Origin of the sequence: Geobacillus sp. PK12, assembly GCF_004123125.1 — a bacterium.
GTDB classification, from domain to species: domain Bacteria; phylum Bacillota; class Bacilli; order Bacillales; family Anoxybacillaceae; genus Geobacillus; species Geobacillus zalihae.
This window is the reverse complement of the sequence record NZ_SDKL01000033.1, coordinates 1-54,642: the sequence shown is the minus strand read 5'-3', so window position 1 is coordinate 54,642 and position 54,642 is coordinate 1. Positions and strand designations below refer to the sequence as shown.

Sequence of the window (54,642 nt, the reverse complement as noted above, 5' to 3'; positions counted from 1 at the left end):
AGCGATCAAGCCAAGCATCCGCCGCGGCCGACGGAGCGCCGCCGCAAATGGCCGGCGCTTTCGCTCTGGCAATGGCGCCGGCAGCGTCAACGTTTCCACTTCTTCCCGTTTGGCTGCTAAAATTTGCTCAAGCATCATGAATCACTTCCTTCGCCCGCAGGCGTTGCAGTTGTTCGTATGCGGTTTTGGACAAAATGGCCTCTTTCGCCATCGCCACTCCTTCGGCAATCGTTTCAGCTTTGCCGGCGGCATACAGGGCGGCGCCGGCGTTCAGCGCAACGATATTGATGGCGCTCTCCGGCGCTGTTCCCGCCATCACCGCCTCAAGAAGCGCGGCGCTCTCTTCCGGATCGCGCACTTGCACATCGGCAAGCTCGCCGCGCGGCAAGCCGGCGTCTTCTGGTGCGATGACAAAGCGGCGGATCGCACCGTCTTTCAACTCCACGACATCCGTTTCTGCAGCGATGCTGCATTCATCAAGCCCATCGCGCCCGGTGACAAACAACACATGTTCCGAGCCGAGGCGGCGCATCGCCTCCGCCAATTTCTCAGCGTAGCAGGTCGAATAGACGCCGACGACTTGCCGCTTGCAGCGCGCCGGATTGGCGAGCGGGCCGATCAAGTTGAAAACGGTGCGGAAACCGATTTCCTTCCGCGGCCCGGCGGCGTGTTTCATCGCCGCGTGATAGAGCGGGGCGAACAAAAACGCCAGCCCTTTCGTTTCCAACGCCTGTTTGGCGGCCGACGGCGACGTTTGAATGTCGATGCCGAGCCGCTCGAGCACATCAGCGCTGCCGCTTTTTGACGAAACAGCGCGGTTGCCGTGCTTGGCGACTTTGACGCCAAGCGATGAAATGACGATCGCCGCGGCGGTGGAAACGTTGAATGTCGCCGCCCCATCGCCGCCCGTGCCGCACGTATCGATAACATCATCACTAGCCTCAATGGCAGTCATCCGGTCGCGCATCGCCCGCACAAATCCGACGAGCTCATCGACTGTCTCTCCGCGCAGGCGGAGCATGGACAACAGACTTGCGATTTGACTGTCCGTCGCCTCGCCGGACATGATGATATTCATCGCCGCATACGCTTCGTCTTCCGTCAACGCTTTCCCTTCCGCACATTTTACAAGCAGCTGCTTCAACATACGGCCCTCTCCCCTTTCGCAAATAGTCGTTCCGCTTGTTCAATCGCATTCATCAAGGCGCTCGCCTTATTGCGCGTCTCTTTCCACTCCAGTTCCGGAACGGAGTCGGCGACAATGCCGGCGCCGGCTTGCACATAGGCATAGCCGTCTTTCACGACCGCTGTCCGGATGGCGATGCACGAATCGATGTTGCCATCAAACCCGATATAGGCAATCGCTCCGGCATACAGCCCCCTTGCTGTCGGCTCGAGTTCCTGCAAAATTTGCATCGCCCGCACTTTCGGCGCCCCGCTCACCGTTCCAGCCGGAAAGGCGGCAAGGAGTGCATCGATCGGGTGGACGTTGTCGTCCAGTTCACCGACGACTTTGGAAATTAAGTGCATCACGTGTGAAAATTTGCCGATCTGAAGCAACACCGGCACCTCGACCGTTCCGTACTTGGCGACCCGGCCGATGTCGTTGCGCGCCAAATCGACAAGCATATAATGCTCAGCCCGTTCTTTCGGGTCGTGGTACAGCTCATCAGCCAGCCTCTCGTCTTCCTCCGGCGATCGGCCGCGCCGCCGTGTGCCGGCAATCGGATCGATTTCAACGCGCCGACGGTGCACTTGAATCAGTTTTTCCGGCGAACTGCCGACAATTTCCACACCATCAAGCTGGAAATAAAACATGTACGGCGACGGGTTGATGTATCGGAGCAGCCGATAAATGGCAAAGCCTCCGGCTTGAACCGGCACGCAGAAACGCTGCGACAGAACCGCTTGAAACACATCGCCGGCCGCGATGTACCGTTTCACGGCCTCCACATCGCGCAAAAACTGTTTTTTGTCATAGTTGGACACCGCTTTGGCAAACGAGGCGGTCCGCCCCGATTCGCTTTCCGCCGGCAAGAGCGGCTGCTCGGCTTGAGGGCGGGCCGCTTTCGCCGCGAGATCGGCCATGCGCCGTTCGGCCGCGCGGTACGCTTCGATTTTCTCTTCCTCCGTTTCGTTGCCGCTCAACCGAATATAGTGAATGACGAGCAACTCACGCTTTTTTTGGTCAAACGCAAACAGCGATTCACAAAATACGAAATAGGCCGTCTTCATCGGCACATCGCGGTTTTTGTGGCGCGGCACTTTTTCGATGGCGGAAATGAAATCGTAACCTAAAAACCCAACTGCACCGCCTGTAAACGGCACCGTCTCGGCAAGCGGCTTGACGGCAAGCGTCCGCTCGACCCATTGAAACGCTTCTTTCAGCGTCGGTGCGGTGATTTGTTCGTTCCCGTTTTCGTCCTTCACCGAAAACGTTTCGCCGGTTTCGCTCTCCAGCGTCAAAAACGGCGCCACACCGATGAACGAATAGCGCGCCCACGGTGATTCGTCATCCTTGCTTTCAAGCAAAAACACGGCTTCCTCGCGCAAATTGGCAAACACGCCGAGCGGCTCAATGACATCGGCTACAAATTTGCGCACAATCGGGATGGTTCGAAATTCGTTCGCTTCCGTCAAAAAAGCGGCCAGCCCATCAGCAGACATCACTTCTCCTCCCTTCATGATCAGCGGGCGGAGAATGAGGGTTTATGAGGCGAAAAAAGAGAGGGAAAAGAAACGCCCAAAGACGACCGTCTTTGGGCAGATGTCGGCGAATGAAAAAACGCTCACCTCAGCTAAACTCGCTCATTCTCATCTACCCTACGCTCGCTCTCCACTCTCGCTCCACTTCTAACGCCCCCGATGTCTCAGGGGCAAAGAGGTTATTTTCACTATATTACATTTCTGTTTTTTTTGTCAACGACAAATCCGGGCGCAACACGACCGCCCCTTTTAAATACACGTGGCAGATCTCTTCTTGCTGTTTCTCAGTCGCCACCGTCATCATGACGCGAATGCAGCGCGGCAATGAACCGGGCACCGGAATTTCCCTCGTGCACATGACCGGCACATATGTCCAGCCGTCCAAACGGCGCAGCGCCTGCGCCGGAAACGCGGCGGTGATGTCGTCGGTGACGGAAATGAGCACAAACGACACATCAGAAGCGGCGACATCGTTTGCGCGGATCATTTCACGAAGCAACGTTTCCGTTGCCGCCACGATTTCCTCGGCGTCATTTCGATCCACTGTAATCGCTCCGCGAATGCCGCGAATCATCCTTTCCCCCCCTGTCTGGAAAACTCGTCCAGCCACGTGAGCAGGTTGTCGTCTTCGAGTTCCACCACTTCCACGTCGCCGATCTCACAGAGAAGCACCATCCGCACTGTTCCGGCGTACGCTTTTTTGTCGCCTTTCATCTTCTCAAGCAGGCGGCGCGTCTGAACCGTTGTCGGCAGCGACACCGGGAAGCCGTATCCGGCGAACCAGTCGGCCAATCGATGCTCAGCGAACGACCGGCCGTAAAACCGTTCGCTGACAAAGACGGCAAACAGCATGCCAACCGCAACCGCCTCCCCGTGAGTGAGCGCGCCGTAGCCTAACTCGCTTTCCAGCGCATGGCCGAGCGTATGGCCGAAATTCAAATGGGCGCGCACCCCGGTTTCTTTTTCATCCTCACGCACGACGGACGCCTTAATGTCAATGCCCTTTTCAATGCAATAGGCGAGTTTCTCGCCGCGCAAGTCGGCGAGCGTCTTGATTTCCGCGCGCAGCCAGTCGTAAAAGCGGCGGTCGCGGATCAGCGCATGTTTGATCACCTCGGCAAACCCGGACCGAAGCTCGCGCTCGGGCAGCGTGCGCAAAAAGGAGGTGTCATACACAACTGCTTCCGGCTGATGGAAGGCGCCGATCATATTTTTGCCGAGCGGATGGTTGATGGCGACTTTGCCGCCGACGGCGCTGTCATGGGCCAAGAGTGTCGTCGGCATTTGAATGTAACGGATGCCGCGCATATAGGTGGCGGCGACAAACCCAGCCAAATCGCCGACAACGCCGCCGCCAAGCGCAATGATAACCGAGCGGCGGTCGAGGCCGCACTGCAATGCCGCTGTCTGGCAAGCGTAATAATGATCAAATGACTTGGCCGCCTCCCCGCTTGGAATGACGTAGGCGTACACGTCATACTCAGCGGCGGCAAGCAACGCCCGCACCTCATCCAAATAAAGAGGCGCCACAGTATCGTCGGTAACGATGAAAAGTTTTGTCCCTGGCGGACAGGAGAGCGACCGAAGCAAGCTTGGCAACACGCGGGCCGCCCCATCGCCCAAAAGAAGCGGATAGCGCTTCGTCGCCGTTTCAATCGTCCGTTCGATCATCGTCAAAACTCCTTTGCATAGCGGCGGGCGCGTTCCACATTTTCCTTAATCAAGTCCATCCGATCCTGCCCAAACTGCTCAACGATCGCCGCCGCCACTTCCCAGGCGACAACGGCCTCAGCGACAACGCTCGCCGCCGGCACGGCGCAGCTGTCCGATCGCTCAATGCTTGCCGCAAACGGCTCTTTCGTCTCGATATCCACGCTTTGAAGCGGCTTGTACAGCGTCGGGATCGGCTTCATCACTCCGCGCACGACGATCGGCATCCCGGTCGTCACCCCGCCTTCAAAGCCGCCCGCCCGGTTCGTCCGGCGCGAAAAGCCTTGTTCTGGGCTCCAAATGATTTCATCGTGCACTTCGCTTCCCGGGCGGCGCGCCGCCTCAAAGCCGATCCCGAATTCAACGCCTTTAAACGCGTTGATGCTGACGATCGCGGCCGCGATTTTCGCATCAAGCTTTCGGTCGTAATGGACGTAGCTGCCCACTCCGGCCGGAACACCTTCAACGATCACTTCAACGATGCCGCCGATCGAATCACCGTTTTTCTTCGCCCAATCGATCGCTTCCATCATTTTTTGCCCCGCCTCCGGGTCAAAGCAGCGCACCGGTGATTCTTCCGTCACTGCCTGCAATTCTTCAAGCGAACGATAATCGAGCTTCTTTGCGCGCACGCCGCCGATTTCGATGACATGACCGGCGACGCGGATGCCGACCTCCTCCAAAATGCGTTTTGCCACCGCTCCAGCCGCCACGCGCACCGTCGTTTCACGCGCCGACGAGCGCTCCAGCACGTTGCGCATATCGCGATGTCCGTATTTCAGGGCGCCGTTTAAATCGGCATGCCCTGGGCGCGGACGCGTCACTTTCCGCTTCACTTCCGCTTCGTCATCAATCGGCTCAACCGCCATAATCGTTTGCCAATGTTTAAAATCACGATTCTCGACAACGAGCGCAATCGGCGAGCCGAGCGTTTTCCCGTGCCGAACGCCGCCTGTGATTTTCACTTCATCTTTTTCAATCTGCATGCGGCGGCCGCGTCCGTATCCTTTTTGCCGGCGCGCCAGCTCTTTATTGATGTGCTCGGCGCGCAGCTCAAGCCCGGCCGGCACTCCTTCCAAAATGGCCGTCAATTGCGGCCCATGCGATTCCCCTGCCGTCAAATACCGCATGTTTGTCTCTCCCTTCAGGTCTTTAACGCGTTTAAGTAAAAATATATCATAAATTCGAAAAATGAAAATAGTTTCAGGAAAAAAAGAAGCCGGCGCGGAGCTATTTTTTTCGGTAAAAAAACGTCTCTTCGACTTCAAAACCGTACAGGCCGGGATTGAAAATCTGCTCGGTGCTGCCGACAAACAGCACGCCTCCCGTCCGGAGCGCGTCGTGAAATTTGCGATACAGCATCCGCTTCGCCTCTTCCGTAAAATAAATGAGCACGTTGCGGCAGACGATCAAATCCATGTTGCGCGGAAACGGATCTGCGAGCAAGTTGTGCTTTTGAAACTTGACCGTTTGTTTAATCTTTTCGTCTATTTTATAATATTCGCCTTCTTTCGTAAAAAACTTTTTTCTCATTTCCTCGGGCAGCTCTACAAGCGACCGTTCGCTGTACAAACCGAGGCGCGCGCGGGCGAGCGCATTATCGTCAATGTCGGTCGCCAACACCGACACGCGGTGAAGCGGCAATCGTTTTGCGAGCACCATCGCGAGCGTATACGGCTCCTCGCCGGTTGAGCAGGCAGCGCTCCACACGTTCGGGCGCGGGTTTTCCGCCAATAGCCGCGGCAAAATGGTGTGCTCAAGCACCTCCCAACGCTTGGCGTTCCGGTAAAACTCCGAGACGTTGATCGTCATCCGATCCAAGCATTCATGCCATAGCGCCGGCTCTTTCTCCATCGCTGCAAACAGCTCGGCAAAGCTTTTTAGCCCTTTTTTCATGTACAACGACGCCAAACGCCGCTTCATTTGGGCTTCCTTATATAGCGATAAGTCAATGCCTGTTTTTCGCTTTACTTTGGCAATGAACTGCGCATAATCGTCCATCGTCGCCTGTCCCTCTCCCCTGTCAATGTACAAAAACGGCAAAAACCGGCCGAATGGCGGCCGGTCTTCGCATCAGTACAGCCATGCATTGATCTGTTTCGAATAGCTGACGAGCTCTTCTTCTTTAAAGAACAAGCTGATTTCGCGTTCGGCGCTTTGCGGCGAGTCGGAGCCGTGGATAACGTTTTTGCCGACCGTCAAGCCGAAATCGCCGCGGATCGTGCCAGGAGCAGCCTCCTGCGGATTCGTTTTCCCCATCATTTGCCGGGCGGCGGCGATCACGTTCTCGCCCTCCCACACCATGGCAAACACTGGCCCCGAGGTGATAAAGTCGACAAGCTCGCCGAAAAACGGGCGCTCCTTATGTTCAGCGTAATGTTGCTCGGCGAGTTCGCGCGACACTTGCATCAGCTTCGCGCCGACAAGCTGGAAGCCTTTTTTTTCAAAACGGGCGACAATCTCGCCGATCAAATTGCGCTGAACCCCGTCCGGTTTTACCATGATGAATGTCCGTTCTGCCATTCGCTCTCCACCTCTACTGTCGTATGTACTGGGAAACGGATTCCCACCCATCATAGTATCATTGTTTTCCGCCGTTGGCAACAGCGTCCTTGAAAGCGCTAATAATCCCTTTTCCCAATGTAGAGGGCGAGATCATGAAGCAGCGTGCGCGCTTCGTTGGCCGGCAGCTCGCCAAGCAGGCGAAGCGCCTTTTCCAAATAGCGGTCGCTTAGCGCATACGATCGTTCGATGGCGTCTGTCTGTTTAATGGCCGCTAGCACCGCCGCCATCTCCTCGGCATCCGTGTCCGCGTTGACGGCCGTAATTTTTGCCCGCACCTGTTCATCACAAAGGGCATACAGCACGGGGAGGGTGACGTTTCCTTGCTGCAAGTCGCTTCCGGCCGGCTTGCCGAGCTGCTCTTCCGTGCCGGTGAAATCGAGAATGTCATCGGTAATTTGAAACGACATGCCGACGTAATGGCCGAACCAATACAGCCGGTTGGCCACCGCCTCCGGCACGCCGGCGGCAAGGGCGCCAAGCTGGCAGCTGGCGGCGATCAATAGCGCCGTTTTTCGGCGGATGCGCCGCAAGTACGTGCGAAGCGGCTGATCAAATCGGTATTTATCCTTGATTTGCTCGATTTCCCCGTGGCACACTTCAACGATCGTTTTCGCCAGCACTTGATGAGCGCGGGGGCTGTCAAGCTCCGCCATCCGCTCAAGCGAACGGGCGAAGAGGTAATCGCCTGTATACATGGCAAAGCGGTTGCTCCATCTCGCCTTGATCGTCGGCCGGCCGCGCCGCACGTCGGCGTCATCGATGACATCGTCGTGAACGAGCGATGCCATATGGATGAGTTCGAGCGCTACGGCTACATGTTTAATCCGTTCGAAATCATAATGGCCAAAGCGGGCGGACAGCAAGACAAAAACGGGACGGATGCGCTTTCCGCCCGCTTGCAATAAATGGAGCGCCGCTTCCCCGAGCGGCCCGTATTCGGATCGGACCGTCCGCTCCAGCTCCTCTTCGACCGCCGCCAAATCATCGCTTAAAAACGAATACATCGCCTTTAACTTCATGGTGTTCACCTTGACTCATCGTTTATAGCCTAAATGCATGGCCGCTACGCCGAACGTGTACGGTTTGACCTCGACATCGACGAAACCGGCTTCGCGGAACATCTCGGCCAGCTCGTCCCGCCCTGGAAATTCGCGCGCCGATTCCTGCAGCCACGAGTATTCCTCATAGCTTTTCGCCAACAGCTTGCCAAACAGCGGCATAATAAACCGAAAATAAAAATAGTAAAGCTGGCGGAAACCAAACAACGTCGGCTGCGACGTTTCCAGACAGACGGTCATGCCGCCCGGCTTGGTGACGCGGTGCATTTCCTTAAGCACCGTCATATAATCAGGAACGTTGCGCAAGCCAAAGCCGATCGTCACATAATCGAACGAATTGTCGGGAAACGGCAGCTGCATGGCGTTGCCGTGAATGAGCTTGACATTGCCGAGGCCGCGCGCCTTCACCTTTTGTTCGCCGACTTTCAGCATGTTTTCGCTGAAGTCAAGGCCGTACACTTCCCCCTCCGGCCCGACCGCCTCAGCCAGCGCGATCGCCCAGTCGGCCGTTCCGCAGCAAACGTCGAGCGCCCTTTTCCCTTTTTGCACATTCATCCTCCGCATGACGTCTTCGCGCCATTTCAAATGGCGGCGGAAGCTGATGACAGAATTCATCCGGTCATAATGTGCAGAAATGTTTTCAAATACGCGATGGACTCGCTCTTCTTTCGATTGATGCATCGTTCTACCCTTCTTCCACCGACTTTTTGACGATGGCTTGAAATCCGCCGGCAAGTTCCGCCATGCGAAACCGCAGCAGGTCGTTCATCGGCAAATTCGCCGCCAGCAGCGCTTCCTTGCAATGGTCAATATAACGCTCGCAAAGGCGAAGCAAATGCCGCTTTTGTTCTTTCGTCAGCCCTTTGGCCCATGGAAAGGCGATATGCGCCATTTGCTCAAACAGCATCGATGACCCAGTGCGGACGAACGCTTCCTGCTCAAGCAGCAAGCGCCGCAACAGCAAGTAATGGCCGGAAAATCCCCCCCATTGCGGCGCCCCGATGCGCTCGGCAAGCTTCGCAAGCAACGCCGACTCGATCGTGCCGACCGCGGCGAACAGCGTCTCGATCCGCTCCACCTTTTTTTCATACAGCCGCACTTTTTGCTCATTCATCTCGCGGACCGCTTCGGCGAACAAACGGATGAGCGCAACATCGCCCGAGCGCGCCAGCAAGTCGTAATAAAGCCCGCTGTACAAGTCGCCGGCCAAAACGACAAGCTGCCGCGTCCGCAAATCGCCGCCGCGGTCTGTCACCTGATCATGGGTGTCAAGGGCGATTTGCATGAGCATCATGGCGATGATGCACCGGTCCGGCTCATTTGGCGCCGCCGGAGCATCCATCATCATCGACAGCGAAAGCAGCAGCCGGTCTTCATCAACAGCCGGCGCCGGCACATGCGCGCGCAAATACGAATGGTCAAGCAGCCGTTCGATTTGTTCCTTCAATGACGCCAATTTCACCATGATGTCATTCACTCTTCTCACCCTTGTCCCCCAAAAAATATCCGCACCGCCATGACGGACTCCATTATAACATAATTTTGTCGAAAACGCTCTAGTTTGCTAGAAATTTGCCGGTTTACTTTTTCCCTTCCGATTCAACCACACCGTGGCGCGTTTGAATATACGCTTTTCCTCTCACTTTGATCGCCGACGTATGTTCCGTGAACTGAGCAATCAACACTTCGCCTTTGTCAAGCTTTTCCGAATGGTGAAATCTTGTGTCCGCGCCGCGCGTCAGCCCGATGACGTTCACCCCGTCTTCGAGCGCTTTAATGACGACAAAATCACTGTTTGTGTACATCCTCTTCCCTCCTTACGCTTTGATTAACGAAAGCACTTCAGCGCGGGCGTTGGCATCTGTTTCAAACACGCCGCGCACCGCTGTTGTCACTGTTTTGGCTCCCGGTTTTTTCACCCCGCGCATCGTCATGCACATATGCTCCGCCTCAACAACGACCATCACCCCATGCGGCTCAAGCGCCTCGACGATCGAATCAGCGATCGTTGCCGTGATGCGCTCTTGCAGCTGCGGGCGGCGCGCCACCGCCTCAACGGCTCGAGCGAGCTTGCTCAGCCCGGTCACTTTCCCTTCCCGCGGAATATAGGCGACGTGGGCAGCGCCAAAAAACGGCACTAAATGGTGTTCGCACATCGAATAAAACGGAATATCTTTGACGAGCACAAGCTCCTCATGTTCCTCGCTGAATACGGTTTGAAAGTGTTGCTTCGGGTCTTCCTGCAGCCCAGCGAACACCTCGGCATACATTTTCGCCACCCTCTTCGGCGTATCGACGAGCCCTTCGCGGTTTGGATCTTCCCCGATCGCCTCAAGAATGAGGCGGACCGCATATTCAATTTGCGCAAAATTGATCTCTGGCATACAAACAACATCCTCCTGCATCATAAAAGCTGCATGTAATCCGATTCTAGCATAGGGAGCCAAAAAAAACAAAAAAGAAGGGCCGGTGGATCACCTGCCCTTCCCTCCTGCGCTCCTGCTATGTAGGCTTACTTGACGGCATCTTTCAATGCTTTGCCCGGTTTGAATGCAGGAACTTTGCTTGCCGGAATTTCCATTTCTTCGCCCGTTTGCGGGTTGCGTCCTTTCCGGGCGGCGCGCTCGCGCACTTCAAAGTTTCCAAAACCGATTAATTGCACTTTATCGCCTTTTCGCAGCGCTTCTGTAATCGAATCAAACACCGCATCAACGGCTTTTGTCGCATCTTTTTTGGAAAGACCGCTTGTTTCAGCGACTGCGTTGATCAATTCCGTTTTGTTCATGCCATTCACCTCCTCCCAAGGGGCTGGTCTTGTTTACTACCATTTGTGCACACTTTTCTGCTTTTCTATACATAGACATCCAATTCCAGCGGCAAGAAGGCCCGCGCGCCGCGCCGGCGCAGCCAATCATTCTATGTTTGCCCCGCGACAGTCCGCCTAAGATGCGTCTATGCCGCCGGCTGAAGCCCCTTCCCAACAGTTTGGGCTCCTCCTGTTTTCGCCGGGCGCAAACGAAGCCAAGGGCGAGGAAAACCGCCTTCTTCCCGCCAACAGGCGGTGACATGCCTAATCTTAACCAATTGACCGCGGAAATTCAACATCTTTTTTCGCAAAAACGGCCAATTTTAGGCATATTTCACCAAAACAACGATTTCAGATAAAAGATTACCATAACGCCATGCCCATAATCAAGTGCCAATCCTGATTTCTCAAGGGTTTTGGCGATTTTTTCCCTTTGCCACTTAGCAACTGAAAAAATGGCATCAAAAAAGCTCCCTTGTCGGGAGCTTGGCGCGCGGCCTCCGCTTTTCTTTCTGTCTAGCTGCGGCGCCTAGCTCTCTTCTGCCAAATAACCTTCCCCCTCGGGGTGCAAGCACCCCCTGCGGGTGAAGAACATTTGGCTTCGAGAGCTAATCTCGGCGCCTCCGCTTTTCTTATTGTCTAGCTGCGGCCGCTAGCTCCCTTCCGCAAAATAACCTCCGCCCTCGAAGTGCAAGCACTTCTGCGGGCGGAGAACATTTTGCCTCGGGAGCTTGGCGCGCGGCCTCCGCTTTTCTATAAAATAATCGCGATGAGGCCGCCAGAGCCTTCGTTGATGATGCGCTCAAGCGTTTCTTTCAGCTTGTAGCGGGCGTTTTCCGGCATGAGCGCGAGTTTCGCCTGAATGCCTTCACGGACGATGGAGCTGAGCGAGCGGCCGAAAATGTCAGAGTTCCAAATCGACAGCGGATCGTCTTCGAAGTCTTGCATTAAATAGCGGACGAGCTCTTCGCTTTGCTTTTCCGTGCCAATGATCGGGGCAAACTCCGATTCGACGTCAACTTTGATCATATGAATCGACGGCGCAACGGCTTTCAAACGGACGCCAAAGCGCGACCCTTGGCGGATGATTTCCGGTTCGTCAAGACTCATGTCAGACAAAGCGGGCGCAGCGATGCCGTAGCCGGTTTGTTTGACCATTTTCAGCGCGTCGGCGATTTGGTCATATTCCGCTTTCGCATGGGCGAAGTCTTGCATGAGCTGAAGCAGATGGTCTTTGCCGCGAATCTCGACGCCGACGATTTCTTTTAAAATTTGATCGTACAGCTCATCCGGTGCATACAAGTCAATTTCGGCGATCCCTTGCCCCATTTCGATGCCGGCAAGCGCCGCTTTTTCGATGAAATCGTACTCGGCAAACTGCTGCACAACCCGGTCGACGTCGCGCAGCCGTTTGATGTCTTTGACGGTGTCGCGCACCGCTTCTTGGTAGCTTTCGCGCAGCCAATGATCTTCGCGCAGCACCATCACCCAGCTCGGCAAGTTGACGTTCACTTCAAGCACCGGGAATTCATATAATGCTTCGCGAAGCACGTTATACACGTCGGCTTCGCGCATGCTTTCCACGCTCATGGCGAGCACCGGAATGTCGTACTTTTCGGCGAGCTCGCGGCGAAGCGCCTCGGTTTCCGGATGGTGTGGCCGAACGGTGTTGACGATCATAATGAACGGCTTGCCGACTTCTTTGAGCTCGCTAATGACCCGTTCTTCCGCTTCGACATAGTCTTGGCGCGGAATTTCCCCGATCGTGCCGTCCGTCGTAATGACAACTCCAATCGTCGAATGTTCTTGGATGACTTTTCTTGTCCCGATTTCCGCCGCCTCTTGGAACGGGATCGGCTCTTCATACCAAGGCGTGTGGATCATCCGCGGCCCGTTTTCGTCTTCATATCCTTTTGCGCCGGGCACGGCGTAGCCGACGCAGTCGACAAGACGGATGTTGACTTCAAGACCCTCATCAACTTTCACCGTCACCGCCTGGTTTGGCACGAACTTCGGTTCTGTCGTCATGATCGTCTTGCCGGCGGCGCTTTGCGGCAGTTCATCTTGGGCGCGCGCTTTATCGGCTTCGTTTTTAATGTTCGGAATCACGACCAACTCCATAAACCGTTTAATAAACGTCGATTTTCCGGTGCGGACGGCGCCGACAACCCCTAAATAAATGTCGCCGCCGGTCCGCTCGGCGATATCTTTAAAAATATCGACCTTTTCCAAATGACTCCCCTCCAGTCCTTCGGTCGTTATAAGAAACAGTGGAATGAGCTAGCATAGTCGGACACTATATGCATATGATGTTGTCCGATTCGGTTATGACTAAAATAGAAAAAATCCCTTCTCTAGAATGTATTTTCCTAGAGAAGGGAAGATGACTCATTTTGTGAAAAAAATCGGTTCATTCGTCTTGGCGTCGATCGTATAGGGCAACGAATACGCCGGCACAAACAGCGAATGGTCGGTCAAAATCGGGCGAATATCGTCACCCGGCTTGTAGTGGTGCGGATATTTTTTCAACGCCGCATACAAATCAGAACGGTAGTCAATGTAAATTTCTCCATTCCCGTCGATGACAAACGGCAAGTTGTTGCCGGAAAACGGGCTGACGACATAAGGCGGCTCTTTATAGCCGAGCTTTTTGTAATCGAGCGTAAATACGCCCGGCGCAACGACGTCTTGAAACGGCGGATATTTATGCTTGTCCGTGTACATGCTAAGCCGCAGCTTCAGATCGCGGATGCGTTCGGCTAAGCGCAGATCAAGCAGCTTGACCGTCGGGTTCGTTTCCGCATCGATGATCATATACTGGAAGACGCCCCCGCTTTCATAGGCGTTTCCCGGCGGCTCCTGCATATAGCGGGGAACGAGCTTTTGAAAATCGACTGGATACTTCAAATACATCGGCGTGTTCATGTCGCGTGTTTTAATCGGCAGAAGCCCGCCGGTCGCCTTCCGGTACTCATCCACCGCCGATTGGACGGCCGCCACTTGGTCTTTGTAAGGAATTTGGTTTTGTTTCAGCCGCTCTTGTGGATACAAGCAGCCGGAAAGCAGCGCCAAACATATACATGACAACAACAAGCGAGCGATTCGTTTCATCTTTCCCACCTTTTTGCCTATTGCGGTGTCGGTCCGCTGAATACGACGAAAATGATGATGATGCCGGCGAAAATCAAAAGAATGTAGGCGACGAGCGCCAACAGAAAGCGAAGCCATTTCATCTTGACTTTGTAGCGGCTTAAGTAAATGAAGCCGACGGAAATAAACATAAACACCATCGAGGCGATGGCGATCCACATTTTCGCTAACGCCGGTGACATGGACGCTCCTCCTTTTTTTCGACAACTATCATTATAGCATTGGCAAAAAAAAGCTGAAGTAAAGCGGGGCTTTCTTTACTTCAGCATCCCCTCATACCCTTCCGGAAGCTCAAGCCGATGATGGTTCGCCATATTGTATGCAGAACGAAGACGACTTGTACCGCCATTGGCCTATTTTCATCATTCTTGTTCGGCAAAAATGTTGTTTAAGTCATCCATTTCTTCTTTTTTTCCGCGCGCCATGAGCGAATCGACCGCCTCTTTCGGGTCTTTTCCCGCAAACAATACGTCATAGAGAGCTTCGGTGATCGGCATCTTCACACCAAGCTCTTTCGCCAGCTCATAGGCGGCTTTTGTCGTTCGCACCCCTTCGACGACCATCCCCATGCTCTCAAGCACCTCGTCCAGCTTTTTTCCTTGGCCAAGCATGTAGCCGGCTCGCCAGTTGCGGGAATGAGCGCTCGTGCACGTGACAATCAAATCGCCGACTCCCGTCAAACCAGCGAATGTCAACGGATTGGCGCCGAGGGCGCAGCCGAGGCGGGCAATCTCGGCGAGCCCGCGCGTAATGAGGGCCGCTTTGGCGTTATCCCCGTAGCCAAGCCCGTCGCTGATGCCGGCGGCCAAGGCGATGATATTTTTCAGCGCCCCGCCGACTTCGACGCCGATTAAATCCGGGTTCGTATACACGCGAAAATAGTGATGGTTCATAAAGATGTCTTGAATGCGGCGCGCCGCTTCCATATTGGGCGACGATACCGCCACGGTCGTCGGGTGGCGGAGCACAACTTCCTCGGCATGGCTCGGCCCGGAGAGAACGACAACATCTGCAAGCCATTCCCCCATTTCCTCGGCGACCATTTCCGACACCCGCTTATGCGTCCCTGGTTCGATTCCTTTGCTGACGGCAACAATGGTGATCGGCTTGGCCAAGCAGGCGCGCACGTCCGCAAGCACCGTACGGATCGCTTTCGTCGGCACGGCGAGCACAACGATCGCAACGTCGTCAAGCGCAGCGCAAAGGTCGTCATAGCCGATAATGGCGTCCGGCAGGCGAACGCCTGGCAAATATTTTTCATTTGTCCGCTTTTCGTTGATTTCGTTGATCTGCTCGGTCCGATGACCCCAGAGCCGGACGTGGTGCCCATTGTCAGCCAGCACGAGCGCCAACGCCGTCCCCCAGCTTCCAGCCCCCAATACGGCGATGTTCTCCATCGTTTTCCACTTCCTTTATCCGATTGTCGCAACCTTGAAAAATAGCAATCGCGCCGCCTCTTCGCTCCTGTTCGTCCGACTTTCGCGGCGGCGACACATGGCTTACGCTCCTGTGACACCACCCACGCAGAACCAAGCTTTCCTTGGTTCGAGCCTCTTCGCCGGCCCCGCAGCGCGTGTCGCTGATGGGCGCGCGGCCTCCGCTTTTCTTATTTCCGCGGGCGGGCGATGATTTTAATCGGCGTGCCTTCAAAACCGAATGCATCGCGGATGCGGTTTTCCAAAAACCGTTCATATGAAAAATGCATCAGTTCCGGGTCGTTGACAAACGCGACAAACGTGGGCGGTTTGACGGCGACTTGCGTCATGTAATAAACTTTCAGACGCCGCCCGTTATGCGTCGGCGTCGGATTCATCGCCACCGCATCCATGATGACTTCATTGAGCACATTTGTCTGGACGCGCATCGCATGATTGTCGCTCACAAGCCGGACGAGCGGCAAGAGCTTATGCAGCCGCTGCTTCGTTTTCGCCGATACGAACAAAATCGGCGCATAGTCCAAAAACGGAAAATGGTCGCGAATCTTCCGCTCAAATTCGACCATCGTTTTGTCGTCCTTTTCAATCGCATCCCATTTATTGACGACCAAAATGACACCGCGACCCGCTTCATGCGCGTATCCGGCGATTTTTTTGTCCTGCTCGATGATGCCTTCCTCAGCGTTTAACACAACAAGCACGACGTCCGAGCGCTCAATGGCCCTTAACGCGCGCAAGACGCTATATTTTTCCGTGCTTTCGTAAATTTTTCCTCGTTTGCGCATCCCTGCCGTATCAATGATAACATATTCCTGCCCTTCGCGCACAAATGAGGTGTCGACGGCGTCCCTCGTCGTACCGGCGATGTCGCTGACGATGACCCGCTCCTCACCTAAAATGGCGTTGACAAGCGACGATTTGCCGACATTCGGCCGGCCAATGAGGCAAAACTTAATGACGTCTTCTTCATACTCTTGTCCACCGCCCTTTGGAAAATGACGGACAACAGCATCAAGCAAATCGCCAAGCCCTGTCCCATGAGCTCCGGAAATCGGATACGGCTCCCCAAAGCCCAGAGCGTAAAAGTCGTAAATCAAATCACGCATTTCCGGATTGTCGATTTTGTTCACCGCGAGCACAACCGGCTTATTCGACCGGCGGAGCAGCTTGGCCACCTCTTCATCAGCCGCAGTCACACCGTCCCGGCCGTTCGTCATAAAGATGATGACATCCGCCTCATCGATGGCGATTTCCGCCTGCTGGCGAATTTGCACAAGCAGCGGCTCGTCGCCAATGTCAATGCCGCCGGTATCGATCAAATAAAACGAATGGTTCAGCCATTCGGCTCGGCTGTAAATGCGGTCGCGCGTCACTCCAGGCACGTCTTCGACGATGGAAATGCGTTCCCCGACAATGCGGTTGAAAATCGTCGATTTTCCTACATTTGGACGGCCGACAATGGCCACGACTGGATTTGCCATGCTACCACCCTTTATCTTCGTTTTCTCCTTACCTTTGTCGCTGAAAAAAAACGCCCTTTTCGGAAGGGCATCGGTCCATCAACGCCAAGGGCACTTGACTGCGAGGCTAGGAAGGAAATGACTTTTTGCCAATCAAGTGCATCTTTTAGCGATGAACCAGGGTAGGCTACAACTGCTTTATTTTATCAAAAAGCGAAACGCTCAACAACTAATGTTTGACGATAATAAGAAGCCCCTCGCTCAATTCATGGGCGATGCCATCCAAAATCGCCTCTAAATTCGCGGCGATCTGTTCCATTTCCTCTTTCGTTTGGCAAATAAAGATCGGCGCACCGCCGGCGACGCGCCCGCCGTTCATCGTAATGACGGCCAAAATTATTTTTTCATGCGTCATCGCCGCTCCACCCCTTCCGCTTCCAACGCCGTTTCTTCGGCATGCGGATGGCGCTCTCAAGCACCGGCACGTTTTCGATGACAGCCTTCGCCTTCTCGACATCCTCGACTTGCGGCAAAATAAAAATGCCGACGCGTCCGTCATTCAAATCGCGCTTGGCGAGCGGCACGAGCGCCGGCGTTCCCGAGTCGCGGTAAATGCCGAGGGCGGTCGATACATCATGCAAAATCGCCTGCCGCTGCCCAAGATTGGCGATCGTCGTGCGGGCGTTGAAATTTTTCGGCGTTAAAATAAACCCCATTCCATAGCGCAAAATTTCTTCGCGCCGCGCCGGCAAGCCGATGTTCATGATATAGATGTTGTCAACATACAGCCCTGCCCCTTCAAAATGCGGCTTGACATATTGGACCTCGGCAATGTCTTTCAGCCGGCTTCCGCTCATAAACCGCCGCGCCGTCATAAGGCCGATGATACTGGCGGCAAGCGCGGCCCAAATGTCCCATACTAAATAAAAGAGCGTCGATAAAAAGGAGACGAAAATGACTAAATAGTTCCGCCCTTCAAACACAATCGCGATGCCTTCGATGTATGTTTTTCCTCTCGGCACCAGCTCATACTGATCCAACTCGTTCAACGTATTGCGCTCCATATTGCGTACGTCGCGAAATTGTGAGGCGGCCAAGGCCAAAAACGTGATCGCTGCGAACTCTTTTTCCATAATCGCCGGCACGGCGACCGTTCCCAGGCCGGCGGCAATGGCCCCTAAGGCGATATGGATCGTCCGACCGTGCAAATACGTCGGATATTGCCGGTAATCGGTGCGCAACAAATAAAGCCGCGTCAACACCCCAGCGGCAACACCGTATAAAATCGGAAACGTGTATTCGTTCACGGCTGCCTCGTCCTCCTTACAGGCCGTTTTTCCTCAAGCTGCAGCGAGAAGAAGCGGATCGATTCCCAAACGAGCAAAGATGATGCGCTAATGGCGAGCGCATCCAAAAAGGAAAACGACCCAAGCACATAACCCGGCGCCATGCGCAAGATAGACATGGCGTACACCACTTCCCCTTGACAGCCGCCGAGCGCCAGACAAAGAAGGCGGGCGGATATGCGGCGGTGGAACAGACTGCTGATCAAGGCCATCCACCAGCCAAGCATCCATTGGCCATCAAGCCAAATCCAGACCGGATCAAACAAGGCAAGCAGACGAAAAGCGGCATAGGCAAACGCCAAGCCGGACGCTGACAGCGCCATCCGCAGCCATCCGCATGGCCGCTGTGTGACCGCCGCGTAACAAGAGAAGAAAAAAAGCACAAAAAAGGACGCCGCCATATGAATGGGACTGATCTTCACCGTCATCGAGGCCGAACTGATCATGAAAAGCGAAAATGCAGCCAGCTTCGTCCGCTCGACGGTCTTTTTCATCAAAAATGTCGCTGCAATCCATAACGCCCAAAAAAAGAAATAAAAATAAGCTCCTTCCATCTTTTCCACTCCTTATTATGTTCATTATGTCATCTTTTATGAACGTTCATTCCTGTATAGAAAAAACAGCATTCGTTCATAGTAAAAATGATCGCTGTACCGAAGCAGAAAGGAGCCATGGCGAAATGGGAAAAGATCGACAGGAAAAAAAGCTGAAGCAATCGCGGCGCGTCGAGTCAGATCGGGATCAGTCCCTCTCCTATAAAGGAGCGGCTCGGCTCGACACGCCGGAGGAAGCGCGGGAACGGAACCGCCATTAAGAAAAAGCGGTCCTTCTCTTCCCTTGCGGCCGCCCTTGTCCCGATGCGAGCAACAGCCGCACAATTCCGTTGCAATGAATCAAGCAAAAAAGCTCCCTCCGTCCAGATGGCTCAAGCCATCGGACAGAAGGGAGCTTTCGCTTTGTTTTGCCAGCTAGTTGATCTTGCGGCTCTGCATTACTTTAATTTTTTCAGCTGCTCGCCAATCACTTCGCCGAGCTGAAAGCCGCGCGTTTCCGACGTTCTTGTGTATTGGCTGTAATCCTCGGCCGGCGCGGCCGCCTCTTCCTCAAGCAGCGCGCGGATGCTGAGGGAAAGGCGGTGATCCGCTTCGTTGACGTCGAGCACTTTCGCCTTCACCACGTCGCCTTCTTTCAGCACTTCATGCGGCGAGCCGATGCGGCGGTTGGCGATTTGCGAAACATGCACCAATCCTTCGACGCCTGGGAAGACTTCCACAAACGCGCCGAACGAAGCGAGCCGTTTCACCGTCCCGGTGACGACATCACCCGGTTTCACTTTTTCGCTGAGGCCTTCCCATGGGCCCGGCAGCGCTTCTTTGATCGACAGCGACAGGCGCCCGTTCTCCGGATCGACGGCCAACACTTTCACTTTCACCACATCGCCTTCTTTCACCACTTCCGACGGATGAGCGACGCGCGTATGGGAAAGCTGGGAAATATGTACGAGCCCATCAAACCCGCCGACATCGACAAAGACGCCGAAATCGGCAATGCGGCGGACGACGCCATCCAACACTTGCCCCGGCTCAAGGCGGGAGAGCAGTTCTTTTTGCTGCCGCGCTTGTTCTTCCTCAACGACCGCCCGATGCGACAAAATGACGCGGTTTTTCTCGCGGTCAAGCTCGACGACTTTCACGGCGAGCGTTTTTCCTTTATAATCGGAAAAATCTTCGACGTAATGCGGCTCGACAAGCGACGCCGGGATGAAGCCGCGCACTCCGACATCGGCGACAAGACCGCCTTTGACGATGTCTTTAATGACTGTTTCAAATGTTTCGCCGCTTGCAAATTTGCGCTCAAGATCTTCCCACGCCCGCTCGGCGTCCACCGCTCTTTTCGATAAAATGAGCAACCCTTCTTCCCCGTCTTTTCCTTCTTCCACTTTTTTGACTTTGGCCGTCACTTCATCGCCGACAGCGACGGCATCGCTCGGTTTTTCAATATGCAAGTTCGACAGCTCGCTGATCGGAATGATGCCGCTTTGCTTGCTGTTTTCCACCTCGACCAGCACTTGCTTGTCCTCAAGCTTCACCACTTTGCCGCGGACGATATCGCCCACTTCATACACATTGACTTGCACATTCATCTCTTCTGTCATCGCAAAAACCCTCCTTCATCGACTGACAACTGTCAAAAGCGCGCCTCGCGCCGAGGCCGCGGCCGGCTGTCGGCAAAATAAGGACGCTTTTCTAGTTAGTATACCATATTTTCTCAATCAACATGTACTATAATGCTCATTGAGGCGGCGGAAGGGATGCCTCAAACAGCCTGTTCCTTTCATGCCCGCTGATGCTCTTCCAGCAGCCGGCGGATATGATCCATAATGTAATCGGCCGCTTCTTCTGGGCTCGCTTTCCGCGCGCGCAGCGGCGCCATATCGACCGGCGCTCCGTACACAACCTTAAGCGGCACAAACGGACGGTACGGGCCGACAATGGCGCACGGGACAACGGCGGCATCGGTGCGTAAAGCGAAAAAGCCAACGCCGGGCAGCGCCTTTTTCAGCCGGCCGTCTTTGCTGCGCGTCCCTTCCGGAAAAATGCCGAGCACTTCGCCTTGCTTCAGCACCTCAAGCCCCGTGCGCAGCGCCTGGCGGTCGTTCATGCCGCGCTTGACAGGAAAGGCATGCAAGCTTTTGACGAGCGTTTTCACGACCGGAGCACGAAACAGCTCTTCTTTCGCCATAAACCGAATCGGCCGCGGCGCCGTAATGCCGATGACCGGCGGATCTAGGTTGCTGATATGGTTGGCGCAAAGAAGCACGCCGCCTTCCTTTGGAAATTGTTCAATCCCGATCGTTTGAATGCGGTAAAAAGGGGTGAGCACTCCCTTGACGATCCCCTTGGCGAATGAATAAAAGTCCACCGTCATCCAATCCTTTCGTTGACAATCTCCATAATCCGCTCCACCACTTCCTCAACCGACAGCGATGTCGTATCGATTTCCACCGCATCCGGCGCCTTGCGAAGCGGCGCTGTCTCCCGTTCCGAATCGAGCCGGTCGCGGCGGGCGATCTCTTCTTTCAGCTTTTCAAGATCGGATGGAAAGCCGCGCGCAAGATTTTCCTCATGCCGGCGCCGCGCCCGCTCCTCGACCGACGCTTTCAGGAAAATTTTCACTTCGGCGTTCGGCAGCACATGCGTTCCGATATCGCGCCCGTCCATGACGACGCCGCCCCCTTCCGCCAAGGCGCGTTGGCGGGCGACCATCTCCTCGCGCACAAGCGGATGCTTCGCGACAAGCGACACCGCATTCGTCACCGCCTCACCGCGGATGATGTCGGTCACATCGTCGCCATTGACTAGGACGATCTGTCCATGCGGCGACGGTTTCAACTCAATCGATGTATCGCGAAGCAGCGACAGGAGCGCCTGCTCATCATGGATGTCGACGCCGCATGCAAGCGCCCGGTACGTCAGCGCGCGATACATGGCGCCGGTATCGATGTATACGTAGGAAAGCCGCCTAGCGATCCGTTTGGCGACCGTGCTTTTTCCCGCCGCGGCGGGTCCGTCGATCGCGATGCTGATTCGTCGTTTCATCATTTCCTCCTGCTTTACCGAAAATCGCTTGATGAGTGCACAAAGAAAAATGCAGGAAAACCCTGCATGTTTCCATGTTCATTGTACCATATCCGCCGTCAACGGTCGACGGCCGTTTCAACTGTTTTCGTTTTTTCCGGCTTGGCTACCCCTTCGTATTCGTACACCTTGCCGATATACAAGGGCGCTTTCGTGTACAACACAAGCCATTGGGCGACTAGCAAACAAATCGCCTGGATGACGACAAGCTTCCACAACAGCTGTTCGATCCGTTTCATGGCGCAAGCCTCCTGCTTCCCATTTTTTCTAGCAGTATTCCACGCGCCCAGCTCATTTATTCTGTTCGTTCTCCCATTTTCTCTCCTCAAGCTGCCGTTCAAAGCTGTAGCGAATGAGCCGGACGCGGTCTTGGGGGGCGAGGTCTGTGAACTCCACCGACATTTTCGCCATGCCGCGCTCGTCATCAGCCATGCGCACAATCGACGCCTTCGTTTGCACGTAATGGTATTCGCCGGAGCGCATCGCCAACACGAGCCAAAGCTCGACCGCCATGCCGGGGCGAAGAAGCGGAGCGTGCGCCGGCGGCACAAGGAGGGCGGCGCCGCCGGCGCTGATATCCACCGTCATCGTCACAAACGGAGCGAACTCGCTGTCAGACGGATGGACGGCCGCATCGACATTCGCTTTCACCCGCACATAACGGCGGCGCTGGATGCGCACGACGTATTCCTCGCCCGGGTAAGCCAAGACGACCATCGGCAACGGATCGCGGATTTTTCCCTTCACTTCGGTATCAAACATGTATAAACCGCCGTCTTGCCCGACAAAAGTCGCTTTAAACTGCATCCCGTTCAACAAATAAACGGTTTTTCCACTCTGTTCATCGATCGGATAGCTGATATGAACCGCCCCGTCAGCAACGGCGAGCGCTTTGCTTCGGTATTGCCGCGCTGAGCCGTCCGACGGCTCAAGCCGGATCGAATCTCCGATTTTGATCATCATGGTTCCTTTTCCCCTTTTCAGTCAGCTGCCGAACCGGCGATCGTTTCGCTGACCCGCATGATGTCCCATGACGATTATACCATACCGTCCGGCTGCCTTTGACCAAAAAAAGAGGAAAAGCCGACAGCCCCAGCTTTTCCTCCCTTTGTTTTCATCTGTAATTCGGCTCCACGCTTTCAAGCTTCTCGACTTTTTCTTCAAGGCCGGTTGCGGCGTTAATGAACAGTTGATACGTTTCATCGCCAAGCGTTCCTAAAAACTCATAGCAAAGCACCGGTTTTTGCAAATCGTTCATAATGACCGCCTGGCGCTCTTCCATCACTTTCAAATGTGGGTTTACCTTTTTCTTCACCGCCTCGACGGTGAGCGTCGGTTTGGGCAACGGACGCGGAATGGACGATGACAAATAGTCGCGCGCCGTAAAGCCGACGACATGGCCGTTGTCAAGCGCCACTTTCATTTGGATCGCTTCCGGGTAAATGCGGACGCCGTTTTCGCTTTTGACAAATGTCAGCACGGCGACATTATCGTATTGCGTGCTGTCGTACAATTCAAAGCCGGTGAATTGATGCCGTCGCAAAAACGCCATCCCACGGTTGGCCGCCTCATGCAAGCTGATCTTCGGCTTGCCGATTGGCCGGCTGTTTAACGCCCAAATCGGATATCCGCCGTTTTTCGTCACATCCATATAAATGTCGCCCTTTGTTTTCGGATCGTGAATCGTTAAACTGTAAAAACGCTCATCCGCCCCATTGCCGCTGTCCGTCACCTTGATTTTCTCTGTTCCTTTTAAGCCGAGAAACTCGCGGGCGATCCGTTTCGCCTCGTCTTTGGAAATCGGGCGCCCTTTCGCGCGGACAAAGCCTTTTTCCTCATTGGCGAGGCCGATGAACGACGGGCCGAACTCGGACGAACTTGAGAATGTATCAACATTTTTCTCCACTGCTTTCAAGCCGTCAATAATGATGTTGTCGCCTTTTTCGTCGTTCGTCGCCAGCGCCAGTTCGACGTCCATCCAGCGCAAATTGTTTTCCAGCACTAAATGCTGCACGTTGCGCAACTCTTGGCGGATCGCGCCAGCGCTTTTGTACAGCGCCTCGAGCGTCTTATACTCTTCTTTCGTCAATGGTTCTTTTTCCAAATCGCGCACGGCCGTCCGGTAGCTGAACTCGCCGATTTTCGATAAAAACTCTTGCGTCTTGTTAAACGGCAAAAGAGACAGCGGCAGTTGGCCGACATCAGAATGGGCTTCAGACGCGATTTTCCACACTTCGGCGAGCGCCGGCGACAATGAAGCGTGCGAATTCATTGCCAGCGTCGCTCCAAGCTTGTCATGCAGCAAATCGATCTGATAGGCTAAATCGTGAAACGCGCGCTGGTAATTGTTTTCCGCATGAATTAAGATCGCGTTTTTTTCCTGATGCTCGCGGTAGCCCCAGTAGCCAGTGCCGACGACAGCGACGACAAGCGCTGCAATCAGTAAGTTTCGCACCATCTCGTCTCCCTCCTTTTATTTGCAAAAAATATGGTTTCCAATCCGCTTGATTTGCGGGCGGCTCCAAATCCAAGCGCTCGTCGCCGTGGCTGGGTTAAAGTAGTAAATCGCTCCGCCGGTCGGGTCCCAGCCGTTGATCGCATCCAACACCGCTTTTTTCGCCGTTTCATTCGGCGTCAGCCAAATTTGCCCATCGGCGACCGCGGTAAACGCGCCGGGCTGAAAAATCACCCCAGCGACCGTATCCGGAAACGACGGATGCTCCAGCCGATTTAAAATAACGGCGGCAACCGCCACTTGCCCGATGTACGGCTCGCCGCGCGCCTCGCCGTAGACAGCGTTCGCCATGAGCCGAATGTCGTTTTGCGAAAACCCTTTCGGCACATTGGATGCTGTCGTTTTCACCGTTCGCCCGCCGCCTCCGCCGCGTTTTTTCACCTGCTGGCTGAGCGGAATGCCGCCGTAATGGGTGAAATCGTTTCCTTGGCGGATTTGCTCTTTCACAAACTGCTCGTAATATTTTGAAGCGTTCACAAGCTTCCGTTTCGTCTCCGATCCGGCTAGTCCATCGACCGGCAAGCCGTATTCGTATTGGAAATTGCGCAGCGCCCAATACGTTCGCCAGCCAAACACGCCGTCAATTTTGCCGTTGTAAAACCCAAGGTATTGCAGCCGCGCCTGCAGTTCAATGACATCATCGCCAACTGCTCCACGCTGAATCACTTGCGGGGAAAACGCGAAAGCATGGCCTGATGGGTAAATGCATGTCCAAACAGCCAATGCGATGAATAGAACCCATTTTCTTGCCATATGTGAACCTCCCGTCAACAATCACCGTTTTTACCCCTATTTTCCTTCCGTTTCCCTTTTTTATGCGAAAAAAAGAAAAAAGCCAAAGCTTTTACGCTTGGCTTTTCACAGGCGGCACCGCTTGAGGGCGGGCGTATCCTTTCGCTTGTTTTACTTTGCGCAACGCCGCCCACCATAAGGCGAGCATAAACAAACCCATGTAATAGCCCCAACGCTCTTTGGCGAGCAGCAGCCAGTCATAGACGCCATGAAGGAAAAACGGCAACAAAAACGACGCCCATAAATAATAGCGGCGCTTTTTTACGGCAAACTTCGCCTTGCCGAAATAAAACCCCATGATGACGGAAAAGAGCGCATGACTGGACACCGGCAAAAGCGCCCGGGCAATGGCCGTCTCCACTCCGTTGGCCAACAAGTACAAAATGTTTTCCAGCGTCGCGAATCCAAGCGAGACGCTGGCGCTGTACACAATGCCGTCATACGGCTCGTCAAATTCGTCGTGGTCATACACAAAAAAATAAACGACAAACCATTTGACAAACTCCTCAAGGAGCGCAGCGGAAAGAAACGCCTCGGCTGCCGGCGACGCGACGATCCCTTCTGCCGACAGCACGTATTGGATGAACATGATCGGAAACACAAGCAAGACGCCGAACAAAAACATGCGCAACACAAACGAAAGCGGCTCAGCTTCATACTCGTCCTTTAAATAAAAATAACTAAGCAGCGCCACCCCGGGGGCGACGCCGGCGGAAATCAACGAAAACATCCTCGATCCCCGTTTCTTTGGCATTTTTACCTTCATCGTACCACGAAACAGGGGAGAAAAAAAGAGGAATTGCTGGGCCGCTTGTTGCCTAATAAGCGAACAAGCCATCAACGGCGGCGTCGGCAGCAAGAGCGACAGCGAGCTTGATGCGCGCTTTTTTCGCGTCATAGTCGCTGCCAAGAATAACCCCTTTCTTATGCAAATCGTAGGCGCTGCCGGGGTAATCGTACGTTGTATACACCGCCCCTTCCTCGGCGCTCGTCGTCACCACGACTTTGATCCCCGCTTCGATGGCTTTGACGATTTCATCGACCATTTTTGGCGCCACTTGCCCGCGGCCGACCCCTTCGAGCACAATGCCAGCGACGCCGCTTTCTCGAGCCGCTTTAATGAACTTGCCGTCCGCCTCCAAGTAGCATTTCACAATGTCCACCGGCGGAAGCGGGCGCACAAGCTTGTAATATTCGCGTCGGATCGGCTTTTGGTACACGTACACCTCATCGTTGTCAATGATGCCTAAATAGCCGAAGCCGAAAGCGTTGAATCCTTGAATGTTCGAGGCGTGTTCTTTTTTCACGTATTTCGCGGCAAAAATGCGTTCATTGAACACAACGACCGTCCCCGCCCCACGCAACGGCTCGGCGCACGCGGCGTAAATGGCATGGCGGATGTTGATGTACACATCGCTGCCCAAATCAGACGGCGCCCGCTGCGAACCGGTGACGACGATCGTCCGCGGGTCATCGATCGTCAAATCAAGGAAATAGGCCGTTTCTTCGAGCGCATCGGTTCCGTGAGTGACGACGATGCCATCAACGGATGGATCGGTGAAATGCGCCTCAATCCGTTTTTTCAGCTCAAGCCAATGCGAAAACGTCAAATGCATGCTTGGCAATTGAAATACGCTTTCCACGATGATTTCAATTTCTTTCGGCAAATGGCACATCGCCGCGAGTTCTTCACCGCTTAGCGCCCCAGCCCGCAGGCGGCCGGAACGTTCGTTTCGCTTGCTCGCAATCGTGCCGCCGGTTGTCAGGAGCACCACTTTCCGTTTCGTCACGCAAGCCACCCTCGCTTTCTCGCTTTCGCATCATGACACGAGTGTTGATGATCCATTATTTTACTAAAAAACAAAGAATGGGCTCTTCACCACAACATGTACTTGACAAGCAATGCGGTTTCCTGCACAAAGATGTGCCAAAATCACGGATTTGTTGATTTTCCCTCACAAGCGTAAATAGGGTATGTTCAGAAAAAATCAAGTACAACTTTTGGTGAAGAGCCAAAGAATGATATGGCTGAACACAAGCTTTTCTGTCTCTTCCCTCGAACAAGAACGCCGGCGGGCAAATGTCATTTGCCCGCAAAGCGTTCATTGTTCGAGGAGGGCATGCCGTCATATGCCCAGTCGATGTATTGGCCAAGAAGCGCTACTGCAGCTGCTTGGCTGACCCCTCCCGTTCGCGCTTGGCGATGCAGGCGGCAATAGCGTCTCCATGGAAGCGGCCGTTTTCGATAAAAATTTCATTCGCATCGTTGCCAGCGGCGATCACCCCGGCGATAAACACCCCCGGCACGTTTGTTTCCATCGTCTCCGGATCATAATGCGGCCGGCCGCTTTCCGGGTCGATCTGCACCCCGATGTTCATCAAGAAGCGATGGTCCGGATGGTAGCCGGTCATGGCGAACACGAAATCATTTTTGATCGTTTTCGTCTCCCCGTTCACTTCGTAAATGACCGCATCTTCCGTGATCTCTTTCACATGGGCATGAAACTCCATGCGAATGACGCCTTTTTTCACAAGGGCATCAAATTCCGGCAAAATCCACGGCTTAATGCTTTTGGAATATTCCCCGCCCCGGTAGAGGACCGTCACGCGCGCCCCAGCTTTGACGAGCTCCATCGCCGCGTCGACGCTCGAGTTTTTGCCGCCGATGACAACGCAGTCGGTGTTGAAGTACGGATGCGCTTCTTTAAAGTAATGCATCACTTTCGGCAGCTCTTCCCCCGGCACGTTCATATAGTTCGGATGGTCGTAATAGCCGGTGGCCACGACCACGTATCGGGCCCGATATAGCGCTTTTGAGGTTTCAACGAGAAACGTCCCGTCTTCCTGGCGCTTAATAGCTTTCACTTCTTCGAACGTATTGATGCGAAGCTGTTTGCGGACAACGACTTCACGATAATACGCAAGCGCCTGGTTTCTCGTCGGCTTCCGGTTTTCCGTAATAAACGGCACCCCGCCGATCTCGAGCCGGTCGCTCGTGCTGAAAAACGTCTGATGCGTCGGAAACCGATAAATCGAATGGACGATGTTTCCTTTCTCGATCACCAGCGGCGAAAATCCGGCGTCTTGCAAAGCAATCGCCGCCGCCAGCCCGCACGGACCGCCGCCGACAATAATGATTTTCTCCTCTTTCATCGTTTTTGCCACCTCGCATGAAGCAAAAAATCCCCTATCTTATGATAGGGGATTTCACCAAAGCTTGCAAATATCACTGCTTGCTCGCCTCACACCCAGCCGCGGAACCGGCACGCTTCCGCCATTTTGCGGACGCCGACCATGTAGGCGGCAAGGCGCATGTCGACGCGGCGCGTCTGCGCCATTTCATACACGTTGTTGAACGCTTTGACCATCACTTTTTCAAGCCGCTGTTCCACTTCTTCTTCCGTCCAATAGTAACCTTGGTTGTTTTGCACCCATTCGAAGTACGACACCGTCACGCCCCCAGCGCTTGCAAGCACGTCCGGAACGAGCAAAATGCCGCGCTGCGTCAAAATTTCCGTCGCCTCAAGCGTCGTCGGCCCGTTCGCCGCCTCGACGACGATGCTCGCCTTAATGCGCGGAGCGTTTTCGGCCGTAATTTGGTTTTCGATGGCCGCCGGCACCAAAATATCGCAATCAAGCTCAAGCAGCTCTTGATTCGAAATCGTATTTTTAAACAGCTTCGTCACCGTGCCAAAGCTGTCGCGCCGTTCAAGCAAATAGTCGATGTCGAGCCCGTTCGGGTCGTACAGCGCGCCGTACACATCGGAAATGCCGACGACTTTCGCCCCGGCGTCGTGCATAAATTTGGCCAAATAGCTGCCGGCGTTGCCGAACCCTTGAACGACGACGCGCGCCCCCTTGAGCGACAAGCCGCGTTTTTTCGCCGCCTCGCGGATGCAAATGGTCACTCCTTTGGCCGTCGCCGTTTCCCGGCCGTGCGAACCGCCGAGGACAAGCGGCTTCCCGGTGATAAACCCTGGCGAATCAAACTCGCGAATTCGGCTGTACTCATCCATCATCCACGCCATAATTTGCGAGTTCGTAAACACATCCGGCGCCGGAATGTCTTTTGTCGGTCCGACGATTTGGCTGATGGCTCGCACATAACCGCGGCTTAGCCGCTCAAGCTCGCGGAACGACATCGTGCGCGGGTCGCAGACGATGCCGCCTTTGCCGCCGCCGTATGGCAAGTCAACGATGCCGCACTTTAAGCTCATCCAAATCGACAGCGCTTTCACTTCTCGTTCCGTCACATCAGGATGGAAACGCACGCCGCCTTTCGTCGGACCGACCGCATCGTTATGCTGCGCCCGGTAGCCGGTAAAAATTTTCACCGATCCGTCGTCCATGCGCACCGGAATGCGAACGGTCAGCACGCGGATCGGCTCTTTCAAGAGCTCATACACCTCTTCCGGATAGCCGAGCTTTTCCAACGCTCTATGTATAACAATTTGTGTCGACGCCAGCACGTCGTATTGTTGCCCCTTCTCTTCCGTATGCTTATCGGCTGCCATACGTAAACCTCCTATAAGCTCGCTGTAATAGTTTGTCGCCTTCCATGTCATAGTATACACCTTCTGTCGGCATCTGCAAAGGAAAAATGATGAAACGCGCGAACCGCTTTATGGAAGCCTTTCGCGCGAAAAAATAGACTCCTTGTCCATATAAAGGAGTCTTGGCTGCGCCCTAGTTGGCCCGGAAATAGTGAACGAGCTGCGCAATGGCGCGCCGTTCGATCAACTGTTTCCCATATTCTTGCACACGGTGTATCGTTATCGTGGCCGGGTTGCCAAACTCGGCCAGCAAGGCGACAAAGTTGTCGAGCGGAATCGGCGGTTCCTCGGCGACGTGCAAGTAAAAGCGGCCTTGGTACGAATAAAGCGTGCCGTCGAGGCAGCCGACCGCATGCAGGCGATGAGCGAGCTGGATGACATCTTCGAACGTTTGGAATTCGTAAAATATGTCATCGCTCTCATCGAGCGTTACTTGCATTTCGATATAGTCGTCGGCGAATTCTTCTTCGATGTCGTCGTAGTCGCCTTCATTCGTGACGATAACGACCATGCCCTGTGCCGGTAAAGAGTAGACTTCGACCGCGATCGATCCGTTCACTTCAAAGCCGAGCTCTTCGCTCGCTTCCTCGATCATGTCGCGGAACAGCTGATGGACTTTAAACGTGTCCTTCCACAAATCGTCTTTCGTCAACCCGCGGTCCAGCAAATCGTCAAACGTCAAGAAAATTTTAATTTTGTTGTGGGTCAAGCGCTCAAGACGCATCGGCACCCCTCCTTACCTACAGAGCCATCTCTTACCGTTATTGTATGACGCAATCGGCAATTGGTTCGTTTGTTGTTATTAATGAGTTTACATCGTTTTCCCCGTTTTAGACAAGCATTTTTTCTCGAGTGTCGGTTTTCCGGGCACAATCGTGATGAGATGAGTCTCTGCCGGCGCTCCGAGGCGAAGCGGCACCCCGGTCGTCCCGTAGCCGTTACTCGTCAACACCGCCGTGCTGCCCTGCCATTTGAGCCCTCCTTTTTCATAAAACCCAATGGAAAAGAAGCGAATTTGTCCTCCATGCGTATGGCCGCTCAGCACGAGTGAAATGTGCTGCTCCTCTCTTAGGCGAGCGACGATCGCCGGATTATGGCAGGCTAATATACGAAATGATTGAGGCGGAACGTGTTCAAGCGCCCGATCGATATCCGCCTCCTTCCGGCTTACGTCGCCGACGCCGATGAGCGCGACCGGCACACCGCCGTGCTCCCATACTTTCGCTTTGTTTTTGAGCATATGGACGCGCTCTTCCTCGAGCAATGATTGAAGATCGTAGTCGACCTCGTCATCATTGTTTCCCCAGACAAAATAAACGGGAGCGACCGCTTGCAACCGGCGCACATTTTCGCGGACGCGCGCTTCCGGCACCCCTTTTTCAACTAAGTCCCCGCCAATCACGACGAGGTGAGCCTTTCTCCTCACTTCCTCAAGCATGCGAAACGAAACGACCCGCCGATGAATATCAGAAATAAAAAAAATTGTAAGCGGCGGGCAATGGTCGGGAAAATGAGGAAATGACAGCGTCACATGACGAACCCGGTTGCTGTGCGCTTCTTTCCACATATAACCAAGCAAAACAAGAAAACTCGTGATCATTCCCCCGATGACCATACTTCCTCCTGCTAAAGCCGGTCATCTTTCGTCAACCGGCGGTCTCTCATCGTCATCATACCATAAAAAAAGGAAAAAACGAAAAAAAGCGCCGCCAACCGCCAATGAAACCGAAACGCCCAATAAAAATGGCCGAGCGCCGCCAAGCTGAACAACCATTGGCCTAAGCGGAGCCGCCGGCCGGACAACAGGCGCACCGTCCCGCCGACTACCGCGCGGATGAGCGCCCCGTTGGCAGCCGCCCCGAACCAAAAGCAAACGAGCGCAAGCCATGTCCGCAGTGGGGCAAACAGCAAATCGGTCAAAAATCGCTCCAGCGAGAACGGCTCAAGCGGCGGCAGCCAGCGAAAAAACAAATACGTGCACAAAATAGCGGCCATGGCGGTCATCGATAGACGGCCCATGGTTTCCTCCTTAACCCGATCCTCATTATTCGTCATGGCAAACAGGCATGAACGACATGGCTCCATCATACATATAGACTGAACTTTGCCAAAAAAGGGGGGGTTTTATGTTTACGACCCGCAAACAATATGAGCCGTACATCAGCCCGTTTGACCCGTGCCCGCCGATCCGTGTCAAAACGTACGTCACCGCGCCGAACTTGTACGTCGGATTCCAGCCGCCAAACTTGCCGCAATTTCCGCTTCGCGAAGCATTAATGAAAGGAACGCTTTGGCAAGTGTTTTACGACCCGTATTACAGCCCTTACGAAACGAAGACAAAAGGTGATGGCTCATGAAACAAATGCCAAAGGAGTATTATGAGCAGCTCGAGGAGCTGCAGGCTGTCGACTTTGCCCTCGTTGAGCTCACGCTTTATTTAGACACCCATCCAACCGATTACCAGGCGATTCAACAATTTAACCAACTCGCGCAAAAGCGGAAGCAGCTGAAAAAACAGTTTGAAGCCGCCTACGGCCCGCTTGAGCAGTTCGGCCATAGCTATTCGAACTACCCGTGGAATTGGGACGACACGCCGTGGCCTTGGCAAGTGTAGCTGATCCATCACGAGCGCAAGGAGGAACGGATCATGTGGATTTATGAAAAAAAATTGCAGTACCCGGTCCGCGTCAGCACGTGCAACCCGAGGCTGGCAAAATATTTGATCGAACAGTACGGCGGAGCGGACGGGGAGCTCGCTGCTGCGCTCCGTTACTTAAACCAACGTTATACGCTGCCCCCGAAAGTGATCGGGCTGCTTAACGACATCGGCACCGAAGAACTCGCTCATTTGGAAATGATCGCGACAATGGTGTACAAACTGACGAAAGACGCGACACCGGAGCAGCTGAAAGAAGCCGGCCTTGAGCCTCATTACGTCGATCATGAGCGCGCCCTCTTTTACCATAACGCCGCCGGCAACCCGTTTACGGCGACGTATATTCAAGCAAAAGGCGACCCTATCACCGACTTGTACGAAGACATCGCCGCTGAAGAGAAAGCGCGCGCCACCTACCAATGGATCATCAACATGAGCGACGATCCGGATTTAAACGATGGGCTCCGCTTTTTGCGCGAGCGGGAAATCATCCATGCGCAACGATTCCGCGAAGCAGTGGAAATTTTGAAAGAAGAGCGCAGCCAGAAAAAAATATTCTAAACAAAACACAGCTGGATGGACCCTCCATTCAGCTGTTTTCATAATATAGGTTGATGTCGTACTCCCGCTTCAGCCATTCAAACAGCCGGTGGCGCCCATTCCATTGTTCTTCATTTTTCCATAAATCGATGCTTTTCTGGATAATTTCGCAGCGGAGGGCATGAAAGTCGTCTTCCGCCTTTTCACTTTTTCCTTTATAATAAACAGCCAGCCAATACACCGTGCATAACAGGAGCAAGATGAAAATGTGGGCCGGGGCGGCAAAAAACCAGGCGAATCGTTCGCTCCACGCCGTGATCGCTGCAGCGTTGGCAATGATATAAAGAAGGAACGCGGCCAAGCCGGCCAACGCGGCCGCCTGCAAAAGCGTCGACCGCTTTTCAAGCCGCTCCCATTTTTTCTTTTTTTCAATGACGGCAAGCAACATTTCTTTTGTCACTTCATCGAGGGAAAATTCATCCGGAAACCGGGTCATGGCGCTCTCCCCTTGTCCGTATTCTATTGTCCATCATATGCGGGCAACAGACAGATTAGAACAAAGGGGAACGCGCGCGGCCATTTTTTCGGCCGGCGGGCGCAACCGCTTATTCCGTCTGAGCGGGGAGTGGAATGCGCAGCGTTTGCCCCGGCTCGAGCCGGCTCGTTGACAAGCCGTTTTCTTTTTTGATGATCTCCATGGCGGTAGGCGTGCCGTAATATTTCATCGCAATGCTATAAAGCGTTTCGTTCGCCGCCACCACATGGGTGATGGTCTGCGCGTCGGATTCGCTTTTTGCCTCGTCACCCGCGGCGCGCTTCGGCTCTGATGTTCGTTCCGCCTTCGCGCCATCTTCTTGAATAATGCGCACCGTCTCCCGGCTGCCGCTTTCCTCATGGCGGACGACTGTGACCGTTCCAGGCTTTGACTGGGCATAGTAAACAGCCGTCACCGCAGCCGGCAGCGTGAAAAACAAAAACGCGAGCAAACGGGCGGGAATGTATTTTCGTTTTTGCTCCTCTTTTTGCCGCCGCCGTTTTAGGCGCGATGGCGGCGCCCCCGTGCTTGACGGTGGACGTTTTTTCCGCGCCAGGCGCCCCGATGCTTCTTCCATCGCTTCACTCCCTTTCTTCCTCTGCCCCCCGTTTGAGCCGCACATGTAAAGCAAGCACAAAATCGATCAAAAAGTGAGCGGTGATGGCGGCCCATAAGCTGTCAGTCTGTTCGTAAAGGACGCCGAGAAAGAGACTGAGCAGCACGACGACCATAAACAAAAACCATTTTTCCAAATAACGGACGTGCAGCACGGCAAAAATGGCGCTTGCCGCCCAGAGCCCCCAATGCGTCTGCACAATGCCGCGAAACAGCCATTCTTCTGTCACCGCGATGAATGCGCATAAAAAAAAGAGATGCGGAATCGAGCGGCCGCGGAATATTTTTTCATTGACGCCGCCGTCATCATGCCAGTCGTCCGGCAAATAGCGCATCGCCAAAAACTCGGCAGCGAGCACGAACGCCGCCCCGCCGGCTCCGTACACGAGCACATCGCGCAACTCAAACTGCCAAAGCCGACGCCACTCCTCCCGAGCAAATAAAAACAGCGAGCTGCCGCCGGCCAAAAGCAGCAGCAACCCTTGCGTAATATAAAGATGGATGAGCACTTCGCGGTCTGTCATCTGTTTGATTTGTTCACTTTGCCGCCTCATCGTGCCGCCTCCCGCCGAAAAACATATGCCATAGCTCCTCGCGCCAAGGCCGGACGGGCGCCGCCTCGGGACGGCGGCCGTCCGTCATGAAACGGTCCGTCTCCAGGCCGCAGTTGTCGCAGCAAGCATCCGGTTTGTCCGATAGCTCCTCCCCGAACGCGCGGACAATCGCCGCGCGCCGGCATGAAAAGGCGTGCACCCATTCCTCCATTTCGCGCAATTTTTTCCGCTTCCAACGCCGCCGCGCCTCGATGGCAGCGGCCATCCGTTCATACAGCCGCTCCTTCGCCGCGGCCGTCAGCTGTTCGGGCGCCGCTGTTTGTCCCCATTCTAAAAAGTACGCCAACAGCCGTTTTTGTATGTCCGTAAATCCGCCGGCATCAACCGCAGCGCGCCATCCGCCACGGACGGCGTCTTCCGGCAGCCGCCGGCACCACTCGCGGAGCGCAGCCGAGTCGGGAAGCTCCGCTTCGGCGACCGCCTGGGCGATCGCCCGGTCGCCGTCCGCGTAAAACAATACAGCAAGGCTTGGCGCCCCGTCACGCCCGGCGCGCCCGATTTCCTGCACATACGCCTCAAGCTGGGCCGGCATATGAAAGTGAAGCACAAAACGGACGTTTCCTTTGTCCACCCCCATGCCGAACGCGCTTGTGCAACAAACAATGTCGAGCTCGTCATATAAAAACTGTTGCTGCACAAGCAGCCGTTGTTCCCCATCCATGCCGGCGTGGTAATAGGCGACCCGCCCCGCCCCGTTTTGCGCCAGCCGGCGCGCCATTTCTTCAGCCCACTGCCGGCTTGAAAAGTACACGATCCCCGGTCCTCGGAGCCGTTTCGCGCATTCGGCCAAGCGCGCAGCTTTGTCCTCAACCGATAAGCAACGTTCCACCGCCAAGGCGATGTTCGGGCGGTCGACGGAATAAATATGGCGACGCGCCCGCTCCATCCCGAGCGTGCGGATGATGTCCTCCTGCACTTCCGGCGTAGCCGTCGCCGTCAGCGCCAGACACGGCGGCGAACCGAGCGCATGGCGGACCGCTCCGAGCTTCAAAAAGTCCGGGCGAAAATCATAACCCCACTGTGAAATGCAATGCGCCTCATCGACGACAAACAACGAAACACGCACGCGCCGGAGCGCCGCCAAAAACGTTTCAGATTGCAGCATTTCCGGTGAGGCATAAATAAAGCGAAAATCTGGAAGCGAGGTGAGGGCGTGCCATTTTTCTTCCGCATCAAGCAAACTATGGAACGCGACAACGCGCTTTTCACCGCGCCGGCGCAGCTGCTCGACTTGATCTTCCATTAAGGAGACGAGCGGCGAGACAATGAGCACGCTCCCCGGGAGGAAATACGCCGGCAGCTGATAGCAAAGCGATTTGCCGCTTCCAGTCGGCAGCATCGCCAGCACATCGCGCCCGCTGAGCACGTCTTCGATCACATCGCGCTGTCCGGGCCGAAACGACGCGTGCCCGAACCGCTCATGCAATGTTTTCGTTAATTCATCCAACGTCCCACTTCCTTTGCCAACACGAGCCGAATTTCAAAATAACTCGCTATTCCGCCAAGCGCCTCGCGAATACGCTTCAGCTTGCGCGTCCCGAGCGCCCGCGCCGCGGCCTGGATCGCCGCCGCCCTTTCGGCGGCGACAAACGGGGCGATCGAAAAATCGGGCACATTGGCGGCCAACTCGACGACATGATCCTCGATTGTACTTTTTTTCAAGCGCCGAAGGGCGGCGATTTCGTCGATCGTCTTTCCTTTTTGCAGCCATTCGTACGTTTTTTGCGCCGATTGCGTCAGCTGCACCGGCGCCAGCCCGGCCATCAGCTCGGCCATCACCGGGGCGCGCCCGGCTTCGGCTTCAGCCATCATATAATGAAGCGCGTTGCGAAACTGAAACTGCACATACAGCACATCTTTTTGCAGCCAAGCGGCAATTTGCTCCGCCGTCCAGCCGATGCGGCGGGCGCTTGTCAACCGGAGCACAAACACCGTCGCCGCTTCTTCAGAAACAGCCGCAAGCAGCCGGGTGAGCTCGTCATAAAGCGCCCGCGCCAACGTTTGGCGCGATCCCTTGCCCAGCAAATACTGCTTCACCCATAACAGCGTCCGCTCGTCGCGGCAAATGGGGATAAAACGCTGTCCATGGGAGAGGTTGGACAGCGTCTGCCCAATGAGCGACAGCCGCTGCCAAAAAAGCGGCTCGATCTCATGGTAGCGCCAGCCGTTCACATAGCGGGGGAACCATGCCGCCTGTTCATCGAGCCAATGCCGCCCTTTTTCCGTCAATATATATGTCCGGTCATGGACGGGCGCGGCCCGCTGCTTCCGAACGAGCACGAGAGCCGCCTCCTCCAATCGGTCCATCGTCACGTCTTTCCATGTGCCGAAAAACGGCGCAAGTTGAAACCATTTGCAGTCTTGCAGCGTCTGGGCTGATTTTTTTCCAGACAACAAATGGTACACCGCTGCCAGCGTCCGTTCACCGTTTAGGCGGCGCAAGCAGTGGGCAAGCAAAAACGAGGCGTAACCGTGCCGCATCTTTGATTCCTCCCCGCCTCTATTGTAACAAAAATCGCACAAGCCGTTTGCAATGAAAAAACGATTTTGGAACAAAAATAAACAAGGGGCATATGTGTAAAAATACAGGAGAACAATTTTTTAGTTGAAAAGCGGGGCGAACGGTCTTATTATAAAAGTGAAAAGTTCATTTCCGAGCAGGCAACACGGAGATGACCCGTCCGTTTCCAAAAAATTGGGGAGGTTCGATTTTTATGCCAAAGTATACGATTGTCGATAAAGAAACATGTATTGCCTGCGGAGCATGCGGCGCGGCAGCTCCGGACATTTACGATTATGACGAGGACGGCATTGCCTACGTCACGCTTGACGACAACCAAGGGATTGTCGAAGTGCCGGACATTTTAATCGACGATATGATGGATGCGTTTGAAGGCTGCCCGACCGAGTCGATCAAAGTCGCTGACGAGCCGTTTGACGGCGATCCAAATAAATTCGACTGAAATCTCCCCTCTTGCCGAATCGGCAAGAGGGTTTTTTGACGAAAGCGTGAAAAAATGCCATTTGACAAGTGGCGCGCCGCAAGGGAACATGCTACAATAAGATTGTCTTGCCCGCCCTGCGCGCCGGCGGGCGAGTTTTCATGCGTACATAACAACCAAAAAAGGAGGAACGGGTTGTGGCATTCGAAAATAAAATTGTCGAAGCGTTTATCGAAATTCCAACCGGCAGCCAAAACAAATACGAGTTCGACAAAGAGCGGGGCGTTTTCAAACTCGACCGCGTCTTGTACTCCCCGATGTTTTACCCGGCTGAGTACGGCTACTTGCAAAATACGTTGGCGCTCGATGGCGACCCGCTCGACATTTTGGTCATCACAACGAATCCGACATTCCCGGGCTGCGTCATCGATACACGCGTCATCGGCTTTTTGAACATGGTCGACAGCGGCGAGGAGGACGCCAAGCTCATCGGCGTGCCAGTCGAAGACCCGCGCTTTGATGAAGTCCGCTCGATTGAAGACCTGCCGCAGCACAAGCTGAAAGAAATCGCCCACTTCTTTGAACGGTACAAAGACTTGCAAGGCAAGCGGACGGAAATCGGCACATGGGAAGGGCCGGAAGCTGCGGCGAAATTGATCGATGAGTGCATCGCCCGCTACAACGAACAAAACAAAAAATAATCGCCTGAAGCGTTGTACATCCAACGCGAACCTCAGCTATTTCCGAACAATCCCGCCTATATCTTTGGATATGGGCGGTTTTCTTTTGGAAACACGAACATTCCCCAAAACAGAAAGCGTTGTCATTGGTATGACTTCTTCGCTTTCCATTGACAGAAAGCGCTTTGCTATGTTAAATTATCAGAAATTTAACATCTTCGAAACAGAAAGGGGCACCTGCTGTGGTTCGCGTACTCGTTTCCGACGCCATTAGCGAAGAAGGCTTGGCGCCGCTCCGCACATCGGCGCACATCGACATCGTTCAAAAAAACGTGAGCGAAGCGGAGGACGAATTGCACACGTTTGACGCCTTGCTTGTGCGCAGCGCAACGAAAGTGACGGAAGAACTGTTGGCGAAAATGCCGAAGCTGAAAATTGTCGGCCGCGCCGGGGTCGGCGTCGACAACATTGACGTCGACGCCGCGACGAAACGCGGCATCGTCGTCATTAACGCGCCGAACGGCAATACGATTTCCGCCGCAGAGCATACGTTTGCCATGATGGCTGCGCTCGTCCGCCGCATCCCGCAAGCGCACATTTCGGTCAAATCGCGGGAATGGAACCGCTCGGCGTTTGTCGGCAACGAGCTGTTCGGCAAGAAATTGGGCATCATCGGCTTCGGCCGCATCGGATCAGAAGTAGCAAAGCGGGCGCGGGCGTTCGGCATGACCGTGCACGTCTACGATCCGTTTTTGACGAAAGAGCGGGCGGAGAAGCTCGGCGTCTCCATCCATTCACTTGATGAGGTGCTGGCAGCCGCCGACATCATCACCGTTCATACACCGCTGACGAAAGAAACAAGAGGCTTGCTTGGCACGGAAAATTTGGCGAAGACGAAAAAAGGGGTATACTTAATCAACTGTGCTCGCGGCGGCATTATCGATGAGCAGGCGCTCATTCCGTTTTTGGAAAGCGGCCATGTCGCCGGCGTCGCCCTCGACGTCTTTGAACAGGAGCCGCCGGGCGACCACCCGCTGCTGGCGTTTGATAATGTCATCGTTACGCCGCATTTAGGGGCGTCGACCGTCGAAGCGCAACTGAACGTCGCCACCCAAGTCGCTGAAGAGCTGCTCCACTTTTTTGAAGGGCAACCGGTCACATCATCGATCAACCTGCCGGCGCTGTCGAAAGACGTCTATGAGAAAATTCAAGCATTCTATCATTTAGGCCGAAAGCTCGGTTTAATTGCTTCGCAGTTTATGAACATCCCGGTTCAAGAGTTGTCGGTCACCTACGCCGGCACGGTCGCCGATTTGGAAACGACGTACATCACTCGCAGCTTGCTTGCCGGCTTCCTGCGGCCGCGCGTCGCTTCCACCGTCAATGAGGTAAACGCCGCCATGGTCGCCAAAGAGCGCGGCATCACGTACGGCGAAAAATTCTCTGATGAGACGCACGGCTATGCAAACTGCATTTCGCTCACTGTCCATGGCGAGAACAAAACGTTTACGATCAAAGGAACGCACGTGCCGAACTACGGCGACCGCATCGTCCATTTTGACGGCGTCACGATCGATTTCGCGCCGGAAGGCCATCTCCTTTACATTCAGCACCACGACCGCCCGGGGATGATCGGGAAAGTCGGGAACGTGCTCGGGGCGCATAACGTCAACATCGCCACGATGCAAGTCGGCCGCCAAGAAGCGGGCGGAAAAGCCATGATGATCCTATCGCTCGACAAACCGGTCGATGACGCGGTATTACAAGCGCTGGCGCAAATTGACGATATTGAAACCGTCAAACGGCTCGAAGCGTAACGAAAACAAAACAAGCAGGGTTCCCAAACGGGAAGCCTGCTTTTTTCATCGTTGGCGGCGCAGCGCCTTGCAACAGGCGCTGTGGCTGCCTTCTGTGCATGGCGGCCTGTTTCCGCCGTCCATTCCGCTTAACCGAGCGGCACCGCTTTCCGCTCGCCTTTCGAGAACGTCATGAGTTCGGTATAGCCGACGCTGCGGGCAAGTTCGACCGCCTTGTCAAAGTCGGCGCCGACATCGCCCGGCACGTGCGCATCGGATGACAGCACGATCGGAATGCCTTTGTCGTAGCACATTTTCAACAGCCGCGGGTCGGGATACAGTTCGCCGACCGGCTTGCGCAGCCCGGCGGTGCTGATCTCAACGCATGTTTTCGAATTGGCGAGCGCTGTCGTCGCCCGGTCGTATTGCTCAAGCAAAAACTCTTCATCTTCCGGAACGTATTTAAAAATTTTCACCAAATCCAAATGGCCGATAATATCAAATAAGTTCGACTCGGCGAGCGTTACGACTTGATCGAAGTATTTGCGATATGTATCATACAAATCGCGCCGTTCCCATTCACGGCGGAACTCGACTAAGTCGATGCCGAAATCGTCGACCCAATGGATCGAACCGATGACATAGTCAAACTCGTACGAGCGGATAAACGCGGCCATTTCCTCATGTTTGCCGGGGGTGTAATCCATTTCAATCGACATTTTCACGTCGATTCCGGCATCCCACGCTTCATGGAACAGGCGGACATAGTCGGCCATATCGTAGCACCGGCGCGCCTCCACCCACGGGTTGGACAAAATGTTTTTCGTTTGGTAAAAATGGTACGCATGCTCGGAAATGCCAAAATGCTGAATGCCTTTTTTCGCAGCCTCATCAGTGAACTGGCGCAAATAATCGAGCGTCAGCGTCCCCCGCTCCAAATGGTTGTGATAATCAGTCAGCACAGTGTTTCTCCCCTCCTGCTGTTTTTTTCATTATAACGCATCACCGCAAGAAAGGACAACCATTTGGCGAATCGTCATCCAATCATCCGTTCGCGCCGACGAGAAACAACAGCCCGACGCATACCGCGACGCCGGCGACCGCCAAGAGCCGTGTCATGAGATCATCCATCTGCCACCCCTCCTTGCCTTCTTTGCGCCATATATGTCTTATGCCAACATCATCCCCGATAGAACAACAAAGTGAAGATCGTAACAAAACGACGCAAACGGCGGCTACCGGCCGGCCGCCATCAACAGAGCGTTCGGCCCGGCCGGCACGCGGATTCGCGTTCCAACCGGGTACGGGCCCAAGTTCGACAAACCGTCAGCCGCGAACGTCACCTCACGGAAGCCAAACTCTTTCGCTGTCAGCAGCACAGCCTCCGCCATGCGCGCCGCGTCCTCCGCACGCGGCTGAGCGGCCAGCTGAATCCGGACCGTCGCATGCCGCGCATCCATATCAGCCAGCTCCACTTTCACTCCCGGCGGAATGGCCGGCTCGAGCCCGCGGATCGTCGATGTTTTCATCTGCTTCAGCGCCTCCGGAAACGTGTGGGCGCTGACCGGCGCCGGGACGAGCACTGTATAGCCGAACGAAGCGCTGTTTTTATAATACATTCGCTGCCGCTCCTTGATTTTTGTCGCTTTTACCATTCCGAGCGCCGGCAACTCAAGCCCTTCCTTCTCTCCGGTGAAAAAGCGGAGGCGCCGCTCCCCCATTTGCCGCGCTGTTTCGACGAGAGCGTCGACAAACAGCTTCTGCTCTTTGCGGCTGGCCGAAAACACGCGGTGATGAGCCGGGACGTGCACCATCCATTCTCCCGTCCCCCCGGCGGCCGGCTGAATGACCACTCCATTAAACCAAGCGGACGCCGCCCGCAGCGGAGAGCGCCCAAGCACGCGCAGCGCTGCCGTGAACCGCTCTTCGGGGGCCAATCGGCCGCTGAGCGGAACCGCCACTGGCACCACACGGCCGTTTGCCTCATCAGGCAAGCCGACCACCATGACGCCGGCATCTTCCTGTGCCGGCGCCGCATCAGCGGCCATTATCGTCTCGACTTGGGGGGAAGCGCTCCCGGCTCGCAGCATTTTGACGGTCGAGGATCGCTGCTGCTGTTCCGCGCGCTCCGGAACGGCCGCATTCATCCCGACGGCAACAACTGCAAGAAAGAGGGCCATCGACGCCGCCGGAAGCCAGCGCCGTCTCCAGCGCATCTTGCGCTGGGCGCGCTGAAGCCGTTCGTAAACAGCCTCTTTTGTGCGCCGGTCTTTCACCAAGGGCAGCTGCTCAAGGTTATGTTCGATGCATCGCTCATTCCAGGGAAATTTTTTCATGCCGCCACTCCTCCCGTTCGGCCTCTTCCTCCATATATTGTTTCAGCGCCTTCAACGCGCGATGCTGCGTTGTTTTCACTTTGCTTTCCGTCCAGCCGAGCGCAGCCGCCGTTTCAGCAATCGACAGCGACTGGATGAACCGGAGGACGAGCACAAGCTGTTGGTCGACCGTGCAGCGCGCCAAGCAGCGGTACATGAGTTGAATTTCCTCGTTTTGAATCGCGATTTCCTCCGGCATCGGCTCGTCGGCGCCGAGCTGCTCCTCGCTCCACTCCGATGCCTTCACCCACTGGCGCCGTTTTTGCTTGCGAAAAAAATCGATCGCCACATGGCGCGCAATGGACAGCAGCCACGTCTTTTCACTGCATTGCCCTTTAAACCGTTTGTACGAACGCAGCACTTTCACATACACTTCTTGCACTAAATCTTCGGCATGCTCTCGATTTCGCACCATGTAAAACAAAAAATTAAACAAATCATCGTGATATTGTTCGTACAACTGTTCAAAAACGGGGTCCATCGTGTCTCTCCCCCTATTCGTTTCCATGGACCAAAGCCGAACCATTCCGTTATCTTCATGATAACGGGTTCCATACAAAAAGGGAACCATTTTTTTGGACGAAAAAGGAAGACGGCCGAGCGAACCGGCTATCGCTCGGCAAAGAGCGGAAAAAAGAGGCGGCCGGCTTGCTTCCGCAATGCGCCCTCTGCCGCCCGGTCATAGCTGATCAAAAACGACGTCGCCGGGCCGCCAGAAGCAAAAAGCGGCAGCGGGCAGGCGCAAGCCCGCCCTTGGCGGCCGTTGGCGGCCAACAGCTGCATCCATTCGTAGTAAATGCCTTTGGAACCGATCGGAACGAGCTCATAAACAGACGGAGAGGCGAGAAGCTCAACAAACAGCGAAAGCGGCGCGACCCATTGAGGATGCGCCAGCACAGCCGGGCCGACGAGCGGGCGGCCGATGACGGCAAACTTCGCTCCCTCCGGCGTGACGCCGATCCGCTTCCGTTCGGCCGCCACCGTTCCGACCGCCATCACGCCAAGCGCTGACTGGACGGTGGAAAAATTCGATTCCGTGCTGCCGGTGACCGGAAGGCGAAGGGAAAGTTCATGGCACGCTCGTTCAATGCCGCGGCAAAGCGCTTCCCATCGGTCATCAGCCACGAAGTTTTGCAAGATGACGGCGCTCGCTTCCGCCCCGACGCTCAGCAGCTCCATCAAGGCGACGCGGGCGGCAAAATATGCGACCGTCTCCGCGGGAGCATATACCGCATCGCCCGGCTTCTCCCCGACCGCCGCCGAGCCGTCTGCGGCAATGGCGAGCTCTCTGCCGTCAGTCAATGGAAGGAAGAGCACATCACGCATGCGGCGCCCCCGCCTTCGTCATCAAACGGGCAGCCGCCGGGGCAACGGCCAGCGCGATCAACACGTTGGCCAAAGCGGCGGCGGAAAGCGGCGGAATGACGGCAAGGACAAACGGCCAGCCGAACGAAACCGCAAGCGGCAGCGGTGCTAACAACGCATTGCCGATGAAAAAGGCGGCGGCGCTGCCCATTTTCCATCCCCGCTGATGCAGCACGGCGAACAGCGCGCCAAGCCCGGCCATTTCCAATGCGACAAGCCAATGGAACGGGCCGAGCGGCCACCCGCCGACCACCGCCGAAATAAGGTGCCCCAGCCCTGCAACCGCCGCTCCGGCGCGCGGACCAAGGATGGCGGCGGCAACGAGCGCCGGAGCGCTGTCTAACGCGATGCTGCCGACAAACGTCGGCAGCTTGATGAACGACCCGGCGACCGAAAGCGCCAAACAAACAGCCATCCAAGCCAGGCGGCGGCTCATTGCTTCTCCTCCTTGTCGCGGAACACAATGGCGCTCCGCTCATATTCGACATCCTTCACCCCTAAGCGGGCGTTCACAACCCGGGCGGCAGCGAACAAATAGTCGGACAGGCGGTTCATATATTTCAGAACAACGTCGTTGATCGGCTCCGCTTTTTGCAACGAAACGATGCAGCGCTCCGCCCTTCTCGTCACCGTGCGCGCCAGATGAAGCGCGGCAGCCGCCTTCGACCCTCCCGGCAAAATAAACTTTTCAAGCGGCGGCGCCTCTTGGACATAGGCGTCAATGCGCTGCTCCAAAAAGGCGACCATCTCCTCGGTCGCTTTATACGGCAGCTTGCCGTTGACGATGGCCAAGTCGCCGCCGCAGTCAAACAGTTCATGCTGAATTTTTTGCAATTCGGCGCAAAGATCGTGAAACCGTTCATCGTCAGCGAGCAGGGCCAGCGCCCAGCCGATGAACGAGTTCGCCTCATCGATCGTCCCATACGCCTCGACGCGCAAATGATCTTTATCAACGCGCCCGCCGACTAAACTCGTTTTTCCTTGGTCTCCTGTTCGCGTATACAATTTCACTTTTCCTCTCCCCCTTATTTCAATCGTTCCGCCAGTCCGCACCAAATGCGGTCGACGCGGCAGCACAAGGAAGCTAGTCGCTGGTAGCACATTCCCACGGCGTCGCGCCAGCGCCGTTCTTGTGGATCAACCGGAACAACGCCTTGCGTCACATCGGTGCCAATCCAGACGACCGTGCGGCCGGCCGCTCCTTCCTCCCACTGCTTCCAAGCGCAGAAAAACCGCTCCCATTCCTCTGGGTCCGGAAGGCGGCGGATGGCGGCTTCGAGCCCATCCAAGACAACTGTTTTCGCCGTCTTGGCGCCATCCGGCCACCCGTATGAATCCTGATAGCCGTCATGCCATACGATATGAACACCGTCGCTTATTCCGTACCGTTCCCGCACCCATTTTCGCTTTCCTTGGAACGCACCGCCGACAACGAAATGCACCGTTCTCCCCCTTTCCAGCGCTCGATCGTCGATTCCAGCGTATACCCGCCGGCAAACGGCGCCTCCCATTCCCAAAACGGGCGAACGTCCGGCGCATATTGTTCAAGCACGAAACGGATCGGGCCGCTGTGGGTGACGATCGCCACATGGCGGGCGCCCATCCGCCCAGCGAACGCAATCGTCTCCGCCAGCGCTTGTTCGATGCGCGCTCGGAAGTCGGCATAACGCTCCCCGCCGGGCGGCGCCGCGGAAAACGGCGACGCAAGCCATTGGCGGTAGGCGGGCTCCGCTTCCAGCTCGGCAAACGTTTTTCCTTCCCAAGCGCCAAAGTGAAGTTCGCGCCAACGGCTCGTACACCAATCCGCCCTGCGGCCGTCAAACAGCAAGGCGGCCGTTTCTTGGCAGCGGCGCAGATCGCTTGCCACGAGACAATCAACCGGACATGGCCACTCGATCCGCAAGCCGCGCAGCCGGCGATGCTCCTCAGGCGAAAGCGGTGCGTCCGTCCAGCCGATATACGCTCGGCGTCTGTTTTGTTCCGTCATCCCATGGCGGATGAGTGTAACAGCCAAATGACGCCCCATAGCACCGTCTCTCCCCCTTCGATGAACGCCCCGAGCACATCGCCGCTCACGCCGCCAAACTGCTTTTCCGCCCACGGCTTTGCCGCGAGGGAACAAAGCGCCATCACCGCGGCCAGCACTGCAACCACCGCCAGCGGAACGCCCGCCGCCGGAAGAAGCAAAAGCACAAGGCATGTCAATCCCAGCGCCCATGCTGCATCGCGCCATGAACTATATTCGCGAAGCGCTGACGCCATTCCTGTCGGCTTCGCCAGCTTGCCGGCGGAAAGAAGCCAGACAGCCCCAGCTCTTGACAGCAGTGGAATGGCAATAAACAGGGTAGGGGAAATGCCCGCTTTGATCGCTTCATGCAAAAACAGCCAGCGGAACGATAACAAACAAACGAGCGACAACACGGCGAACGCGCCGACGCGCGAATCGGACATGATCTCTTGCCGCCGCTTGGCGTCCCGGTACGAAAAAAAGGCGTCACTCACATCCATAAAGCCGTCGGCGTGCAGCCCGCCGGCAAGCCAAATGCCAATCCAAAGAAGAAGGAGAGCCAAAAAAGAAGGCGGGCCGAACGAAAGCGCCGCACAGACGCCGTACACCAAGGCAGCCAGCGCCCCGAGCAGCGCTCCAGCCAACGGCATGGTGCGCACAAGCCAGCGGACATGTGGGGCATTCCATTCAATCGAACGCCGGACCGGAATGATCGTAAACAGCTGCAGCGCCAGCAGCCAGCCATTCCATGCCCGCTTCATTGCGGCCACTGTCCTTTCTTCACACGAAGAAGACCGCATTCCACCATAGCGGCGGCTTCTGCTTCCGCGACCAACTGTTGATGAAGCCAGCCGAGCGTTTTCATGTAGCGGAACGTGCCGAGGTCATCCGGCACGCCGCCAGAAAACAACTCATTGGACACAATGACAACAGCGCGGCACACCGCCGCCCACATCTGCACTTGGTCGAGCAAGCAACGGGCAGCGGCGAACGCTCCTTCCTCTGTTTTCCATTCATCTCCGGCAAATAACACATTCGCCCACCACATAGTCAAGCAGTCGAGAAGGACAACATCAGACGGACGAAGCGCCGCCAACAACTGATCAGGCGCTTCCCACACCACCCAAGACGCCGCCATCCTCATGCGTCGCTCTTGATGGCGGCGAATGCGCTCTTTCATTTCCGCATCGACGGCCCGGGCAGTGGCAACATAATGAAGCATCTCGCCAGCGGCCAGCCGGATGGCGCACACCTCTGCCGCTTCACTTTTGCCGCTGCGCACCGCGCCGCTCACAAACACGATCATCCATCCCACCTCGCAAGCGCCTCAAGCAGCCGGTCATTCTCCACCTGCGTTTTGACGGCGAGCCGGATGTAGCGGCCGTCAAGCCCCGGGAAATTCATCGTATGGCGCGGCACAACCCCTTCCTTCAACAAATGAAAAAACAGCTCCTCTGTCCGCCCTGAACGCGGACGCAACAAATAAAAGTTCACGACCGATGGCGAGACGGCATACCGGCCGGCCGGCAGCGACCGAAACACGCGCTCCCGCTCGGCGGCGATCCGTTCTTTCGTCCACTTGACAAACGATTCCATCGCCATGAAACGAAGCGCCAATTGTTGGGCGATGCCGTTTGTGCTCCATGGCGGCTGATGCGTTTTCAGCGAAGCGATCACCGCCTCGTCAGCAGCGACATAACCAAGGCGCGCGCCGGCCAGGTGATGGATTTTTGTCAACGATCGAAGCACAATGAGGCGCGGATAGCGTCCCAACCAGCGCATCGCCGTAAACCCGCCGCGCCAAAACGGATAAAATGCTTCATCGATGATTACATAGGTGCCAGCCGTGTGCGCCGCGTCCACCAGTGATCTCAATTCACCCTCCTCCATCACCGTCCCCGTCGGATTGTTCGGATGGCATAAAAAGATAATGTCTTGCTTGCCTGCCCAGGCAGTCGCTTCATCCAAGTCATAAGAAAAGCCCCGCGCTTCATCGGCCGCGAATCCCTCCACATCGCATCCATAAGCGAGACAGGCGCGCCGATACTCGGAAAACGTCGGCTCCAAGATGCCGACGCGCCGACCGGCAAATAGCGCGGCCAACAAATAAATCGCCTCCGCCGCCCCGTTCGTCATCAGCACTTGTCCGGGTCGAATCTGCTCCTGCTTGGCAACGAGCTCCCTGAGCGCCTTCGCTTCCGAATCCGGATACTCCCCGGCCCAGCGAATCCACTCCTCACCGCTCGGCCAAGCTGACGGCGGCAGCCGGTACGGATTCGTATTGACGCTGAAATCAATGTATTCGTCTGGAGGGGCCAATCCGCATTGCTCATACAACGCGCGCGGATTCGCCCCATGCGCCGGCCAACGCAACGATTATCCCCCCAATCCATAGCAATAATGTAAACACTAGCACCGTTCCAATCATGATGCGGACCGCTTGGCGAATGTGGGCGGCGCGAAGCGGGGCGGCCGGGTCACCGAGCGTCGGCCTCCTCGAGACCACGCCGCCGTATGTATTCGTTCCGCCGAGCTGCACCCCAAGCAGCCCGGCCATCGCCGCCTCAAGCCAGCCGCTGTTCGGGCTTGGGTGGCGGCGGGCATCGCGAAATAAGATCGACAGCGCCAAACGAAAGCGGCGGCCGCCAAAGACCAACACCATCACAAGCGCCGTCAGCCGCGCTGGAATGTAGTTGAGCGCATCGTCCAGCCGCGCGGCCGCCCAGCCAAATTCGCGATACTTCTCATTTTTGTAGCCAATCATGGAATCACACGTGTTCACCGCCCGGTACAATAACGCGAGCGGCGCACCGCCCAAGGCCGCATAAAAGAGCGGAGCGGTGATGCCGTCGCTCGTGTTTTCCGCCACCGTCTCCACGCAGGCGCGGGTGATGCCGGCTTCATCGAGCCGCTCGGTGTCGCGGCCGACGATCATGGACAGCGCGCGGCGCGCCGCAGGAAGATCGCCTGCTTCCAGCGGCCGGCGCACATCCTCAGCCGCCTCAGCGAGGCTTTTCGTCGCAATGGCGGTGAAAATGAGGGCCGCCTCGATCGCCACCCCTACGTATACGGACAGCGCGTAGCCCACATAAACGATGAACGCCGATATCCCGTAAACAGCGGCCAACACGACCGCCACGGCCGCCGCCCCTTTCGTCCGCCGCTTTGTTCCTTGATTCCAGCGGCGATCAAGCCACGCAATCATCATTCCCATCCCGCGCACCGGATGCGGCAGCCAGCGCGGATCGCCCACGAGGGCATCGAGAAACAGCGCCAACGTCAATGCGGCCAAATGGGTCATCGCCGTTTCCTCCGCTTCTCCCAGCGGCCAAGCGCCTCAACTGTTGCCTCATACACAAGCCGGCCGAGCGCCCGGCCAAGCTCCGTCGCCGTTCCGGCATAGGCAAAGACCTGCCCGGTTTGCGTCGCCGCCACAGCGAGCGAATCGGTCGACGTACCGGTGGCAAGCGTCCCGGTTTCCGGGTCGCAAACCGAACAGTCGGCGAGCGCTTTTGCCTTCGCTTCTGTCGCTGTCATCACCGCCTGGACAAACGCTGCTTCCGTCAGCACTCCGTCAATGACCACCACCATGTTGATCGTCCCCGGTCTTGCCGCTAGCGGCTGATGCTGCCACGCCCGAGCGGCATCGACGGCATTGCCGACGCCAGCGGTCGCCATGACCGCAACCGAAAACGCTTCCCCTTCTTTCTGAAGCCAAACAGCATCCCGGACATCAACCGCCGTCATCATGCCGACCGTTCGTTCCGGCGGAAACCCGTGCTGCTCCAAATAGCGGCGCATGTCTCCTTCCGCATCACTGCAATCGTAATCCAACCCGACTTGGCGGTTGACAAAATGGGTCGCCCATTGAAATCCGGCGCCGATCAATGCCGAGGACAGGACGCGAAGCGGCGCGGCCGCAGTAAGCACAGCGGCGTCATCAAGAAAGGAAAGCCGCAGCCCGCCGACCGGCGATTCCCCTTGCTTCTTGTTCGGCATGAACGAAAACATCGGCGTTGCCGACGCCGGATGGGCCAGACGCACAATCGGCGCGGCAAACACTTCCTCAAGCAACGCCGGCGTCATGACATCCGCAGGGGCGCCGAGCGCGGCTATTTTCCCTTTGTTCAGCACGAGCACCCGATCGCAATACAAGCTCGCCGCATTCATATCGTGGAAAACGGCGACGACCGTCAAGCCGCGGGCGTGCGCCGCTTCGGCGAGCCGGTCCAAAAGCCGGACTTGGCCGCTCACATCCATATGGTTCGTCGGCTCATCGAGCAAGAGCAGCTTGGGCTCTTGGGCGAGTGCGCGGGCCAAATAGGCGCGCTGCCGCTCGCCGCCGCTCAATCGTTCGAGCGGTTCATCGATTTTCCCCGTCAGGCCGACGGCCGCAAGCGCGTCTCGGAGGGCGGCTTCATCGTCCTCCGTCCACGTCGGAAAGAAGCCGCGCTGATGAGGATAGCGGCCGAGCGCCACCGTTTCCCTCACCGTATAGCCGGGCGCCGCCTCCGCTGTCTGCGGCAAGACGGCGGCCATCCGCGCCCATTGCTTCGCAGACAGCGCCGAGAGCTTTCGGCCATCGATGACGATCTCCCCGCTTGCCAGCGGCAGCTCTTTGCTGATGAGTTTGATCAAAGTCGTTTTCCCGCTGCCATTCGGCCCTAAGATGCCGAATATTTCGCCTTTTTCCACGGCAAACGTCACACGATCAAGCACTTGCTTTGGTCCATACCGATGCGATACGGCCCGCACCTCGAGCATCATCATCCCATCTTTCGCTTCATTTTTCGGAAAAACAAGACGGCAAATAGCGGGGCGCCGATCAGCGCGGTGATGACGCCGATCGGCAGTTCGCGCGGTTCGATGATCGTCCGCGCCGCCACATCGGCAAGCACAAGAAACGCACCGCCGTACAAGAGCGACAGCGGCAACAGCACCCGGTAGTTCGGCCCGCACACAAGCCGAACCATATGCGGAACGACAAGCCCGACAAAGCCGATCGTCCCTGACACCGACACCGCCGCGCCGGTGAGCAGCGCCGCTGCCGTCAAAATGATGACTTTTCGGCGCGTAACATCAACGCCGACATGAAGCGCCGCCTCCTCGCCAAAGGCAAACGCGTTCAACTCGCGGCTGTTGGCGATGAGCACTGCGGCCCCAACGAGAAAAAACGGCAGCAACAGCCCGCTGTATTTCCAGCCGCGCATCGCCACGCTCCCCATCAGCCATGAGATGATTTGCCGCAATTCTTCCCCGGTCAACGCGATCATGAGCGAAATGAACGCGCTGAAAAACGCGCCGAAGATAATGCCGGCTAAAATGATCGTCTCAACCGACATGCGCCGCTCCACAGCGCGAGTGAACGCCAAAACGGCGGCAAGCGTCGCCATGCCAAACAAGATGCTCACGACCGGCAGCGTAAACGTGCCAAAGAACGGCCATTGCCAGCCGAGAAAGATGACGAGCACCGCCCCGACCGACGCGCCGGACGAGACACCGAGCGTGTACGGATCGGCGAGCGCATTTTTTAACAGCCCTTGAAACGCGGACCCGGCCAGCGCCAATGACGCCCCGACCAAAAACGCAAGCACGACGCGCGGCAAGCGGATCGCCATCACGATCGGCACCCAATCAGCCGGAATGTGGCGAGGCAGCGCCGCTCCGAACCATTCAGCCGCCAAAATGCGGACAATAGAAGAAAAGGGAATCGACAGCGATCCTGTCGATATCCCTACGAGCAACGATAACACGGCCGCGGTGACGGCCAATATATACATCCACATTTTACTTGAACACATCCGGGTAAATGGCTTTGGCAAGTTCCTCGACCCCTTCGACAAGGCGCGGACCCGGTCGGCTTACTAAGTCGGTGTTGACGTCATACACCCGCTTGTTTTTCACCGCCGGCACGTCTTTCCAAGCGGCGCGCGCCAACACTTGCTTCGCTCCGCCGTATGTCGTGATGATGACATCCGGCTTATAGGCCACGGCTTTTTCTTCCGTCACCATCGGCCAGCCTTCCAAGCTGCCGGCGACGTTTTTCGCTGAAATCACTTGAAGCATCTCATCCATAAACGTCCCTTTGCCGGCCGTATACAGCTGCGGCGGCGGCGACACTTCAATCCAGACATTGGCCTGTTTGTCCGCCGGGATTTGTTTCGCTTTTTCTTTGATTTTCGCAAGCTTCTCTTTCATCTCATCAATCACTTGCTTCGCTTTGTCTGTCGTCCCGGTCGCTTTGCCGATCAAGTCGATGGACGCATATACATCGTCGAACGACTTCGCGTCATTGACGACAAGCACGGTAATGCCGGCGTCTTTCAATTGCTTGAGGCCATCGCGCGAGTTATGGGCGCTTGACGCGTGGGCCAAGACGAGATCCGGTTTGAGCGAAATGATTTTCTCGACATTAAACTCCATGCCGCCGATTTTCGTTTTCGTTTTGACGTCTTCCGGATAATTGTCAAAATCGCTGACGCCGACGATCTTATCGCCCAACCCCAACGCATAGGCGATTTCCGTATTGCTCGGGATGAGCGAGACGATTTTTTTCGGTTCCGCTTTGATCGTGACATCCTCGCCAAGCCCGTCTTTCACTGTCACTGGAAACGCCGCTTGTTCCGTTTTCGGCTCGTCTTTTTTCGCAGGCTCGGTGCTGCCATTCGCCCCGCCACAGCCGACGAGCACGGCGGCCAAAAGGAAGAACACCGCCACCACCGCCGGCCATGTCCAACGTTTCATCCGTCATTCCCCCTTCAGTGATGTATGTACAATAAAAAACGCCCATTCCGCCTAAATCTGGGAATGAGCGCGAAACAGACCGCCAATGGGCACAACAATGCCCTGTACGACTGTTTCCGCGTCTCACCCCCCGAAGATTCGGAAACTGCGGCAAGCAAGGCAGGTCTACTGGCTCATGCTTCATCCTACTCTGAAGCCTTCCCGTACGGAAAACAGCGCAAGCCATCTGTCCGTACAGTGGCGATTTCATTTCGTCCGCATTGACAGTTGCGGGGACAGCTCCGGATTCCCACCGGATTCCCTATTAAGCCGTTTCGGCACCTTGCTGCAAATGGATTCAGTTATGGGATATGGACATTTTTATATTAAAACAGCGTTTGCCGTTTGACAACTATTTTTATAGAAAACTGGCAGCCAGCTCTCCAAACCAGCGTTCCCAGCCAAGCGTCCGCCTAACCGCCATAGGAAAAGGCGCCCCGCCTTTATGCAAGACGCCTTTCTGACTGCCGGCTCCACTCGTCACTGTTGAATATATTTGTCAAACACAAAACCAAAATCTTTGACCGTATAGTTCTTTTTCGCTTCCGTCAGCCAGCGAAAAGCGTATTCATTCACGGCCTGAAAATCCGCCGACACATTGGCGCCGTCGCCGCGCATGTTGGCAAACACCTTGGCCGCCAGTTCCAAACTCCGCTCCGCATAGTTGAACTTCGTTTCGTTTTCATGGCAAATGTCCGCGATCGCCAGCAGCGATTTATACAAGTCTTTCAGTTCCTCGATATGCTTTTTATGCACATCGATCGAGTATGCGTGCGGGCCGATTTTAAATTTGATTTCCGCATCCAAATCGACCGTCCCGGCTGTTTCGAGCGACACGTCGGAAATCGGATGCTTATAGTAATCGTAGCGGCGCAGCGTCCGTTTTTTGCTCGCGGCGCTCGTGCCGTCCAGATGAATGAGCGCGCGGTTTGTGAAGCAATATTCATCGGATTTCGACTTGATGAGAAAATAGATTTTTTCTCCATCCTCGTGCATCACATAATCATCGGCATCCACTTTGTCGTAGTCTTTCGGCTGAATAACCGAGCCGATGTCGCTTAGCCCAAGCACATCGGCGGCGACTTTTCCAAACATGCTCATGTTCCTCCGGCTCCTTCCACGTTTTATCGGCGCCCACCTATTGGCGGATGAACGGCGTTTTGCCTTAACAAGGCGCCGTAATCTCATACCTTTCATCTATGTAATACGTCGAGATCGGAAAAACGTTTCATCGCCTCTAAAAATCAAAGACCCGACGCCTTTTATGACGGCGTCAGGCTTTACAAGCGACTACAGTTCCCCGCTTAGACGGGAGTCTTTGTTCGTGAGCCGCAAAAAGATCAGGTAAAATTCAACAACAGCAAATCCGCCCCAAACGCCGTGGCCAGTTCGGCGTTGGTGACCGCCGGATACAGCGGCGCAAATTCCCCGACGACTTCCGCGACGATCACCCTGCCTTCTGACGCTTGAATCGATTGTTTTAACACATGGTGCAATCCGACTGGAATGAGCAGCCGGTTGAGGAACCCGAAAATGCCGACGCCAACCGCCCCGGCGCCGACGATCCAATGGCCGACCGCGTTGATGCCATCTTGAATCGGCGGCCATACATAGCCAAAAATCAAGGCAAGCACGAGCATGACAAGCGATGTCACGATCGGCACAAACCGCCGGCCGCCGAAGAAGCCGAGCCAATCCGGCAGCTTGATATCATGATAACGGTTATATAAAAGCCCGGCGATCACCCCGGAGAGGATGCCGCCCAACACAGACATATTGATGTCCTTATCAATCGCGGCGGCCCCTTTTGTCAAGACAAAGTAACCGATCGCGCCGGCCAGAGCGGCGGCGCCGTTGCCATCTTTCGCAAAACCGATCGCCACGCCGATGGCGAAAATGAGCGCTAAATTGGAAAACACTGCATCGCCTGCGGCGGCGATAAACGGAATATTCAGTGAACTACCCCCACTTAATTTTCTAGCGAAAATTTGAAGTGGG

At 55.6% G+C, this 54,642-nt stretch carries 65 protein-coding genes, 1 pseudogene and 1 riboswitch (1 of these 67 only partly in view); of the genes and pseudogenes, 7 read left to right on the top strand and 59 right to left on the bottom strand.

The features are described from left to right. The 22 genes from trpC to ETR37_RS11760 all read right to left on the bottom strand — a co-directional run. A protein-coding gene (trpC, locus tag ETR37_RS11870; RefSeq protein WP_033005824.1) for an indole-3-glycerol phosphate synthase TrpC crosses the window boundary here: on the bottom strand, positions 1 to 135 show its 5' end (the start). It extends 642 nt beyond the left edge of the window; 135 of the gene's 777 nt are visible here — the first part of the coding sequence; the start codon lies at positions 133 to 135; its stop codon lies beyond the left edge, outside the window. Continuing rightward, entirely contained in the window at positions 128 to 1,147 is a 1,020-nt protein-coding gene (gene trpD / locus ETR37_RS11865) for an anthranilate phosphoribosyltransferase (protein ID WP_015375268.1), read from the bottom strand. Before trpD ends, trpC begins: the two co-directional genes overlap by 8 nt. After that, complete coding sequence (gene trpE / locus ETR37_RS11860) at positions 1,141 to 2,667, bottom strand: anthranilate synthase component I (RefSeq protein ID WP_011231689.1); 1,527 nt, start codon at positions 2,665 to 2,667, stop codon at positions 1,141 to 1,143. Before trpE ends, trpD begins: the two co-directional genes overlap by 7 nt. A 232-nt stretch (positions 2,668 to 2,899) precedes the next feature. Then, positions 2,900 to 3,280 carry a chorismate mutase gene (aroH, locus tag ETR37_RS11855; RefSeq protein WP_013144896.1) on the bottom strand — a complete coding sequence of 127 codons (381 nt, stop codon included), beginning with the start codon at positions 3,278 to 3,280 and terminating at the stop codon, positions 2,900 to 2,902. Further along, positions 3,277 to 4,377: a 3-dehydroquinate synthase gene (gene aroB, locus ETR37_RS11850; protein ID WP_013144895.1), complete on the bottom strand. Its 1,101-nt coding sequence runs from the start codon at positions 4,375 to 4,377 to the stop codon at positions 3,277 to 3,279. The genes aroH and aroB overlap by 4 nt, the downstream gene beginning before the upstream one ends. A gap of 2 nt (positions 4,378 to 4,379) precedes the next feature. After that, positions 4,380 to 5,546, bottom strand: coding sequence for a chorismate synthase (gene aroC / locus ETR37_RS11845; RefSeq protein WP_011231692.1), 1,167 nt, complete (start codon positions 5,544 to 5,546; stop codon positions 4,380 to 4,382). A 100-nt stretch (positions 5,547 to 5,646) separates the two neighbouring features. Then, complete coding sequence (locus ETR37_RS11840; protein ID WP_015375271.1) at positions 5,647 to 6,417, bottom strand: CheR family methyltransferase; 771 nt, start codon at positions 6,415 to 6,417, stop codon at positions 5,647 to 5,649. 72 nt (positions 6,418 to 6,489) lie between these two features. Continuing rightward, positions 6,490 to 6,939 carry a nucleoside-diphosphate kinase gene (ndk, locus tag ETR37_RS11835; protein WP_013524132.1) on the bottom strand — a complete coding sequence of 150 codons (450 nt, stop codon included), beginning with the start codon at positions 6,937 to 6,939 and terminating at the stop codon, positions 6,490 to 6,492. Between the two features lie 98 nt (positions 6,940 to 7,037). Next, on the bottom strand, positions 7,038 to 8,000 hold the full coding sequence (hepT, locus tag ETR37_RS11830; protein ID WP_129447306.1) for a heptaprenyl diphosphate synthase component II: 963 nt from the start codon (positions 7,998 to 8,000) through the stop codon (positions 7,038 to 7,040). A gap of 15 nt (positions 8,001 to 8,015) precedes the next feature. Further along, positions 8,016 to 8,720, bottom strand: coding sequence for a demethylmenaquinone methyltransferase (gene menG, locus ETR37_RS11825; protein WP_015375273.1), 705 nt, complete (start codon positions 8,718 to 8,720; stop codon positions 8,016 to 8,018). A gap of 4 nt (positions 8,721 to 8,724) precedes the next feature. Further along, positions 8,725 to 9,504: a heptaprenyl diphosphate synthase component 1 gene (locus ETR37_RS11820; protein WP_081132682.1), complete on the bottom strand. Its 780-nt coding sequence runs from the start codon at positions 9,502 to 9,504 to the stop codon at positions 8,725 to 8,727. A 115-nt stretch (positions 9,505 to 9,619) separates the two neighbouring features. Then, positions 9,620 to 9,844 (bottom strand): trp RNA-binding attenuation protein MtrB, encoded by a 225-nt coding sequence (mtrB, locus tag ETR37_RS11815; protein ID WP_011231698.1) that lies wholly within the window; start codon positions 9,842 to 9,844, stop codon positions 9,620 to 9,622. Positions 9,845 to 9,856: 12 nt separating this feature from the next. Then, a complete protein-coding gene (gene folE / locus ETR37_RS11810; RefSeq protein WP_013144889.1) occupies positions 9,857 to 10,423 on the bottom strand; it encodes a GTP cyclohydrolase I FolE in 567 nt (188 codons plus the stop codon). 128 nt (positions 10,424 to 10,551) lie between these two features. Continuing rightward, positions 10,552 to 10,824, bottom strand: coding sequence for an HU family DNA-binding protein (locus tag ETR37_RS11805; RefSeq protein ID WP_008879623.1), 273 nt, complete (start codon positions 10,822 to 10,824; stop codon positions 10,552 to 10,554). Positions 10,825 to 11,598: 774 nt separating this feature from the next. Next, complete coding sequence (gene spoIVA, locus ETR37_RS11795; RefSeq protein ID WP_011231701.1) at positions 11,599 to 13,077, bottom strand: stage IV sporulation protein A; 1,479 nt, start codon at positions 13,075 to 13,077, stop codon at positions 11,599 to 11,601. 156 nt (positions 13,078 to 13,233) lie between these two features. Then, entirely contained in the window at positions 13,234 to 13,956 is a 723-nt protein-coding gene (locus ETR37_RS11790) for a hypothetical protein (RefSeq protein ID WP_011231702.1), read from the bottom strand. Positions 13,957 to 13,973: 17 nt separating this feature from the next. After that, on the bottom strand, positions 13,974 to 14,177 hold the full coding sequence (locus ETR37_RS11785; RefSeq protein WP_011231703.1) for a DUF2768 domain-containing protein: 204 nt from the start codon (positions 14,175 to 14,177) through the stop codon (positions 13,974 to 13,976). A gap of 180 nt (positions 14,178 to 14,357) precedes the next feature. Beyond that, positions 14,358 to 15,392 (bottom strand): NAD(P)H-dependent glycerol-3-phosphate dehydrogenase, encoded by a 1,035-nt coding sequence (locus tag ETR37_RS11780; RefSeq protein ID WP_020756800.1) that lies wholly within the window; start codon positions 15,390 to 15,392, stop codon positions 14,358 to 14,360. A gap of 209 nt (positions 15,393 to 15,601) precedes the next feature. Next, positions 15,602 to 16,912: a ribosome biogenesis GTPase Der gene (der, locus tag ETR37_RS11775; RefSeq protein WP_013144887.1), complete on the bottom strand. Its 1,311-nt coding sequence runs from the start codon at positions 16,910 to 16,912 to the stop codon at positions 15,602 to 15,604. A 208-nt stretch (positions 16,913 to 17,120) separates the two neighbouring features. Further along, positions 17,121 to 17,306, bottom strand: a complete 186-nt coding sequence (locus ETR37_RS11770) for a capping complex subunit for YIEGIA (RefSeq protein WP_020754086.1) — start codon at positions 17,304 to 17,306, stop codon at positions 17,121 to 17,123. After that, positions 17,296 to 18,198: a YIEGIA family protein gene (locus ETR37_RS11765; protein ID WP_020754085.1), complete on the bottom strand. Its 903-nt coding sequence runs from the start codon at positions 18,196 to 18,198 to the stop codon at positions 17,296 to 17,298. The genes ETR37_RS11770 and ETR37_RS11765 overlap by 11 nt, the downstream gene beginning before the upstream one ends. After that, positions 18,195 to 18,791: a YphA family membrane protein gene (locus tag ETR37_RS11760; RefSeq protein WP_033004841.1), complete on the bottom strand. Its 597-nt coding sequence runs from the start codon at positions 18,789 to 18,791 to the stop codon at positions 18,195 to 18,197. Before ETR37_RS11760 ends, ETR37_RS11765 begins: the two co-directional genes overlap by 4 nt. A gap of 125 nt (positions 18,792 to 18,916) precedes the next feature. Here ETR37_RS11760 and ETR37_RS11755 point away from each other — a divergent pair, with 125 nt between their 5' ends. Next, positions 18,917 to 19,051 (top strand): YpzI family protein, encoded by a 135-nt coding sequence (locus ETR37_RS11755; protein ID WP_013144883.1) that lies wholly within the window; start codon positions 18,917 to 18,919, stop codon positions 19,049 to 19,051. Between the two features lie 177 nt (positions 19,052 to 19,228). On the opposite strand, the gene rpsA is transcribed toward ETR37_RS11755, so the two are convergent. The 14 genes from rpsA to ETR37_RS11685 form a co-directional block, all read right to left on the bottom strand. Continuing rightward, positions 19,229 to 20,392 carry a 30S ribosomal protein S1 gene (gene rpsA, locus ETR37_RS11750; RefSeq protein ID WP_081132666.1) on the bottom strand — a complete coding sequence of 388 codons (1,164 nt, stop codon included), beginning with the start codon at positions 20,390 to 20,392 and terminating at the stop codon, positions 19,229 to 19,231. 179 nt (positions 20,393 to 20,571) lie between these two features. Next, a complete protein-coding gene (locus tag ETR37_RS11745; RefSeq protein ID WP_053414682.1) occupies positions 20,572 to 21,165 on the bottom strand; it encodes a lysophospholipid acyltransferase family protein in 594 nt (197 codons plus the stop codon). Further along, entirely contained in the window at positions 21,162 to 21,836 is a 675-nt protein-coding gene (cmk, locus tag ETR37_RS11740; RefSeq protein WP_033004840.1) for a (d)CMP kinase, read from the bottom strand. The genes ETR37_RS11745 and cmk overlap by 4 nt, the downstream gene beginning before the upstream one ends. A 98-nt stretch (positions 21,837 to 21,934) precedes the next feature. Then, positions 21,935 to 22,114: a YpfB family protein gene (locus tag ETR37_RS11735; protein ID WP_020754079.1), complete on the bottom strand. Its 180-nt coding sequence runs from the start codon at positions 22,112 to 22,114 to the stop codon at positions 21,935 to 21,937. 52 nt (positions 22,115 to 22,166) lie between these two features. Beyond that, a complete protein-coding gene (locus tag ETR37_RS11730; protein ID WP_013144878.1) occupies positions 22,167 to 22,835 on the bottom strand; it encodes a flagellar brake protein in 669 nt (222 codons plus the stop codon). Between the two features lie 154 nt (positions 22,836 to 22,989). Continuing rightward, positions 22,990 to 24,333: a germination protein YpeB gene (ypeB, locus tag ETR37_RS11725; RefSeq protein ID WP_060788375.1), complete on the bottom strand. Its 1,344-nt coding sequence runs from the start codon at positions 24,331 to 24,333 to the stop codon at positions 22,990 to 22,992. Positions 24,334 to 24,348: 15 nt separating this feature from the next. Continuing rightward, complete coding sequence (gene sleB, locus ETR37_RS11720) at positions 24,349 to 25,143, bottom strand: spore cortex-lytic enzyme (protein WP_015375278.1); 795 nt, start codon at positions 25,141 to 25,143, stop codon at positions 24,349 to 24,351. Positions 25,144 to 25,234: 91 nt separating this feature from the next. Next, positions 25,235 to 25,912, bottom strand: coding sequence for a glutamic-type intramembrane protease PrsW (gene prsW / locus ETR37_RS11715; protein ID WP_015375279.1), 678 nt, complete (start codon positions 25,910 to 25,912; stop codon positions 25,235 to 25,237). An 88-nt stretch (positions 25,913 to 26,000) separates the two neighbouring features. Next, positions 26,001 to 26,972, bottom strand: coding sequence for an asparaginase (locus ETR37_RS11710; protein WP_012820743.1), 972 nt, complete (start codon positions 26,970 to 26,972; stop codon positions 26,001 to 26,003). A 370-nt stretch (positions 26,973 to 27,342) separates the two neighbouring features. Beyond that, complete coding sequence (locus ETR37_RS11705) at positions 27,343 to 28,335, bottom strand: YpdA family putative bacillithiol disulfide reductase (RefSeq protein WP_015375280.1); 993 nt, start codon at positions 28,333 to 28,335, stop codon at positions 27,343 to 27,345. 89 nt (positions 28,336 to 28,424) lie between these two features. Further along, a complete protein-coding gene (locus ETR37_RS11700) occupies positions 28,425 to 29,696 on the bottom strand; it encodes a Glu/Leu/Phe/Val family dehydrogenase (RefSeq protein ID WP_015375281.1) in 1,272 nt (423 codons plus the stop codon). Between the two features lie 172 nt (positions 29,697 to 29,868). Beyond that, entirely contained in the window at positions 29,869 to 30,459 is a 591-nt protein-coding gene (locus ETR37_RS11695; RefSeq protein WP_033004838.1) for a genetic competence negative regulator, read from the bottom strand. A gap of 87 nt (positions 30,460 to 30,546) precedes the next feature. Then, entirely contained in the window at positions 30,547 to 31,350 is an 804-nt protein-coding gene (locus tag ETR37_RS11690) for a metallophosphoesterase (RefSeq protein ID WP_060788377.1), read from the bottom strand. Positions 31,351 to 31,361: 11 nt separating this feature from the next. Then, entirely contained in the window at positions 31,362 to 31,754 is a 393-nt protein-coding gene (locus ETR37_RS11685) for a hypothetical protein (RefSeq protein ID WP_033004836.1), read from the bottom strand. A 107-nt stretch (positions 31,755 to 31,861) separates the two neighbouring features. Here ETR37_RS11685 and ETR37_RS11680 point away from each other — a divergent pair, with 107 nt between their 5' ends. From ETR37_RS11680 to ETR37_RS11670, 3 genes are read left to right on the top strand one after another with little or no spacing between them, the layout of a single operon-like run. Continuing rightward, a complete protein-coding gene (locus ETR37_RS11680) occupies positions 31,862 to 32,092 on the top strand; it encodes a spore coat associated protein CotJA (RefSeq protein WP_012820740.1) in 231 nt (76 codons plus the stop codon). Further along, positions 32,089 to 32,349, top strand: coding sequence for a spore coat protein CotJB (locus ETR37_RS11675; protein ID WP_012820739.1), 261 nt, complete (start codon positions 32,089 to 32,091; stop codon positions 32,347 to 32,349). The genes ETR37_RS11680 and ETR37_RS11675 overlap by 4 nt, the downstream gene beginning before the upstream one ends. 33 nt (positions 32,350 to 32,382) lie before the next feature. Then, a complete protein-coding gene (locus ETR37_RS11670) occupies positions 32,383 to 32,952 on the top strand; it encodes a manganese catalase family protein (RefSeq protein WP_020754065.1) in 570 nt (189 codons plus the stop codon). A gap of 28 nt (positions 32,953 to 32,980) precedes the next feature. Here ETR37_RS11670 and ETR37_RS11665 read toward each other — a convergent pair whose 3' ends face one another. The 5 genes from ETR37_RS11665 to ETR37_RS11645 all read right to left on the bottom strand — a co-directional run bounded on the left by ETR37_RS11665 (position 32,981) and on the right by ETR37_RS11645 (position 37,176). Beyond that, positions 32,981 to 33,427 (bottom strand): YpbF family protein, encoded by a 447-nt coding sequence (locus tag ETR37_RS11665; RefSeq protein WP_020754064.1) that lies wholly within the window; start codon positions 33,425 to 33,427, stop codon positions 32,981 to 32,983. A 109-nt stretch (positions 33,428 to 33,536) separates the two neighbouring features. Continuing rightward, positions 33,537 to 34,043, bottom strand: a complete 507-nt coding sequence (locus ETR37_RS11660; RefSeq protein WP_033004833.1) for a LysM peptidoglycan-binding domain-containing protein — start codon at positions 34,041 to 34,043, stop codon at positions 33,537 to 33,539. Positions 34,044 to 34,047: 4 nt separating this feature from the next. Continuing rightward, entirely contained in the window at positions 34,048 to 34,635 is a 588-nt protein-coding gene (locus ETR37_RS11655; protein WP_060788378.1) for a CPBP family intramembrane glutamic endopeptidase, read from the bottom strand. Next, on the bottom strand, positions 34,619 to 36,142 hold the full coding sequence (locus tag ETR37_RS11650) for a RecQ family ATP-dependent DNA helicase (protein WP_060788379.1): 1,524 nt from the start codon (positions 36,140 to 36,142) through the stop codon (positions 34,619 to 34,621). Before ETR37_RS11650 ends, ETR37_RS11655 begins: the two co-directional genes overlap by 17 nt. After that, entirely contained in the window at positions 36,130 to 37,176 is a 1,047-nt protein-coding gene (locus ETR37_RS11645) for a YpbB family protein (RefSeq protein WP_129447296.1), read from the bottom strand. The genes ETR37_RS11650 and ETR37_RS11645 overlap by 13 nt, the downstream gene beginning before the upstream one ends. Positions 37,177 to 37,409: 233 nt before the next feature. Here ETR37_RS11645 and ETR37_RS11640 point away from each other — a divergent pair, with 233 nt between their 5' ends. The 3 genes from ETR37_RS11640 (at position 37,410) to serA (ending at position 40,134) form a co-directional block, all read left to right on the top strand. Continuing rightward, entirely contained in the window at positions 37,410 to 37,658 is a 249-nt protein-coding gene (locus tag ETR37_RS11640) for a ferredoxin (protein ID WP_008879661.1), read from the top strand. 176 nt (positions 37,659 to 37,834) lie between these two features. Continuing rightward, a complete protein-coding gene (locus tag ETR37_RS11635; RefSeq protein ID WP_020754674.1) occupies positions 37,835 to 38,338 on the top strand; it encodes an inorganic diphosphatase in 504 nt (167 codons plus the stop codon). Between the two features lie 221 nt (positions 38,339 to 38,559). Then, positions 38,560 to 40,134: a phosphoglycerate dehydrogenase gene (gene serA / locus ETR37_RS11630; protein ID WP_060788830.1), complete on the top strand. Its 1,575-nt coding sequence runs from the start codon at positions 38,560 to 38,562 to the stop codon at positions 40,132 to 40,134. A 128-nt stretch (positions 40,135 to 40,262) separates the two neighbouring features. Here serA and ETR37_RS11625 read toward each other — a convergent pair whose 3' ends face one another. From ETR37_RS11625 to ETR37_RS11545, 18 genes and pseudogenes are all read right to left on the bottom strand, one after another. Next, complete coding sequence (locus tag ETR37_RS11625; RefSeq protein WP_020754670.1) at positions 40,263 to 41,075, bottom strand: histidinol-phosphatase; 813 nt, start codon at positions 41,073 to 41,075, stop codon at positions 40,263 to 40,265. A 273-nt stretch (positions 41,076 to 41,348) separates the two neighbouring features. Continuing rightward, positions 41,349 to 42,449: a GerMN domain-containing protein gene (locus tag ETR37_RS11620; protein ID WP_129447295.1), complete on the bottom strand. Its 1,101-nt coding sequence runs from the start codon at positions 42,447 to 42,449 to the stop codon at positions 41,349 to 41,351. Continuing rightward, positions 42,427 to 42,969, bottom strand: coding sequence for an RNA polymerase sigma factor SigX (gene sigX / locus ETR37_RS11615; protein WP_033005303.1), 543 nt, complete (start codon positions 42,967 to 42,969; stop codon positions 42,427 to 42,429). Before sigX ends, ETR37_RS11620 begins: the two co-directional genes overlap by 23 nt. Positions 42,970 to 43,097: 128 nt before the next feature. Further along, positions 43,098 to 43,814 (bottom strand): AIR synthase related protein, encoded by a 717-nt coding sequence (locus ETR37_RS11610; RefSeq protein ID WP_060788832.1) that lies wholly within the window; start codon positions 43,812 to 43,814, stop codon positions 43,098 to 43,100. Continuing rightward, a complete protein-coding gene (locus tag ETR37_RS11605) occupies positions 43,807 to 44,289 on the bottom strand; it encodes an ECF transporter S component (protein WP_081132544.1) in 483 nt (160 codons plus the stop codon). The genes ETR37_RS11610 and ETR37_RS11605 overlap by 8 nt, the downstream gene beginning before the upstream one ends. Continuing rightward, positions 44,286 to 44,864 (bottom strand): cob(I)yrinic acid a,c-diamide adenosyltransferase, encoded by a 579-nt coding sequence (locus ETR37_RS11600; protein ID WP_129447294.1) that lies wholly within the window; start codon positions 44,862 to 44,864, stop codon positions 44,286 to 44,288. The genes ETR37_RS11605 and ETR37_RS11600 overlap by 4 nt, the downstream gene beginning before the upstream one ends. 14 nt (positions 44,865 to 44,878) lie before the next feature. Further along, a complete protein-coding gene (locus tag ETR37_RS11595) occupies positions 44,879 to 45,295 on the bottom strand; it encodes a bifunctional adenosylcobinamide kinase/adenosylcobinamide-phosphate guanylyltransferase (protein WP_060788833.1) in 417 nt (138 codons plus the stop codon). Beyond that, positions 45,229 to 45,879, bottom strand: coding sequence for a histidine phosphatase family protein (locus tag ETR37_RS11590; protein ID WP_081212529.1), 651 nt, complete (start codon positions 45,877 to 45,879; stop codon positions 45,229 to 45,231). Before ETR37_RS11590 ends, ETR37_RS11595 begins: the two co-directional genes overlap by 67 nt. Further along, the gene (locus tag ETR37_RS11585) at positions 45,837 to 46,622 is read right to left on the bottom strand and encodes an adenosylcobinamide-GDP ribazoletransferase (protein WP_129447293.1); all 786 of its coding nucleotides are present in this window, start codon (positions 46,620 to 46,622) and stop codon (positions 45,837 to 45,839) included. Before ETR37_RS11585 ends, ETR37_RS11590 begins: the two co-directional genes overlap by 43 nt. Next, positions 46,619 to 47,167 (bottom strand): bifunctional adenosylcobinamide kinase/adenosylcobinamide-phosphate guanylyltransferase, encoded by a 549-nt coding sequence (locus tag ETR37_RS11580; protein WP_081132540.1) that lies wholly within the window; start codon positions 47,165 to 47,167, stop codon positions 46,619 to 46,621. The genes ETR37_RS11585 and ETR37_RS11580 overlap by 4 nt, the downstream gene beginning before the upstream one ends. Further along, the gene (cobD, locus tag ETR37_RS11575) at positions 47,164 to 48,234 is read right to left on the bottom strand and encodes a threonine-phosphate decarboxylase CobD (protein ID WP_081132539.1); all 1,071 of its coding nucleotides are present in this window, start codon (positions 48,232 to 48,234) and stop codon (positions 47,164 to 47,166) included. The genes ETR37_RS11580 and cobD overlap by 4 nt, the downstream gene beginning before the upstream one ends. Continuing rightward, the gene (gene cbiB / locus ETR37_RS11570) at positions 48,191 to 49,162 is read right to left on the bottom strand and encodes an adenosylcobinamide-phosphate synthase CbiB (protein WP_020754603.1); all 972 of its coding nucleotides are present in this window, start codon (positions 49,160 to 49,162) and stop codon (positions 48,191 to 48,193) included. The genes cobD and cbiB overlap by 44 nt, the downstream gene beginning before the upstream one ends. Beyond that, positions 49,159 to 50,631, bottom strand: coding sequence for an adenosylcobinamide amidohydrolase (locus tag ETR37_RS11565; RefSeq protein ID WP_020754604.1), 1,473 nt, complete (start codon positions 50,629 to 50,631; stop codon positions 49,159 to 49,161). Before ETR37_RS11565 ends, cbiB begins: the two co-directional genes overlap by 4 nt. Next, a complete protein-coding gene (locus ETR37_RS11560; protein ID WP_190300170.1) occupies positions 50,628 to 51,662 on the bottom strand; it encodes a FecCD family ABC transporter permease in 1,035 nt (344 codons plus the stop codon). Before ETR37_RS11560 ends, ETR37_RS11565 begins: the two co-directional genes overlap by 4 nt. After that, positions 51,649 to 52,605, bottom strand: a complete 957-nt coding sequence (locus tag ETR37_RS11555; protein ID WP_020754606.1) for an ABC transporter substrate-binding protein — start codon at positions 52,603 to 52,605, stop codon at positions 51,649 to 51,651. Before ETR37_RS11555 ends, ETR37_RS11560 begins: the two co-directional genes overlap by 14 nt. 141 nt (positions 52,606 to 52,746) lie before the next feature. Beyond that, positions 52,747 to 52,945, bottom strand: a riboswitch (cobalamin riboswitch). Positions 52,946 to 53,124: 179 nt separating this feature from the next. Further along, entirely contained in the window at positions 53,125 to 53,739 is a 615-nt protein-coding gene (locus tag ETR37_RS11550; protein ID WP_033005264.1) for a PH domain-containing protein, read from the bottom strand. 245 nt (positions 53,740 to 53,984) lie between these two features. Further along, on the bottom strand, positions 53,985 to 54,095 hold the full coding sequence (locus ETR37_RS20805) for a DUF7916 family protein (protein ID WP_483299678.1): 111 nt from the start codon (positions 54,093 to 54,095) through the stop codon (positions 53,985 to 53,987). An 18-nt stretch (positions 54,096 to 54,113) separates the two neighbouring features. Continuing rightward, positions 54,114 to 54,642: pseudogene (locus ETR37_RS11545) on the bottom strand (PTS transporter subunit EIIC); the annotation flags it as partial.

Bases quoted from the DNA above. Each gene is read 5' to 3' on its own strand.
- ETR37_RS11665 (WP_020754064.1), bottom strand. From the start codon at position 33,427: ATGACCCGGTTTCCGGATGAATTTTCCCTCGATGAAGTGACAAAAGAA.
- ETR37_RS11610 (WP_060788832.1), bottom strand. From the start codon at position 43,814: ATGCGTGATGTGCTCTTCCTTCCATTGACTGACGGCAGAGAGCTCGCC.
- ETR37_RS11645 (WP_129447296.1), bottom strand. From the start codon at position 37,176: ATGCGGCACGGTTACGCCTCGTTTTTGCTTGCCCACTGCTTGCGCCGC.
- ETR37_RS11685 (WP_033004836.1), bottom strand. From the start codon at position 31,754: ATGGGCCGTCTATCGATGACCGCCATGGCCGCTATTTTGTGCACGTAT.
- ETR37_RS11770 (WP_020754086.1), bottom strand. From the start codon at position 17,306: ATGACGCATGAAAAAATAATTTTGGCCGTCATTACGATGAACGGCGGG.
- ETR37_RS11840 (WP_015375271.1), bottom strand. From the start codon at position 6,417: ATGGACGATTATGCGCAGTTCATTGCCAAAGTAAAGCGAAAAACAGGC.
- mtrB (WP_011231698.1), bottom strand. From the start codon at position 9,844: ATGTACACAAACAGTGATTTTGTCGTCATTAAAGCGCTCGAAGACGGG.
- ETR37_RS11580 (WP_081132540.1), bottom strand. From the start codon at position 47,167: ATGATCGTGTTTGTGAGCGGCGCGGTGCGCAGCGGCAAAAGTGAAGCG.
- ETR37_RS11730 (WP_013144878.1), bottom strand. From the start codon at position 22,835: ATGATCAAAATCGGAGATTCGATCCGGCTTGAGCCGTCGGACGGCTCA.
- ETR37_RS11695 (WP_033004838.1), bottom strand. From the start codon at position 30,459: ATGCGTCTTGAGCGCTTGACCCACAACAAAATTAAAATTTTCTTGACG.
- ETR37_RS11660 (WP_033004833.1), bottom strand. From the start codon at position 34,043: ATGGAAGAAGCATCGGGGCGCCTGGCGCGGAAAAAACGTCCACCGTCA.
- sigX (WP_033005303.1), bottom strand. From the start codon at position 42,969: ATGGACCCCGTTTTTGAACAGTTGTACGAACAATATCACGATGATTTG.
- ETR37_RS11735 (WP_020754079.1), bottom strand. From the start codon at position 22,114: ATGAAACGGATCGAACAGCTGTTGTGGAAGCTTGTCGTCATCCAGGCG.
- ndk (WP_013524132.1), bottom strand. From the start codon at position 6,939: ATGGCAGAACGGACATTCATCATGGTAAAACCGGACGGGGTTCAGCGC.
- ETR37_RS11680 (WP_012820740.1), top strand. From the start codon at position 31,862: ATGTTTACGACCCGCAAACAATATGAGCCGTACATCAGCCCGTTTGAC.
- ETR37_RS11555 (WP_020754606.1), bottom strand. From the start codon at position 52,605: ATGAAACGTTGGACATGGCCGGCGGTGGTGGCGGTGTTCTTCCTTTTG.
- cmk (WP_033004840.1), bottom strand. From the start codon at position 21,836: ATGAAACGACGAATCAGCATCGCGATCGACGGACCCGCCGCGGCGGGA.
- rpsA (WP_081132666.1), bottom strand. From the start codon at position 20,392: ATGACAGAAGAGATGAATGTGCAAGTCAATGTGTATGAAGTGGGCGAT.
- trpE (WP_011231689.1), bottom strand. From the start codon at position 2,667: ATGTCTGCTGATGGGCTGGCCGCTTTTTTGACGGAAGCGAACGAATTT.
- ypeB (WP_060788375.1), bottom strand. From the start codon at position 24,333: ATGGTGCGAAACTTACTGATTGCAGCGCTTGTCGTCGCTGTCGTCGGC.
- menG (WP_015375273.1), bottom strand. From the start codon at position 8,720: ATGCATCAATCGAAAGAAGAGCGAGTCCATCGCGTATTTGAAAACATT.
- ETR37_RS11755 (WP_013144883.1), top strand. From the start codon at position 18,917: ATGGGAAAAGATCGACAGGAAAAAAAGCTGAAGCAATCGCGGCGCGTC.
- ETR37_RS11640 (WP_008879661.1), top strand. From the start codon at position 37,410: ATGCCAAAGTATACGATTGTCGATAAAGAAACATGTATTGCCTGCGGA.
- aroC (WP_011231692.1), bottom strand. From the start codon at position 5,546: ATGCGGTATTTGACGGCAGGGGAATCGCATGGGCCGCAATTGACGGCC.
- ETR37_RS11745 (WP_053414682.1), bottom strand. From the start codon at position 21,165: ATGACGGTGGACTTTTATTCATTCGCCAAGGGGATCGTCAAGGGAGTG.
- hepT (WP_129447306.1), bottom strand. From the start codon at position 8,000: ATGAAGTTAAAGGCGATGTATTCGTTTTTAAGCGATGATTTGGCGGCG.
- ETR37_RS11785 (WP_011231703.1), bottom strand. From the start codon at position 14,177: ATGTCACCGGCGTTAGCGAAAATGTGGATCGCCATCGCCTCGATGGTG.
- prsW (WP_015375279.1), bottom strand. From the start codon at position 25,912: ATGTTTTCGTTGATTTCCGCCGGCGTCGCCCCCGGGGTGGCGCTGCTT.
- aroB (WP_013144895.1), bottom strand. From the start codon at position 4,377: ATGATCGAACGGACGATTGAAACGGCGACGAAGCGCTATCCGCTTCTT.
- ETR37_RS11585 (WP_129447293.1), bottom strand. From the start codon at position 46,622: ATGAAGCGGGCATGGAATGGCTGGCTGCTGGCGCTGCAGCTGTTTACG.
- ETR37_RS11820 (WP_081132682.1), bottom strand. From the start codon at position 9,504: ATGGTGAAATTGGCGTCATTGAAGGAACAAATCGAACGGCTGCTTGAC.
- ETR37_RS11690 (WP_060788377.1), bottom strand. From the start codon at position 31,350: ATGGTCATCGGGGGAATGATCACGAGTTTTCTTGTTTTGCTTGGTTAT.
- ETR37_RS11560 (WP_190300170.1), bottom strand. From the start codon at position 51,662: ATGTGTTCAAGTAAAATGTGGATGTATATATTGGCCGTCACCGCGGCC.
- ETR37_RS11700 (WP_015375281.1), bottom strand. From the start codon at position 29,696: ATGGCAGCCGATAAGCATACGGAAGAGAAGGGGCAACAATACGACGTG.
- folE (WP_013144889.1), bottom strand. From the start codon at position 10,423: ATGCCAGAGATCAATTTTGCGCAAATTGAATATGCGGTCCGCCTCATT.
- cbiB (WP_020754603.1), bottom strand. From the start codon at position 49,162: ATGACCCATTTGGCCGCATTGACGTTGGCGCTGTTTCTCGATGCCCTC.
- trpD (WP_015375268.1), bottom strand. From the start codon at position 1,147: ATGTTGAAGCAGCTGCTTGTAAAATGTGCGGAAGGGAAAGCGTTGACG.
- ETR37_RS11790 (WP_011231702.1), bottom strand. From the start codon at position 13,956: ATGAAACGAATCGCTCGCTTGTTGTTGTCATGTATATGTTTGGCGCTG.
- aroH (WP_013144896.1), bottom strand. From the start codon at position 3,280: ATGATTCGCGGCATTCGCGGAGCGATTACAGTGGATCGAAATGACGCC.
- ETR37_RS11605 (WP_081132544.1), bottom strand. From the start codon at position 44,289: ATGAGCCGCCGCCTGGCTTGGATGGCTGTTTGTTTGGCGCTTTCGGTC.
- der (WP_013144887.1), bottom strand. From the start codon at position 16,912: ATGGCAAATCCAGTCGTGGCCATTGTCGGCCGTCCAAATGTAGGAAAA.
- ETR37_RS11655 (WP_060788378.1), bottom strand. From the start codon at position 34,635: ATGAGGCGGCAAAGTGAACAAATCAAACAGATGACAGACCGCGAAGTG.
- ETR37_RS11675 (WP_012820739.1), top strand. From the start codon at position 32,089: ATGAAACAAATGCCAAAGGAGTATTATGAGCAGCTCGAGGAGCTGCAG.
- ETR37_RS11565 (WP_020754604.1), bottom strand. From the start codon at position 50,631: ATGATGATGCTCGAGGTGCGGGCCGTATCGCATCGGTATGGACCAAAG.
- ETR37_RS11760 (WP_033004841.1), bottom strand. From the start codon at position 18,791: ATGGAAGGAGCTTATTTTTATTTCTTTTTTTGGGCGTTATGGATTGCA.
- sleB (WP_015375278.1), bottom strand. From the start codon at position 25,143: ATGGCAAGAAAATGGGTTCTATTCATCGCATTGGCTGTTTGGACATGC.
- ETR37_RS11705 (WP_015375280.1), bottom strand. From the start codon at position 28,335: ATGAAAGAGGAGAAAATCATTATTGTCGGCGGCGGTCCGTGCGGGCTG.
- ETR37_RS11620 (WP_129447295.1), bottom strand. From the start codon at position 42,449: ATGAAAAAATTTCCCTGGAATGAGCGATGCATCGAACATAACCTTGAG.
- ETR37_RS11780 (WP_020756800.1), bottom strand. From the start codon at position 15,392: ATGGAGAACATCGCCGTATTGGGGGCTGGAAGCTGGGGGACGGCGTTG.
- ETR37_RS11550 (WP_033005264.1), bottom strand. From the start codon at position 53,739: ATGTTTGGAAAAGTCGCCGCCGATGTGCTTGGGCTAAGCGACATCGGC.
- ETR37_RS11590 (WP_081212529.1), bottom strand. From the start codon at position 45,879: ATGGGGCGTCATTTGGCTGTTACACTCATCCGCCATGGGATGACGGAA.
- ETR37_RS11805 (WP_008879623.1), bottom strand. From the start codon at position 10,824: ATGAACAAAACGGAATTGATCAACGCAGTCGCTGAAACAAGCGGTCTT.
- ETR37_RS11670 (WP_020754065.1), top strand. From the start codon at position 32,383: ATGTGGATTTATGAAAAAAAATTGCAGTACCCGGTCCGCGTCAGCACG.